Source organism: Dickeya oryzae (genome assembly GCF_009372235.1).
Lineage (GTDB): Bacteria > Pseudomonadota > Gammaproteobacteria > Enterobacterales > Enterobacteriaceae > Dickeya > Dickeya oryzae.
In genome coordinates, this window is the sequence record NZ_ML762922.1 from 283,511 (window position 1) to 327,125 (window position 43,615).

Here is a 43,615-nt window from a genome sequence, read left to right on the forward strand (position 1 = left end):
CAGATTTTCCTGCAAGTTGTGGCGATACCCCCCGATAGTAACTGACCTTCGCCCCCCGTAGCCCCCTTGATGGGGGCTTCTTTCCCCTCGCGCCAGACTCTCCGCCACTGATGCGTATCAGCCTGCAGCCGACCACTACGGACCATTCAGCCAGCTATATCCTGAAAACATTTGTATGCGCGGCCCATTCAAGATCAACTCCCCGACCTGCACCAATGTTTCCGGTACGACAGCCTTTTCCTGAATAAATGGCACACGAAAATAGGGAACGGCTTCAGTTCACGTTTCTCATCGCACTTGCATTGCGGGCGCAGGCAGTCTGTCTGCATGTTTTGCTGACGTTGTCAGCGACATGCCACGCAACCCCGGCCCCAGGTTGCGGTGCGGCGAAAACCGCATGGCCAAGCCAGTTCGCACAGCATCCTCACGCGAACGACCACCGGCTTATACCGGTAGTGGATGCCTCTGCCTTATCAACCCATCGCGGGGTTACACACCCCCGCAATCGGGCCTGGTGTGTCTCCGCTTCATTTTTAATGGAGATGTCATCATGGTTCATTCTACTTCAGGCGAAAAAGCCTATTTCGATCTGCACACCGAAGGTTACGGTCGTCTGCAGCGAGTGCGGGAAGTTCCCGTACGTGGCGGCCGCCGTGCCCAGCCCTTCCTGGCTTGCACCATCGCCGCGCTGGTTGGCTCTGCCAAAGAGCCGGTCATCCGCTATTTTGATGTCAAAGTCTCGGGTGCCGAGGCTAAAAAACTGGTCGAACACTATATCGGTACGAATAATCCGCAGCAGTGCCCGGTGGTCAAGTTCCGGCTGGGGGATCTGTGGAGTGATGCATTCATCCGTCCCGGTGGTGAGCGCAAGGGTGAACCCGCAGCCAGCCTCAAAGGTAGACTTCTGAAGGCTGAATTGATTGACCCCGCCACACTGGCGGCAATCGAACAGTACGAACTTATCACCCGAGGCATTGGTTATCTCAATCGCCCCATAGACGTCACACCGAAGGAGGGTGACCCGTTCCTCACATGCACCATCGGTGCACTAGCCGGGCCTGTTGAAGAACCGGAATACCGATACATCAACACCATCGTGACCGCTCCGGAAGCTCAGCATCTGGTGCGCCGTTGTGTGCAAGCCGTCGAGGCCCAGCGCAAGGTGTTGATCGCCTTCCGTCTCAATGACATGAAAGCGAACCCATACCTTCGCAAGAAGGGCGAGCATGCCGGCGAACCGGCAGCGAGTCTGGAGTCCAGGCTAATACATATTGGCCAGATTAAGATAGATGGACAACGAGTCTATCCAACGGCCAACCAGGCCTCCTCAGAATCAGAAAGTCCTGACAACAGCGCAGATATGCCGCCTACAACATCGGGTACACACGAGCCTGAAGCGCAATTTTCAGCAGAAGAAGAGTCCGCTCTCGCAACCTCACGCTAAGCCGATCAGCAAGACCTCACATTGGGGTCTTGTCTCTTTTTCCAGGTCTATCGCCAGTAAAACGCATCTAAGGAGATTCAGCATGGCTACAGCAGCCGTTCAATCCTATCCCCCTATCATCGTTCGCGGCCAGCTCACGATCCGCACTATCTTTGGTCGTAACGGCCGGTTCACCGTCGGTCGTCTCATCACCCACCTTGGGTTGTTCCATGTCAAAGATCCAGAACTGGAGCAGTATCCCGAAGGGAAGTATGAAGGTGAATTTGCGATTCGATACATTTATCCGAAGGCCTATCCGGTCGGCGACGGCATGCGATTCGAGATCCGCGCCAGCCTGAACGGCATGACGTTGTCCGGCATCGACAAACTCAGCAAAGCAGAGGCTCGCGCTTTCGCCACACAGGATGTCGATCCGCTTGATGAGGAACCGGGCACCCAGCCAACACCCGTGCCCAAATCCAAGGCCAGGCCTGCCTCTGTGCAAGCATCCAGGGATCCGTTGGTCGACACCACACCATTCGGTGTCGATGCGCCCTCCACCGCCGTGACGGCCTCGGGCAGTCCCGATAGCGACGACACTGCGTTATTCGGCATCCTCTGGCCCCTGGGAGAGTCAGTGAAACTGGACTCGACCATCGACCGCCGCACACTGCGCTTGCAGATAGCGCGGCTCAGTCAGTTGGACTATGCGTTCGACGCCACAGCCCAACAGTGGAATCGTCAGTCTGAATCTCTGACAACCTGATTCCTCCTGCCACCGCTGTGGCATTTTTCCCACCTACCGGGGCTCCGCCTCTTTGGGGAGGACTCCGGTTTCTTTCTGGAGAATTCCATCATGTTCACGAGTGATAACACGACATCCTCATGCGTCAACGGGGATCCCTGCGCCGCCCTCAATGAGCAAACCTGGCAGCGTGTCTGCAAGACAGCAGCCAAAGATGCCAGTAAGGGCTGCGGGCTGTCTTACGACCATTACATTGCTCTCTTCAGCTCGTCGATTGATCGGCACGTTGATCAACTGCCCGAACACCAGCGCGCACAGGCTCTGGCAATAGCACGGGAATGGAATTATGCAACACCCGTCGAAAGGCAGGAGAACCAGGACTGGAATGCTGAAAACGGCTATTGCAGACACGGTCTTGATCCGAATTGCTGTCCGGCTGGTTGCGGCGAGTATTGAACGCCAACAACGGCTCCCTCCGCCACTTGAACGCTGAACAGCTCACGCGCTTTCATCCCCTTGGGGCAACACTGCCCCGCAGGCAGCGTTGCCCCTCAACGTTATTGAGGACACCACCATGCCTGAATCTTCATTACAGCAACCGTTGTTCCGTATCGACGAATGCACTGATCTGATGGTCGATGCCTGCGTCTGTAGCGAGAATGGCGACCTGGTCTTTGTCTCAATCTGGGCACGGGATACCGCCGTCCAGCAATTTATCGCCCGACTCACACTAGGCCACGATGAAGATGGATTGAACCAGTTTCATCTCGTCACAGAACACGGCGGCTCCGTGCCAGTATTCATCCCTTCGGTCGAGCGACTTGAAAAACGCCTGACCCGCAACTATCGCCGCACGCTGTTTGGATCGATAACCAACCTGTGGCTGTTCGACCAGCGTTGCATCTGCCCTGACAAGAGCACGGCCAGCGCATTTGCGCTACTGCCACGCTCTGCTACACCTACTGTTCGCTTGTGGCAACTCGTCAAAGACACGTGCCCGCTGCCACTGCTCGACCACTGGCAAACGCCGATGCTGGCGTTGCTACACAGCCGCAACATGCTCCATAAGCTGCCGGTCGCCCTCGGGCCGTTGCAGGGCTTTCACCTCGGTCTGGATGTGCCTGCGCTCACCGACGCGCTGGGCGAGCTTATCCGTAACGGCGTTCTCACCGCCTATCCATCTCCGTCACCGGTCTGGATACCACAAGCAGTGGCCTGATCGTGCCACGGCAGACGCACCTTATCAGGCACCTGTACGTTTTTCATCACCGTCAGACAGGAGATTCCTATGGCACTCATGTTTCCCCGGCTCGCCAGAAATTTTGCCAAAAATGGCTATTACCCTACCGATGAGTCCACGCTCGAACGGACACTCGCCGCACTGGCACCCAGCGATGAACCCATGTGCATTATTGACCCCTGTGCCGGCGAAGGCGTTGCGATTGCCGAAGCCGCCCATGCCCTCGGGCTTGATCACACCCGTTCGTACGCTGTCGAGTACGATCAGGAGCGCGCCAGTCATGCACGATTGCTGGTCGAACACTGCATCCATGCCGACCTGATGGATACCATTATCTCGCGTCAGGCATTCGGCTTGCTTTGGCTCAATCCACCGTACGGAGACTTATCCAGAGATGCCAATGGCAACATCGGCTACGAGGGTAAAGGCCGACCCCGGCTGGAAAAACTGTTCTACCAGCGGACGCTGCCCTTATTGCAGTACCACGGCATTCTCGTTTTTATCATTCCGTTCTATGTGCTCGACCAGGAAATGGTGGGCTGGCTCACGCGCCACTTCGCCGAGCTGAGTGTCTTCCGTGCGGTAGATACACAGTTCAAACAAGTGGTGCTGTTCGGTCGTCGCGCTCGCCAGCACGATCTGGCGAGTGAAGATGTGAAGTCCACCCGCGCCCGGTTGTTGCAAATCGGGCAGGGAGAGCAAGACGCAGAGGAATTGCCGCCCGAGTGGACGTCGCTTCCCTATATCGTGCCAGGCACCCAGGCCGAACCCGAGCACTTTTATCGCATCAGCATAGAGCCGATGCAGTTCGCCGAAGAGGTACAACGCCTGCGAGGTTTATGGCCAGCGTTCGATACTCACCTCGGTGCCGCGCAGCAGTCACTGCGTGCGCCTGCTCGCGCCTTATCTGAATGGCACCTGGCATTGGCCCTGGCGGCCGGTGCGATCTCCAGTGTCGTGCAGTCCAAAAGCGGCCGCACGCTTGCGGTCAAGGGTGATACCTACAAGCAGAAAGTGACGAGCACCGAGTATTGCGAACGCGATGACGGCTCGATCGCCGAAACACGCATTCTCACCGATAAGTTCGTGCCCGTCATCAGAGCATGGGATTTATCTCCCGACTCAGCCACGCTGGGACGGATTCTCACCATCCATTAATCCCCGCAAGGGGAAGCAGCACCACCCACACACTGCTGGCCACTGAACCCGAGTTCAACGCCAGTCAATTTCACTCACCCATCGGGGCATACATCGCCCCTGGGAGGTGCATACCCCATTTTTGGGAACATCACCATGAGCATACAAATCGAAGCGGCTCCTGCCGTAACGCAATCGCCCGAGACAGGCGATCTGTTCACCCCTGCGAACGCCGAACTCGCCATCAGCCTGCAGGATTTTGTCAGCGAGTTTGGGGATGAATTACTCGACTCTCTCAATCGGGCCAATCCACCGGTCTACAACGGTGTACCCCGTGCAAACCGCCAACGCATTCTCGCCAACCTCAAGCGGCAGTTGTTCCCCGCCCAGGCCGAAGTCGTGCATGCAGCGGCTGAACTGCTCGTCAATCAGGGTGAGCGTTCAGCTATCGTCAATGGTGAGATGGGGACGGGAAAAACCACCGTCGGCATCGCGCTGGCGGCGGTGCTCAATGCGGAAGGTTATCGCCGCACACTCGTCCTCAGCCCGCCACACCTGGTCTACAAATGGCGCAGGGAAATTCTCGAAACCGTCACGGGGGCCAGAGTCTGGGTGCTCAACGGCCCTGACACGCTACTCAAACTGATCAAGCTGCGCGAGCAACTGAACGTGCCAGCCGATGGACAGGAGTTTTTCATCATCGGTCGTGTGCGCATGCGCATGGGATTCCACTGGAGGCCTGCATTCGTTCGCAAGCGCACCCGTCACGGCACTGTTGGGCTTTGCCCACACTGCGGCACCATGATTAACACCCTCGATGGCGAGCCAGTCAGCGCACTGGAACTTGACGCTGAGGAAGTGCGTCGCAAGTGTGGATTTTGCAAGAGTGCCCTCTGGACACTGATGCGCCCACGCAGTTTGTCAGGCAGCGATCAATCCGCAGCAGTACTGCGGGCGCTAAAACGCATTCCCACCATAGGCGAAGCCACGGCAGCGAAACTGATGAAGACCTTCGGCGATTCATTCCTGGCCTCGATGCTTGGAGACAACTTCCACCAGTTCATCAATCTGATGGACAACCGAGGGGAGTTGGTCTTTTCAGACCGACAGGCTCAGCGCATGGAACGTGCCATGTCGAGTATGGAGTTCAGCTTCGGTGAAGGCGGTTATCAACCCAGCGAATTTGTGAAGCGGTATCTGCCGCAAAGCACGTTCGATTTACTCATCGCCGACGAAGCACACGAGTACAAGACAGGCGGTTCAGCGCAGGGCCAAGCCATGGGCGTTATCGCGGCCAAGACCCGTAAAACGTTGCTGCTCACCGGCACGCTGATGGGAGGCTACGCTTCTGATCTCTTTTATCTACTGTTCCGCGCATTGCCCGAACGTATGATCGAAGACGGCTACCGACCGAGCACCCGCGGCAGCATGAACGCTGCGGCCATGGCATTCATGCGGGATCACGGCGTCCTCAAGGATATCTACTCCGAGAGCGACGGCCCGTCCCACAAGACCGCAAAAGGCTCAAAGGTCACCGTCAGAACCGTCAAAGCACCGGGATTCGGCCCCAAAGGCGTGCTGCGCTGCGTTCTACCCTTCACGATTTTCCTCAAACTCCGAGACATTGGCGGCGTACTGCCCTCCTATAACGAAGAGTTCAGGGAGGTCGAGATGGAGGCTGAGCAAAGTGATACTTACAACAAGCTCGCTGCCAGCCTGACGACTCAGCTCAAGGAGGCCTTGCGTCAGCGGGATACTACCTTGTTGGGCGTGGTGCTCAATGTGCTGCTGGCCTGGTCTGACTGCTGCTTTCGTACCGAAACCGTGCGCCATCCGCGTACGCGAGAGGTACTGGCATTCATCCCGGCCCAGTTCAACGAGCTGCAGGTGATGCCGAAGGAGCAGGAACTGATCGATATCTGCAAGCAGGAGAAATCAGAAGGTCGCAAGACTCTGGTCTATTCCGTTTACACCGGTACGCGGGACACCACCAGCAGGCTGAAAATGCTGTTGGAACAAGAAGGCTTCAAGGTGGCAGTATTGCGTGCGAGTGTCGATGCCAGCCGCCGTGAAGACTGGATTGCCGAACAGCTCGACCGTGGGATTGATATCCTCATCACCAACCCCGAGTTGGTCAAGACGGGGCTGGATCTTCTGGAGTTCCCAACGATTGTGTTCATGCAATCTGGGTACAACGTGTACACACTGCAGCAGGCCGCACGTCGCTCCTGGCGTATCGGACAAAAGCAGCCGGTGAAGGTGATCTACCTGGGCTACGCAGCGACATCACAGATGACCTGCCTGGCTCTAATGGCGAAGAAGATTCTGGTCTCTCAGAGCACGTCGGGAGACGTGCCTGAATCAGGATTAGATGTACTCAACCAGGACGGAGATTCCATCGAGGTCGCCCTGGCCAGACAGCTTGTTGCAGCCTGATGTTCCTACCTGCCGACGTCCCACAAGGACGTCGGCTTTTTCACATGACACGTCGCACTATGGCGGTGAAAACTGCCCAGAGACAGCGGGCTTGTTCGTCATAGCGACCATTCTTTCACACACCATCCAAAATAAAGAAGGCACAACATCAGATGCGAGGAAAGATGCTTGTTTTCGAGCCACAGCGGTCGCATGAGACTCAAACCGACATGATCGATACCGACCACTACATAGCGAGCGAGGTACAGCGGACCACTGATCGATAGATAAATTGATTCGCTCGTACGACTTAAAGTGTATACGGCAAACACCTAATAAGAGCTCAGCGAGCTGCTTTAACTCGCCACCACCTGTCTGAGATCCGTAACGCTTGTCGATGCAGTCGTCAATTTCTTTTGATGTCAGTGCCATTTTTTCTGCCTAAAATGTAGATAGTATTCGCAAAAATCGCGCCTGACGCATCCTATCGCGTATTTTCTAGGGGTTCCTCACAGCCGATAAGGTGTCATGCGCACCGCATGAATTGATCTTTGAATTAAATTTTCCATATCGACATGTTGGCTACTGCGGATAGTCTTCCCGGAAGCCGACACTCGTCATCAACCGCTGTTAGCCGATAACGGATATTATAGGATTCAATTCAAATTTCTGTTACTTCTGCCAGGACTTCCCCCGAAACCGTGAAAATCACGTGGACTTGAAACTACATATGGGGAAATAGGCACCGGCAGCAAGAACAAGATGACTATTTCAGGCCGCATCAGTCATTATCTTGCCAGAAAGCCACCCGCAAAGCAGATATCGGAACACTTTTCGATGCAAAAAACAGCATAGTCGTAACTGCTGAATATCAATGGGCCGTGCTTACGGTCAGCCTCCAGCACTTCTAGACATCTAGGATTCGGCTGCGTCGAGGAAGGCCAAGAGCTGTTCAATCGTGAAGCTACAACTTCTACAGACAAGAAAAGTTTGCGCGTATCTATCAAGGAGAGCTTGGTTCGGTTTCAAGCCCGCTTTTAACCTTTTCCGAATGGCTTTTCGATTGGCCTTAGTATTCTGCATTCCCTGCATAAACACCTCGGTCATGAGCCGCTCACGTCGCATCGCCGCTGATTTACCTTTGCAACCAGCCTTTATGTACCGGGCCACTACGATGAAGAGCATCTTCTCACAGTGAAAGTATTTAAAGGCCTCAGACAGATGACAGTTGTAAGCGTCGTCGAGACTTCCATGCGTAAACAAGTGATCGAAGAAAGGCGGAAGGTTTTTCTCCAAGAATCCAACGTTAACCTCTTGTTCTGGAGCTAACAGAACGAAAAATGGAGCAGCTTGGTCTAACTTAATCGGCGAGATGGCATGAAGGCTGAAACACGCTGCGCCGATCACACAGAGGTTGTTGAGGGTCGAAACATTGATCTGTTGCAGTAGCGCACTGAGTTCGGTCCATGCCATCATTTCACCCGAATCGCCTAGTAATAAACCATTCTCCTGACTCGCATGCGCGTCCAAAACGAGGATAGGGCGCATTCCATACTCCCTAACCAGGAAATTAATATCATCAAGGACTTGAACCAAGTCTGAACGACACTTGGCGTCAAACTTAGAAAAATGGAAATCAAGACGAGAGGCGTGCGACGCGATGTCTTCCGTCATTCGTCTGGACGGCCCGAGTTCAGTGTCGGGCAAGCTGGTGATCCAAATGACGGAGTTACAGGAGAAGCTACTGTTGAGTTGCATAATGGCTTGTATTTTTTGATGAATAGGATGCTACAAAACGCGACGTTGGCTATGTCAGGAAAAAACAAGGCCGCCAGCATTTCTAACCTATCTTGAGATATTTGGAATATAATACAATTAATTTTCGAAAATCAGAACTAAACATCAACAGCGTGCGTCGAATTACACTCACCAATGAAACCACCCAAGCATTCTGGCAGAAATAAAAACCGACTTTGATTCTCAAATTCGATAAATTTCGGCATCACCCTGTCCTTAAATGAGCTGTCTCATTTTAATTAATCTTCGTGAGTTGTAACGGTTTTTCCCCACAGCTTCGTCCATAACAAAATACAGTCCTAACTAGGGTCTGTCCCTTAACCTCGCAGCGCGCTAAAAAGTGCCGCAAGAATCATTTCCGAAAGGTGATTTTTGGTTAAAAATCGAACGTTTTTAGTCGTTCTTTATCGCTTAAACGCGTTTTTTGGCGCAGTTATAACGATGCTGATCTGTACAAAAAATAGTTACGGGACACACCCTAGTCGCCGAAAACCCTTTCCGACTTCGCTGATCGATCTGCGCTGCGGCCATCATGTGTTGCGCGCACCACCGCCTACCACTTGGACAAATTCACTTGTGGCATCCTTGTCAAACAGAAAAACTGCGTGCTTATGGTGTTCTATCTGCGACATTACGTAGTAGAGAAATTCCGGCTGCTCGGCATCAGATTTTTCAATGAGCCCTCGTAATAATTTGAGACACTGTCGCTGCTTGTCAGTCAAAGAATTCTTGGCTTCAACGAGCTCGGGAACACTCATTTTTGCGACAAAAGTGAAGTAATTTTTGAGCAGACCACTGATCACATCTGAAACTTGAACGGCCGGGTACTTCTTAGAGTCGACAAATTTGAAATTACTTGAGCTTAATAGATTGTCCAGCGATGCGATTTCCTTGAAGCTTTTCTCGATTTGGTACTCATTATCGAAAACATGGCATGATGAGGCGAACAGTTCAATGCAATGACGGTAAAATACAGATAGCCCGTCAATGAGTTTAAACGGCTCACTTTCATATACCATTTCCAGCGATTCTATGTTTTTACACATTTCGAAAAGCTTGAATAGGCTATTAGTACGAGACAGGTCAACCTTGCTCACCTTACCGCCAAGGCGTGCAGACACTTGCCGATTTTTATTGATAACTTTGTTCAACTGCTTGATGAATACTGCAGCATTTTCGGGTGCAACATTCGGGTAGCGATACTTAGCAAGAACGCCCAAAAAATCCGACCGATATTTGCACATGATGTAGTAAAGTGCGTCTTTGTGATAATCCATATAGAGCCGCCGCCCACCTACTTGCGCGTAATCCAACATTCCATGGCGATCAACATAGGTGCAACAATCGTCAATAATATCAACCAGTGACCAATACTCCATATTCAGATTAATATAGTGCAAATAGTAATCCGAGTCGATAAGCCATCTGATAATTTGGGCGATTTTCTCTGATTTCAAATTATCCAGAAATCCCCCCCTTGCCACCTGTTTGAATTTTAGTTCTTTTGCAGTAGGCGGCAGGCGAAGCGAGGCGATAATTTCCTCACAATTACTTTCCACATGATTATTTTTGTGAGCTATACCGGCTAGCACAAAGCAAGGCGATGGATTTTCGTGTGAATCGGTATTGAATTTTCCGCTTTTCAAATACAGTGAGCGGATATTATTGGACTCGTCGTAATAAAATGTATAGCTCATTTCCTCTCCTTTTCGTTAAACTCACAAAATCAGGCATCCATTGAGAAATCTGGATTAACAAAGAGTCTTGCTTTGTCCATTTTACTCCCCCTCTGCACGAGCGTCAGATAATTACCTATAATTAAAATTCAGTTTAGGTTTTCTGCCTAGCCCCCTTCCTGAACCCCTGATGCCCCATCATGAACGCCTACGATATGTGCAGAATAAACATCGTGGCATCTGCTGTATCGAGCTCTGGCGTAGTTCAGCGAATTGCAGAGCTGGAATCACCGCCCCCTCTGCTTCGCCTACAGCAACGACGCCAAAAAGGAAAACACCCAATCCGCATTCTTTGCTGATCAAACCCATGCCTCAGACGAAGGTATCAGCTCATCGCTATAGAGAGCTGAGCCATGTCAACTACGCATTTAATAAGGCGGCTGTTTGTAAGTAGCTTGCTGGTTACTACCATCTTGATCAGCGGTTGCGCCACAACTTCCGCTCCAGCGACCACATCTCACACCACAGCGGTCATCCCGCCCACTGAACACGCTACGCCGGATTTCATTCCCGTTGTACGTTACGGACGCTATACCCTGGTAGAACTGGCTCCCAACGCGGCACAGCGTGATCTGTTGCTGCAGGTGATCGACGTATCAATGCCCGAAAACTCCCGCGCCACTGTGGGTGACGGCCTGCGGCATGCGCTCAAGCGAAGTGGCTACCAGCTCTGCGAAACGGCCCATTCTGTTAGTGAACTCTATTCACTGCCGCTGCCCGCTGCTCATCTGCACCTCGGCCCGATGACCTTGCGGGAGGCATTGCTTACCTTGGCCGGACCGTTCTGGACTCTGTATGTCGATAACCGTACGCGACAAGTGTGCTTCAAACGCCCCGACATTGATGCAGGAAATGGTAGCACTTTGGTCGCCGAAGCAGTTAAGCCCAACCCTCCTGCCGGAGAGCAGCCATGAACAACACCACCATAACACTGAAGCACACCGCAACCATGCTCATCCGACTCTTGATCTGGGTGTGGTTGGGTGTACTTACTGTTCTTGCCGTCATGAACTATCACAACACAGCCGAACTGACCGAGCGCGAACAGATGGATGCCCGCCTGAAGCAGGTTCAGGTACTGGAAGATCGCCTGACAGCGCTGACCGACAGCATACAGGCCCTTCAGGCACGCCCAGCCCCCGCCAGCACAACAGCCTTACGCGGCATACAGCAAAATCTGGAAATGCGTATCGCTCAGATTGAACAAACTCAAGAAAACTACGCCTCCACGCAGGCAGTGCAAACGCTTCGTGACGAACTTGAACAGCTCAAGTCCCGACAGGCAGTGGCCATTCCAAACACAGCAACCACCAGCCACATCGCCAGACCTGCTGCCATAGCGTCTAAGAAAATGCCATTCCCGTTCCGTATCCTGGGCCTGGAACTGCGTGCCGGGCAACGCATGGTATCGATTGCTCCTGCCAGTGGAGAACCGGCACCGACGCAAATCCAGGTTGTATTACCCGGCGAAACAGTGGGCCAGTGGCGACTGAAAACCATCGATGGCGACACAGCAATTTTCAGCCACGCCGGGCAAACACACCGGCTGGCTATCCCCTGAGGGAGAGCACAATGAAACGCCAGATGACGCTCCTCATCGCGGCCACTCTGACAATGTCAGCGATGGCACAGCCACCCACCACGATGCAGTCCCACATCGTACCGGTTCAGGGCGAACAACAACGAGATGAACGTCTGGCTCAGGAGTGGGGCCTGAAGACCGATGAATGGCAGCGATACAGCGAACTGATGGAGGGGCCAATCGGTACTTACTCACCCAACCTCGATCCGCTCTCTGCACTGGGTATCGAGGCACGCAGTGATGAAGAGCGACAACGTTATGCTGAACTACAAGTGAAAGCAGAAGCTCGTCGCGTCGAAAAGCTGCTGGCCTATCAGCGCGCGTACGACGAAGCGTGGCAAAGACTCAACCCTGGCATGCAGCGGGTAAGTTTGCCTGATGCTGGGCTCAGCAGAAACGCGGTGACCAGCAACGGACGCACGGCGGTGTTCGTCAAGGACAATTGCCAGCCATGCACCCAGCTTGTGCAGCGTTTACAGGCCTCCGGCACCGCATTTGACCTGTATATGGTCGGCTCACACCAGGACGATGCGCTCATCCGCGCCTGGGCCAGAGGTGCGCAGATTGACCCTGAGCAGGTACGCAATGGCACCATTACTCTGAACCACGACGCCGGTCGTTGGTCGTCTCTGGGGCTGCCCGGAGACCTGCCCGCCAGTATCAGACAAGTTAATGGCCGATGGCAGCGTCAGCCCTGACATCCATGCGACGGCGGTGGGTTCTGCTGGCGAACATACTGCTGAGCAGCCTGACCCAAGGCCAGGAGATCCCTCCGCCTGCCTACCAGTTGGCCGCTCAACGCGCTGGCATTCCCTCCGTCGTCCTCTATGCAGTGGCGCTGCAGGAAAGTGGCGTGCGCCGTGCAGAGCGCATCGTACCGTGGCCGTGGTCGCTGAATGTGGACGGTCAGTCATGCCGATATGCCAGTCAGGTACAGGCCTGCGCAGGAATACACCAGGCTCTGCGGGACGTACCACCAACCCGAATCGACGTAGGGTTGGGGCAGATTAATCTCGGTTGGCAAAAACATCGCTACCGCCAGCCCTGCGACTTACTCAACCCGTACAACAATTTGGCGATCGCTGCGCAGATCCTCAAAGAGCAATACATTCCCGGTGAGGACTGGCTGCTGGCGATTGGTCGCTACCACCGACCATCTGGAGGTTCGCCTGCAGCACGCTACCGGCATGGTGTATCTCAACACCTTCAGCGCGTATTGGGGCCACAGCAAGCCTTCACCAACACTAATAGCAAGGAGACCTCCCCATGACGACTCACATCACGACCGCATACGGCTTTCTCCTGGCACTCACCACCGTATCGCCGTTGCTGCATGCAGCACAACCGCCGATCGTAGTAGAGGACCATGGCGGGGCGTCAGCCATGCCGTACTACGAGGCGCTCAACCTTCAGGCCCGTTCACCCAATGCCCCACTCTCCCGCATTACTCTTCCATCAGTACAAGTGAACCCAGCCACCGAAGCAGACATGCTGCCAGTGCGCAGCCCGAAACTCACACCCGGCACCGTAGCACGTCGGGTCATCGACGCACCGGGCCTGCAGCCATTCTTTCTGGTCGGCGACGATGAAGCATCGCATATGTGGCTGCAACGCCAGGGGGCATCACTGCGCGAACGTAAAGCCATCGGCCTGGTAGTCAATGTCGAGAATGAGGCCGGACTGGCACACCTGCGTGCGATCACACCAGACCTGCAGTTCGCGCCGGTTGCGGCCGATGACCTAGCCGAACGCCTTAGCCTGCAACATTACCCCGTGCTTATCACCAGCACCGGCATTGAGCAATAACACAATGGCAAAGTCCCAACCGGTCGAGGTACTGCTGCGCCCAGCAGTAGAACTCTATACCGTTGCGGTTTGCGCCGGAGCCGTACTGCTATGCCTGACAGCTCCGTGGTCTCTCGCGCTAAGTCCAGACATCGGCATCGGCAGCGCACTGGCCTTTGTCGTCTTTGGCGCACTGCGCTGGCGTGATGCACAGGTGATCCTGCATTACCGCCGTAATATCCGTCGCCTGCCACGCTATGTGATGACCAGCCGTGACGTACCCGTCAGTGGACAACGACTGTTTATCGGTAGGGGGTTTCTGTGGGAGCAAAAGCACACCCACCGGTTGATGCAAACCTACCGACCTGAGTTCAGGCGTTATGTAGAACCGACACCCGCCTACCAGCTGGCCCGACGTCTGGAGGCGCGGCTGGAATTCGCACCATTCCCGCTGTCGAAATTGCCCCGTATCACCACCTGGGATGTACCATTTAACCCGGTTCGGCCTCTGCCTCCTGTCGGCGGACTGCCGCGCCTGCACGGTATCGAGCCTGATGAGGTGGATGTTAGCCTGCCCTTGGGCGAGCGCGCCGGTCATTCTCTGGTGTTGGGCACCACACGGGTGGGCAAAACGCGGCTGGCCGAATTATTCATCACCCAGGACATCCGCCGAAAGAATCACCTCGGCGAGCATGAAGTCGTTATTGTTTTCGATCCTAAAGGTGACGCGGATCTGCTCAAGAGGATGTGCATCGAGGCAAAACGTGCAGGCAGAGAAAACGAGTTCTATGTGTTCCACCTTGGGTGGCCGGAGATCAGCGCGCGTTACAACGCGGTGGGGCGTTTTGGTCGTATCAGCGAAGTCGCCACCCGCGTCGCAGGACAGCTTTCCAGGGAAGGCAACTCGGCGGCCTTCAGGGAATTCGCCTGGAGATTTGTCAATGTCATCGCCAGGGCGTTGATCGAACTGGGTCAGCGCCCGGACTACCTGCTCATCCAACGCCACGTCATCAATATCGATGCGTTGTTCATCGAGTACGCCCAGCACTATTTCGCCCGCACAGAACCGAAAGCCTGGGAGGTTATTGTCCAGATCGAAGCCAGGCTCAACGAGAATAACATTCCCAGGAATATGATCGGCCGCGAAAAGCGTGTGGTCGCCCTTGAGCAATACCTCAGCCAGGCCCGTAACTACGACCCCGTACTGGATGGACTGAGATCCGCTGTTCGCTACGACAAAACGTACTTCGACAAGATCGTCGCCAGCCTGCTGCCCCTGCTTGAAAAACTCACCAGCGGCAAAATCGCCCAATTGCTGGCTCCAAACTATTCGGATCTGAGCGATCCCAGACCGATTTTCGATTGGCTGCAAATCATCAGGAAACGCGCAATAGTCTATGTCGGTCTTGATGCACTATCCGATGCAGAAGTCGCAGCAGCAGTAGGCAACTCGATGTTCAGCGATATGGTCTCTGTGGCCGGACACATCTATAAATTCGGTATCGACGACGGTCTGCCGGGTGCATCTGCTGACACCAAGGTGCCAATCAACGTCCATGCCGATGAATTCAATGAACTGATGGGCGATGAGTTCATCCCTATGGTCAACAAAGGGGGCGGCGCTGGCATCCAGATCACCGCCTATACTCAAACCCTCAGTGATATTGAAGCCCGCATAGGCAATCGCGCCAAAGCCGGTCAGGTCGTCGGCAATTTCAACAATCTATTCATGCTGCGCGTGCGCGAAACAGCCACCGCTGAGCTACTCACGAAACAGTTACCCAAGGTAGAGGTCTACACCACCACTGTGGCCAGTAGCGTGACAGACAGCTCCGACATCCACGCAAAAACCGACTTCACCAGCAACACACAGGATCGCATCAGTCTATCGAGCGTGCCGATGATTGAACCGTCCCATATGGTTCAACTTCCGAAAGGGCAGTGCTTCGCGCTGCTGCAGGGTGGCAATCTCTGGAAAGTCCGCATGCCACTGCCTTCCCCCGACCCGGATGAAGTCATGCCGACCGATCTGCAGCAATTGGCAGGCTACATGCGCCAGAGCTACACCGATGCCGGACAATGGTGGCAGAACCAGGGGCCGTCCGTGTTGCAGGAGCAAGCACTGCCACCTGAATTGCTCGACGAAAACCTCAACAGCACCGCCAACCAGGGTAGAGCACCATGAGCGATCCGGCTGCTGCTGCGCAACACCAACAGACACGCCGACAAAGCCTGCTGGCGAGTGTCATCACCTTGCCGTTCAGGTTGCTTGGCGTGCTGATCGGCTCGTTGCTGATTTCAATCATCGTGGAATGCGCAGGCATGCATCTCTTCTGGAAAGACCAAGGCTGGCGACACTCGCAGGCGATGCTGCAGTACGAGATGGGTCACTTATCAAACCATTTCACACGCAGCGCCATTGTGCAGGAGCCGGGTCGAACTGCGCACCGGATCGTCGATATCGGCTATGAATGGATGTTCGTCAAGACCGGACTGTTTGAGCGCATGAAGCGGATCGCCGAGCGTGCCCGTGCTCCCAGCCAGACACCCAAGCACGACTTCCGCTACTTCGTAAGCCAAGTCTATGTATGGTCGGAAGACTATCTGATCGCCGCCGCCTTCACCACGCTGACGTTCATGGTACGCTTGCTGGTACTGGTGCTGACATTGCCGCTCATCCTCATGGCCGTGTTCGTCGGGCTAGTGGATGGTCTGGTACGGCGCGATGTGCGTAGGTTTGGTGCAGGTCGAGAATCAGGATTCATTTACCACAGGGCAAAGGCCGCGTTACTGCCGCTGACCATGCTGCCCTGGGTAACCTATCTGGCACTGCCGGTATCGGTACATCCGCTGCTGATCCTACTGCCCGGTGCGGCATTGTTGGGCTTCGCGGTGGCGCTGACGGCCAGTAGTTTCAAGAAATACCTCTAAAGAAGGTCTGAATAAGACTAAATTCGAAAATTTTAATCCTTAAAAAATATGGTAATAAATCCAATTATTTGATTGTTATATATAATGCTCGCTTTTAAGGTTTTCTCATGGCCAGCGTTAATGTTCATTGTCCCCGTTGTCAGTCTGCTTAGGTGTATCGCCATGGTCAGAATCCTAAAGGTCGTGACAGATTTCGCTGCCGTGACTGCCACCGCGTGTTTCTGCTCACTTATACCTACGAAGCGCGCAAGCCCGGTCTCAAAGAGCAGATCACCGAAATGGCTTTCAACGGCGCGGGGGTTCGCGATACAGCAAGGACGTTGAAGATTGGCATAAACACCGTCATTCACACGTTAAAAAACTCGCGCCAAAGCGAATAACGTCCTCACCGGTCGCTCATGCTGGCGTGGCACTTATCTGCGAACGCGATGAGCAATGGAGTTTTGTCAGCAGTAAAGCCCGCCAGCACTGGCTCTGGTACGCATACAACACCAGGACCGGCGGTGTACTGGCCTATACATTTGGCCCCCGCACGGATGAAACTTGCCGTGAATTATTGGCACCCCTTACGCCGTTTAACATCGGAGTGATAACCAGCGATGAGTGGGCCGTTATGCCAGAGCAGTGCTGAAGGATAAGCATCTGACAGGCAAAATCTTCACTCAACGTATCGAGCGTAACAACCTGACACTGAGGACGCGCATTAAACGTCTCTGAGCATTTAACGGTTAAGAATATTTAAGTGTAATCAAAGGTGTCCGCTCGAGGTCTTTAATATATACGACAGCATCGGCAGTAGATGTATTACCTTCAAGGTCCATCGATTGATTGAATTTAACTGTCCAATCTTTGATTTGGTTCGATTCTCCTGCGGAAAAATACAAGGTTTTGCAATCAAACATATTGGAAACCCCAGGAATCATAAATGGTGGTTGATCTTGTAATGTAACTTCCCAGAAGTCCAGATGACTATTACCAAGCAGAGCCAACCATTTAAAATGTGCGCTACTTCTTTGTTCTTCTCTTATTGCTTGAATGGCTTGGTAATTCATCACAAGTTGACGTTTACCCCCGCCATACAGCTTGGGATGTTTATATGATAAAAACGTATCGAAAAATACCACTTTTATGTGAAAAGACAAGGCAGCTTTAACCAGACTGCGTATACTGCTTTCGTCATTGTGAAGTGCCTCTCCTCGCAAATATGCCATAACCCTCTGATAATCTATGTTTTTTATGATATCCTGCCGTGGTTGCACCTGTAATGAATGGCAGTATTTATCACGCATGACATGCTCCAAAAACAAGTGTGTATATCCTTTTTGACTAAATGTAGCCATATTTGCCAATAGAAACTTACGTGCAGCAAGATGTTGATGCACTTCACCGATACATACATTCCCACTAAACATTTCTTCGAGAGCTCTAAATCCATTTCGGGATTTAACACATGGGAGCATACTTTCGATGCCTTTTTTTGCCTCATTCAATAGTTTATTGGCCGCTTGATCTTGATTTACTAGCAATAGCCTGTCTTCGTCGTCTTTAGGCATTCGATATTTAATTAGTGGTTCACCGCAATTCGGATTTGGGCAAGGTGAAAATTCATCACCACGGATTTTCATGTTACATTTTTCACAATACATAGTTTCTTTCCTCTATTCCTTGGTCACCCATTCTTGATACTCATTGCCAACCAAAATTTTGGCTAACCTTGGATCATCCAAACAACCGATAAGCCGATGGCCATTGCCACCATATCTGTCACTAAATGTCGTCTTATAACTCAGAATAAAATTCAGTAGTGCAACGCAAAATCGAGTATTGCCATCTTTAAACAAATGTAACTTGAATAGTAGAGCTACTAGTTTGCATGCCATTGCAGCTTTGGGGTAAGGCATTAATTTTAAGCCGGCACTCATCTGAAACATTGAGTTGACACTGTACCTTTCCAGTTCCGTTTCTATTCGTTGGCGAGCGATTATACTAAATTCACTTTCTGTTGACGCAATACCATGTCCACTTGAAGTCATTTTCTTTATCTTTTCTTCGTCATTCAATTCAGCGGGATTAATAACCCTGTCTATCGGCGATGACCAATTACTTAGCATGACCCCATATCTATCGCCAATGCCTTGGTTCTGTAGGTACTGTGCCGCCGCATCAATCACATTGCCGATGGTTGTATTTTCCAAACCTTTCTGAGAAACCAAAGCGCTAAATTTTTCTGTCAACCCATTAATAAATCGTTGTTGGTCTTTGTTATCGGTTCTTTCCATTTATTCTTCACCTTGAGGTTAGCATGATGAAAAAAGAATACTCCTCAACCCCCTAGGTTACTCTGGCGTTTATACGAAGTTTTCTGCAATTAAGAGGGTTGATATATACAGGGATGTAGTCAGCGATAAAACCTCGGTAAAGCCATCAGTGTAGTGCTCGAGTTTAATTAGCTCCCCCTTATATAGCTGACTCGAGAATTTTCCATAGCAAAAGTTACCTGAATCGTTGTTTGATTCAGCCTGTTCAAAATTCAGATTCACAACTTTCACATGTGAAAGTTTTCCGGTGTAACGAACAACTGAGCCTTACCCTGCTCCCAAACGATTGGCGCACTGTATTTTCCATTTCCTTGCTTTTCTGAACGCACTGGATAATGCATCCAATTAGTTGATTGTGATATATAATGCTCGCTTTTAAGGTTTTCTCACGGCCAGCGTTAATATTCATTGTCCCCGTTGTCAGTCTGCTTAGGTGTATCGCCATGGTCAGAATCCTAAAGGTCGTGACAGATTTCGCTGCCGTGACTGACACTGCGTGTTTCTGCTCACTTACACCTACGAAGCGCGCAAGCCCGGCCTCAAAGAGCAGATCACCGAAATGGCTTTCAACGGCGCGGGGGTTCGCGATACAGCAAGGACGTTGAAGATTGGCATAAACACCGTCATTCGCACGTTAAAAAACTCGCGCCAAAGCGAATAACGTCCTCACCGGTCGCTCATGATGGCGTGGCACTTATCTGCGAACGCGATGAGCAATGGAGTTTTGTCGGCAGTAAAGCCCGCCAGCACTGGCTCTGGTACGCATACAACACCAGGACCGGCGGTGTACTGGCCTATACATTTGGCCCCCGCACGGATGAAACCTGCCGTGAATTATTGGCACCCCTTACGCCGTTTAACATCGGAATGATAACCCGCGATGAGTTGGGCAGTTATGCCAGAGAAGTGCTGAAGGATAAGCATCTGACAGGCAAAATCTTCACTCAACGTATTGAGCGTAACTACCTGACACTGAGGACGCGCATTAAACGTTTGGTCCGGAAAACACTCTGTTTCTCACGCTCGATTGAAGTGCATGAAAAAGTCATCGGTGCGTTCATTGAAAAACATATGTTCTACTAAATGGAGTCATTACCCCAAATCGGACACTCCGTAGTTCCTATTGTTTACAGCCACAAGACACTCGTTTCACCAATATCACGCCATTGCTCAACGAACTGAGGAATGGCGTGATGACGCTTCCAACCCGACTTCGCGCTGTGCACTACAGCGCGCTCATTTTTTTCTCCATCGTCCTGATGCTGGGCTGCCCGTTAGCTGTCCATGCCGATACGCCAGCACAGCGCCAGGAGCTGGCCGCCGCGCTACGCCAGTTGGACGCCCTGCAACGCTTTGTCGCGCAGAGCGCCGCAACTACACCACTCGAGCCAAACGAACGTTATTACTTCGACTACCCACGGCTACTCGGTGATTTAGCCCGCGTGCGCTCTGGCATTCAGTTCTATCTTTCGCCATCCCGCGCCCAGCCGCGCGACACCACCGAACTGAACAGTGACTACCGCCAGGAATCGCCCCCCAAGTACTACAGCACCTCGCTGAAGCTGAAGGAGCAGCCATGACTTCCGCACAGATCAGCGCCTTTCAGGCGAACAGCAGTATCACACCTGCGGCAATGTCCACCGCCCTGACCAGTATCGTGTTCGCTGTACTGCTGTTGTGGGGCGCATGGGCTATCCGAACCGCCTACGTCGGCTGGGCCGAGAACCAGCTCAACCAGCGCCAGTTCCTCGGCGTCATCGTGCGCTTTCTCGCGATGTACCTCGTGCTGACGTTTTTCCTGCTCTCGTAACCAAAAAGGGCCAGCCCGATGAAACACTACCGCTATCCCACCCATCTCGTTCAGCGCGCTGCGCTGGCCTTGGGCCTTACCACCTTACCTGCATTGTCGTTCGCACAGGGATTGCCGCAACTGGAAAACCCATCTCGTGGCACAGGTGGCGGCATCATGGAAACCATCCGCAATTACGGCTACGACATCGTGCTACTGGTAGCGCTACTGGTGGTCGCCAGCATGTTCATCGGAGTGTGCTATCACGCGTACGGCACCTACGCCGAGATCCACAACGGCAAGAAAACCTGGGGCCAGTTTGGCTTGACGGTCGCGGTTGGGGCGGTGCTGCTGGTGATCGGCATCTGGCTGCTCACCGAAGCTACTGGCATTTTGTAAGAGGGGCTGGACATGTCAGCACATCCGCATGTCCGCGCAGACGGCACAGTGACATTCCTGCCACATCGGCTCAATCGACATCCGGTGGTGGTGCGCGGACTGACAGCCGATGAGTTGTGGATCTGTTGTGGCCTGTTCGGCTGCGCCGGGTTGCTCATCGGCGTACCGCTGTCCTGGCTACTTTCAACCATCGCTCTGGCACCAAGCTGTATTGTGCTGGGCATCACCTGCGGCGTATTCGTCGGAGGTGGCTTCCTGCGACGACAGAAACGCGGGCGACCCGACACCTGGCTGTACCGCCAGTTGCAATGGCGTATCACAACCCGCTATCCACTGCTCACAGGCTGGGTCGGCGGGCACCTGCTGATTACGCGATCGGGCTTCTGGTCGAACCGGAGGACGATGCGATGAGTCGATTCAAAAACGAAGTCATACATCTACAGGCTCACATCAAGACCCTCCGCATCGGTGCCAGCGCATTACTCCTTGTGGCACTGGTGATGGGGGTGGGTTGGTGGAACGCACCGCGTGATCTGACAATCCACATACCACCCGATCTGCGTTCAGGGAGTTCACGTGCCTGGTGGGAGGTACCCCCGGAATCGGTCTACGCCTTCACATTCTATGTGTTCCAGCAGCTCAACCGCTGGCCAACCAACGGAGAAGAGGACTACGCACGTAACCTCCATGCATTATCGCCGTACTTCACTCCGGCATGCCTCGCCTTTCTGCAGGCGGATTACGACTATCGCCGCAGCACAGGCGAACTGCAACAACGTGTACGCGGCGTCTACGAAATCCCCGGTCGCGGCTATGGCGATAATCCTGCCGCACGGGTACGCGTAGTCTCTGACCGCGATTGGGTCGTCACGCTCGATCTCAGCGCCGACGAGTACCACGGCCCGGAACAGGTCAAGCGCGCTCTGGTGCGCTACCCGCTCAAAGTCGCGCGCGTAGATGTCGATCCGGTCCGTAATCCGTTTGGTCTGGTGCTCGACTGCTACGACGGTGTTCCGCAGCACATCTCCCCCCCGACGCAGGAAACACCCAATCGTGTCGGCCTGGGCAAGCAAGGAGAAACCCCATGAAATTCCGTCTCATCCGGCTGGGGCTTCTGACTCTGGTAATGGCATCATCTGCCCATGCAGTAGAGATCCTGCGTTGGGAGCGACTGCCTCTTGCCGTACCGCTGACTGTCGGACAGGAACGTATTGTATTCGTGGAACACAACGTCCGTGTCGGCATCCCGGCCAGCATCGGCGACCGCCTGCGTGTGCAGAGTGCCGGTGGTGCCATCTATCTGCGTGCCAGCAAGCCCATCGAACCCACCCGATTACAGTTGCAGGACGTAGACAGTGGTGCGTTGATCCTACTCGACATTGATGCCATGCCAGCCAAAGAGGGCGAACCGAAACTTGAGCCTGTGCGCATCGTCGAGGACAATACCACGCCACCGCACTATGCCCAGCAACTGGACAGCGCAACCAAAACGCCCATTACAGAACCGGACAGGCCGACGCAACATGAAACGCCGGTGGCCGTGGTACTGACGCGCTACGCCGCACAGAACCTGTACGCACCACTGCGCACTGTTGAACCCGTGCCCGGCATCATGCGGGTAAATTTGCGCCGTAATCTGCCACTCGACACCTTACTGCCTACGCTGCCGGTTCAGGCGACAGTGCTGGTTTCATGGCGATTGGAAGATCAGTGGGTCACGGCCGTGCGACTGACCCATACAGAGGGTGGTTGGATTCAGTTAGATCCACGCACACTGCAAGGTGATTTCCTCGCAGCTACTTTTCAGCATGCGGCGCTCGGCCCACACGGTACCCCCGAAGACACCACAGTACTGTATCTGGTTACCCGCAAGCACGGGCTGCCCCAGTCGCTACTGCCTGCCATCCAACGCTTTGATCCTGCCGTGCACTTGCCTACTTCGACGCCTCCGAAAACGGAGGTGAATCATGCTCAGTAACGGTCTACTGAAATGGCTGATGATCCCGGTGATCTTGCTGGTGCTGTTCGTTGGCATCCGCATATTCTCTGGTCATGGCACGCATACACCAGACACAGCCGATACAGGCAGCCAACTCACCCCAGAGGAAATGAAGGCGTTGGGTATCGAAGGGGACACACCGCGTGACACCGTCGCCACACTGGTAGCACAGGTCCGGCAACTGCGATCCGAACTGCAAACCGCGACTGCCGACAACCGGACACAACACGAAGAAAACCAGCGTCTGCGCCAGCGTGAAAGCACCATTGACCAGCGTATCAACACTGCACTGGAGTCCGAGCGAGCTAACCTGCGCCGCGACCAGGAACAGTTCAGTAGTGAACGTCAGCAGACTGAAGGTCTGCTGGCAGATTTGCAGCGACGGCTGGACAGCATCAGCAGCAATGGTCACGCAGACTTGCCTGTCGGTCTTGGTCTGCGAGACGGGGATGCTGAAGGGTTCGGCAACGAGGCCGCTATCCGCTGGATAGAGCCTGACGATGCCAGGCAGACTGCAGGCCGCAATAGCAACACGGCGCGGAGCTTCCCGACCAGTTTCGGACCTGCGCAGAAGACACTGGACACTACGGTCGAAAGTGTAACCCGTGCCAGCGCTACCGGAGCCAAACCCGCCAGGGCTGTTTACACCGTACCCACCAATTCAACACTGATGGGCTCAGTCGCGATGACTGCGCTGATCGGCCGTGTCCCTATCGACGGCACCGTCAATGACCCCTACCCCTTCAAGGTTTTGGTTGGCCCCGACAACTTGACGGCCAACGGCATCGATATCCCCGATGTGGCCGGAGCCGTGTTCAGCGGCACCGCCTCTGGCGACTGGACGCTCTCATGCGTCAGGGGGCAGGTACGCTCAATCACCTTCGTTTTCCACGACGGCACCATCCGCACCATTCCACAAGATAGCGAACACAGTCATCAGCAAAGCAACGACCAGAACAGTCTCGGATGGATCAGTGATCCCTACGGTATCCCGTGCGTGTCAGGAGAGCGCCGCAGCAATGCCCAGCAGTATCTCGGCACGCAGGCTTTGATCACCGCAGCGGGTGCAGGCGCAGCATCGCTCATGGATTCAAAAAGCAGCCAGATGTCCTACACCGGTGCCAACGGCTCCATTGGCACGGTGGGTATCAGCAGCAACGAGGCGGTGGGCAGCATTCTTGCCGGCGGCGTACGCGACATGTCGGATTGGGTCAACAAGCTCTATGGCCAGGCCTTCGCAGCGGTCTATGTGAAGCCAGGCGCACAAGTTGCAGTTCACCTCGAAAAACCTCTCGCCATTGACTACGAAACCGAAGGCCGCAAGGTCGACCATCGTACAGGAGAAAGCCATGCGTTCGAACTGGACTAAATCGTTGGCAACCATGGTAACGGTAACCGTATTGACCAGTTGCGCTACCAGCAAGGAAGAGCTGTTGCCACATGGCGGTCGAACCATGCAGGACATCTGGCAGCAGGAGAGCGGCAATGGAGGCAGTCCGGGTCAGATGGCATACCGTCAACTGCTCGATGCCCGTCAGAGCTTACGTCGCCCACTCAGCCATGCAGATGTGAAAACATTTTCCACTGAGCAGGAAAGCTACACGCGTACCGCCGCCAATGATGTACGCAGCCAGTTTCAGCGGCTGCCCAATCCCGACTTGTTGATGTACGTGTTCCCGCATCTGGCGGGGACAGACCCGGTTCCGGTGCCGGGTTACACCACCATTTTCCCGCTCTATCAGCGTGTACAGTACGCGATGCCAGGGGAACGTACGGAGGACTACTGATGGTCTGGTCGCTTCTTCGTCGTAAATCCTCAGAGGTCATCAAAGACGCACTGCCGGACGGCTGGCAGCACCACGTCAACACACTGCAACAGGCAGGTATTCCTGAACCCGGATCCACCACCAGGGGAAACAGCCCCGCTACACAAGCCGACGAACAAGCCTTGTACCAGGTTGTGCCATCGCTGGTCGAGCTACTGCCCTGGGTTGAATACCTGCCCACATCACAAAGCATGCTGCTGGAGGATGGCAGCTCGGTCGCCGCATTCTTCGAACTAACCCCATTGGGTACCGAAGGCCGTGAACCGTCCTGGCTGGCACAGGCACGGGATGCACTGGAGAACGCGCTGCAGGACAGTTTTGATGAGTTTGACGACAACCCCTGGGTGCTACAGCTCTATGCCCAGGACGAGACAAACTTTGACGCCTATCTGCAGACCTTACATCGCTACATTCGACCACGCGCACAAGGCTCTCGTTTCACTGAGTTCTACCTGCATTCGATGGCTCATCACCTGCACGCGGTAGCAAAGCCGGGCGGCCTGTTCGATGACACCACAGTCACCCGGCTGCCCTGGCGTGGCCAAATGCGCCGGGTACGCATGGTGGTCTATCGCCGTACTACAGGCGGCACAGCACGACGCGGCCAGACGCCCGAGCAGGGATTGAACGTGGTTTGTGATCGCCTGACCGGAGGCCTGACCAACGCTGGCATTCGTGCACATCGACTGGATGCCGCACAAATCCACGACTGGCTACTGCGCTGGTTCAACCCACATCCCACACTACTGGGACTGGGTGCCGAAGACCGCGAACGCTTCTACCAGTTGACTGCCTACCCGAATACCTGTGACGCCGACGAGATCGAGCTGGCCTCTGGACGCGATTTCAGTCAGCGACTGTTCTTCAGCCAGCCACGCTCAAATGCAGATCAGGGTGTGTGGTACTTCGACGGCATCCCGCATCGGGCAGTCGTGACCGACCGCCTGCGTACCCCACCAGATGTAGGGCATCTGACAGGTGAAAACCACAAGGGTGATGCCATCAATACCCTGTTCGACCAGATGCCGGAAGACTCTGTGATGTGCCTGACGCTGGTTGCCACACCACAGGACGTGCTCGAAACGCACCTGAATCATCTGGCCAAAAAAGCCGTGGGCGAGACGCTGGCATCCGAACAAACCCTGGCGGACGTGCAAGAGGCTCGATCGCTGATCGGCAGTTCCCACAAGCTGTACCGCGCCAGCCTGGCGTTTTACCTGCGTGGGCGGAATGAAGAAGAGCTCGACAGCAAGGGGCTGCAACTGGCCAACGTGATGCTGGGCGCAGGCCTTCAGCCAGTACGCGAAGAGGACGAAGTCGCCCCGCTCAACACGTATCTGCGCTGGCTACCGTGTATGTACAACCCGGCCCAAGACCGCAAACAGTGGTACACGCAACTGATGTTCGCCCAGCATGTAGCCAACCTCTCACCGACCTGGGGGCGTAGCCGGGGTACGGGCCATCCAGGGATCACTGTCTTCAATCGTGGAGGTGGCCTGATCACGTTCGACCCATTCAACCGCCTGGATCGGCAGATGAACGCGCACCTTTTCCTGTTCGGCCCCACAGGCTCAGGCAAAAGCGCAACCCTCAACAACCTGCTCAATCAAGTCACCGCAATCTATCGTCCACGGATTTTCATTGTGGAGGCAGGCAATTCCTTCGGGCTGTTCTGCGAGTTCGCCCGGCGTTTAGGACTGACCGTCAACCGAGTCAAACTCGCCCCCGGAGCCGGTGTAAGTCTCGCGCCGTTCGCCGACGCCCGTCGACTCATTGAAACGCCCAGTGACGTACAAACACTCGATGCCGATGAACTGGATGATGAACGACAGAGCAAGGGAACTGAGGCTGATGAACAGCGCGATGTGCTGGGCGAACTGGAAATCACCGCACGTTTGATGATCACCGGTGGTGAAGACAAGGAAGAAGCCCGCATGACCCGGGCCGATCGCTCGTTGATCCGCCAGTGCATTCTGGACGCCGCCCAACGCGGCGTAACGGCCAACCGCACCGTACTGACCCGCGACGTACGTGATGCGCTGCGTGAGCGCGGCCATGACACCACACTGCCGGAAATCCGGCGTGCTCGCCTGCTGGAGATGGCGGACGCAATGGATATGTTCTGCCAGGGCAGCGACGGAGAAATGTTCGACCGCGATGGCACCCCCTGGCCAGAGGCCGACATCACCCTAGTCGACCTGGCAACCTATGCGCGTGAAGGCTATAACGCACAACTGTCGATCGCCTACATCTCACTCATCAACACCGTCAACAACATCGCCGAGCGCGACCAGTTCCTGGGCCGCCCCATCCTCAACGTGACGGATGAAGGCCATATCATCACCAAAAACCCCTTGCTCTCGCCCTACGTTGTGAAAGTAACAAAAATGTGGCGCAAGCTTGGGGCGTGGTTCTGGCTCGCGACGCAGAACATCGACGATCTGCCAAAAGCGGCAGAACCGATGCTCAACATGATCGAGTGGTGGATTTGCCTGTCGATGCCGCCCGACGAAGTCGAGAAAATTGCCCGGTTCAGGGAACTGACACCCGCTCAGAAGACGCTGATGCTGTCAGCACGGAAAGAATCCGGCAAATTCACCGAAGGCGTCATCCTCTCCAAGAACCTGGAGGTGCTATTCCGTGCCGTCCCCCCCAGTCTCTACCTCGCTCTTGCGCAGACCGAACCCGAGGAGAAAGCCGAACGCTACCGGCTGATGCAACAGTACGGCATTAGCGAGTTGGATGCCGCGTTCAAAGTAGCCGAAATGATTGACCATGCACGTGGCATCACGCCCATGGTTATAGAGGTGATCAACGAGGCTGATTGATCTGCTGCTCCAGGCGGGTCAGCCGTTCTACAATGGAATCAAACGACAGAGTCTCACCATAAAACATCCGGGCGTTCAGCATCGCCTGATAATCCTGCCTCAACGCATCAAGCAGCGCCGCATCCGGGATCAGTCTCAGCGCGCCCGTCAGGCAGCGGTCATAGTGGCTGGAACTGCTGCGAAAGAAGGTTTCTTTGATGTTCAGCACATCCTGCAACAGCGCGATATCTTCCAAAGCCCGGTGACCGATATGGTGGTCAGCCAACCGCGCCAGATCGTACCAATGCCGCGACAGCCGCGCAGCACTGGCACGCAGGTCCGGGCGATGGCATTCAACATGAATGAGTGTTGCCTTCTCCCAGAAAGTACGCATCGGCGACAGTACGGCGACCTTTGCTGTTGGAAACACCACCCCCGGCACATGCTCACCGATGTCTGGCACGATGGTCAACATCTCCTGCGGCAAGGTCGCATTTCTGCCACCGAACTCGATCAACACGCTGGGCCGCAGATAGGCGTCGGTGTTCTCCACTGCACTGGGGTAATAAAGCCTGAGTTCTTCCGCATTATCACTGATTTCAATCGTGACTTCGTGATTTGGAAGAGCCTGTAGCAACGCCTCATGTAGTGCCGGCACCAATTCCCCGGTGACATGCTCAGCCAATGCCTCCCTGAGTGTGTCAGACAATTTCCGGCGCTGATTGCCGGAAAGCGTGTCCAGCACGGGCACGTCCGGCACCAGACTGCGATAATCAATGGTGACATCGATATCTTCGGAGAAACGTTCGATAGCCTGATAGACCTTCGACAGTGATGTCCCTCCCTTGAAGGCCATCGGTTTGCGGCAGGGTAACGCAAAGAGTGAGCCGAGTACCTGGCATAGCCAGATATCTTTTTCCAGAATCTCGGCACGGCGTCCAAGCACTGGTGCCAGACCATTCAGCAGTTCGGCCTGCTCAACGGGCGTCAGATCAAAATAGGACGCACCTGACGTATCAGACATGTGTCACCTCGCTGCGTTCGTAGCCGCGCAATGCTTCCAGCATCCATGCAGGCATTGAGGCCTTGGCAGAGCACAGTGCCTGAAACTCCGTGGGAGCGAGCTTTTGCGCAATCCGCTGAAATGTACCGGAGGTGACCTGATGACGTCCCAGATACCAGAGCGCCGACAGCGCCTGACCTGCTGGTCGGCCAGCCAATGCCAGTTTACGCGATGCGACATGCTGCAAGCGGACGGTCATTTTTCCTAATCTAACCACCCGTGACGACCCACTGGTGTAGAACACCGCTTGCGCCGGCATCTGCGTAGAAAAGCCGAAACGCCGTGCGGCCTCTGCACCGTGGATCTCAATCGTCGCGCCTTCCGCCTCAGCCAGTGTCTGCGCGATCTGCTCAGGCGCAGGCAATGTCTTGACGCCAAAGCGACCGACCTTGGGAACGACATACAGCCCATGGCCGATACGCTCAATACTGCCAGCCTTGGTAAGCCGCATCAGCGCCTGATCGATGGCCGCACGCGACCCCAACCCGGCGAAGATAGCGGGCGTGAAAGGCTCTCCGACTAACAGGGTGGAGATGCGTTCTCGAATAGCTTTGGCTGTGCTCATAGCGGCCTCCTGTTGTTAGATATTTTACAAAAAAATCTAACACATCACAATGAGAGCAAGAACCGCCTAAAGCAGATTCATCCAGAAACCGGGATGCACCGCTTCCCGATTGTTTATCGTTTCCTGAAGCAGATCGGAGTGGACTACCACCATGATCAATTTTGCGGTACTCCATATGCTGGCTTCTGCTTCCATCTATTCCTTTTCGCGGCATAGGCTTGCTACTGTCTTGCTCACTGCGCTGCTGAGTCCACTCGTACAGGCCGCGGATTTACTGGCCGTTACTGATACCCGGCACCCGATGCAAAACCTGGGCAACACCCGGCTCATCGAACTGGACCTCCCATCACGCATCGAAGCCGAGCTGGCAGCCAACCTCCCCAAAGATCCAACCCGTGCCACGGCAATCGTGCAACAACGCCTGAAAGAAGGCGGCACCGCCCTGCAGCAGCGCATCAACGAGGCCTATCAGAACGTTGTCGATGCCTGGAGCCTGGGCATCACCACCCTTCCCGCCGTTATCGTTGATCAACGGTATGTGGTTTATGGTGAAGCTGACGTCGCCAAAGCGGTTGCGCGTATCGACGCTTACAGGAGGACTCAGCAATGAGACTCCCACGCTGTCTGCGCGCCAGCATCGCCAGCATTTTGCTGACGGCAGCCAGTTCATCGTTCGCTCTCAACACCGTCGCCATCATATCCTCGTCGTTATCCCCAGATTGCCTGGAATACCGCGTCACCGGGATCTGCTACTGGCTGCTTTGCACCCCGTTCGGATGTTCGGTACGCACTTCCGTCAAAGTCAGGCACTACGTTCCCGATGCCGTGGTATCGAGCTATGGCAATACGGGCAAAAACCCGTGGATTGAGGTGCGCGCCATGAGCATGCCCAACACCACGGCCCAGGGCGGCGGTGACGGCACCAGCAACCATAGCAACGAGGACAATCTATCCAGATTCCGCAACGCTGACGTGATCGGCCACCCCGGTGGCCAGGCATTCAGTCAGTTTGCCTCGTCATCAGGCTACATCTGCGACGGTGCCGGCATTGCGTTCATGCCGTACCTGCTGAGCACACTAGATACCGTCGCGTGGCGCTACAACATTCCCGAAGTCGTGTATCCCGAGGCGCTGATCCCCGGTATGCGCGAGATCGGCGCACGCGCCACGCTGAACCTGTGGGGCAGCCTCTATCCGCGCGGTGGTTTCCTGCACCAGGTGGACAGCTACAAGGCCAGTGCCGTGGTCGCCCAACGGGCGGGCGACATCGTGACCCGTCGGGGACAACTGCATGTATACCAACCCTTGCTTGCCAACGCGCACGACGGTTACTGGCCAGCAGGCGCACTGATGGAAAACGATGCATCGACCGGCAAATGGCAAGAGCTGGCCCCTGACCTGTCCTCCTCCTGCACAGTCTTCCCACATAACGGGCCACTGACTCAGGCGCAGCAAGACGACTATGCCTGGGCACTATGGCGACCGTATAGCTGCTGCCAGCGACGCGGCCAGACCTTTCTCGGCAGTATGGATTTCAACTGAGGATATGATGATGAAACATCTCAATCCGAACGCGTTCTCAACACCTACGCTACACCTGTGGCAATGCGCGCTATTGGTTACCGCACTGTCTATGACCAGTGGCCTGGCTCTGGCACAGGATGGAGGCTTCCAGAACAGCGGTGCTGTCATTGGCGATGAGGTGATGTACTCCATCGGTGGCGGCAACGCCGTATCGATGAGTAGTGCGGCCAGTATGCGCTCGATTGGTGTCGGTGTGGGCTGGAACAGCAATCTGATCTGCGGCGACATGAACATCAGTACGACCATCCAGAATCAGCTCAATGGGCTAACCAACGGCTTCCAGAACATCATGAGCAGCGTGATCCAGAACGCCACCAGCGCGGTCGCCTCATTGCCTGCACTCATCATCCAGCGGGCCGATCCGGGTCTCTACAACCTTCTGACCAATGGTATTCTGCAAGCCCGGCTCGACTTTGATCGCTCCAAACTCACCTGCCGGGCGATGGCGGAACGCATGGCGGACACGGCAGGCGGCCAACTCGGCTGGAGCCAGATTGCCGAAGGCATGGCGCTGCGTCAGGCGGTATCCAGCACCGATGCCGTATCGGCTATTGAACAAGCTGAAAAAAACCGAGGCAATGACGGGGTACCGTGGGTTGGCGGCGACAACGCCGGCGGTGTCGGACAACACTCAATCAAGGTCATCGGAGACGTAACCCGTGCAGGTTACAACCTGGTCAACGGCCGCAATGTGGCCGACACGTCATCCATCGACACCGCGAGTTGCCAAAGCCTGTCCTGCCAGACCTGGGCATCACCACAACAGGCTATTGACTTTGCCACTCGTGTGCTGGGCGAACAGGAGCAGCGTACCTGCGAAGGCTGTATCAGGACCGAGACCGTACCCGGCGTCGGGCTGACCCCGGTCATCCAGGAAGAGTACGACACCAAGCTGAAAGTGCTGCAGGAATTGGTCAGAGGAACCCGCAATACCACGTTCGAGAACCTTCACGACGCTGGCAGTACTTCGCTGCCAATCACCCGTGGCGTTATCGAGGCACTGCGTGACGAACCTGATCAAGACATTCTGGCCCGACGCCTGGCCTCCGAAGTTGCGCTGGCATCGGTATTGGAAAAAGCCCTGCTGCTGCAGCGCACGCTACTGACTGGCCAGAAAGAGCCGAATGTTGCGGCGAATCGGTTGGCAGTCGCTGCCGTCACTCAGGAAAGCAACACCCTCGACCGCGAGATCCTCAACCTCAAAACCGAGCTTGAGCTACGCCGGGAACTCGCCAGCAACTCACCGATGGCCATTATCCAACGCCACAGTGTACGTTCAGCCGGTTCACGCGGTATCTATGAAGGAGACCCTGTACCTAACCGTCTCGACCAGTTACAGCGACGCAATCCCGGAGGCACACCATGAAGTTTGCCTGGCTGCGATCACACCGTCTGTTCAGTTGGCGTACACCCAGAGTCCTTCTGTGGATTGTTGCATGGCTGGTCATCACCGTCACAGCCAACGTTCTGGGCATCCACTTCCTTGGCAGCATTGCTGGCTGGGAACACTGGCTGGCCGATACAGCCGGCTATTTTCTGTTGTGGCGTCTGTGTCTGTACGGTGCCACCGTTTATGGCTGGCTGTGGATGCGCCGCCGCCTGCTCCTGCGCGATACCCGTACCGATGACCGGCGCAGGCTCATTCGCGCCGAAGTTTTCGGTGTCGGCGCGTTACTGGTGCTGGAATTCAGCCTGTTGGTGCAGTACGTATAGGTGCTGTGACCATGACGCTTTTCACCACCGATTACCTGGAGTATTACCTGACTCTGGTGAGCTGGATCGTCCACAACGGTATTTGGGCGGTATTGGTTTCCAGCGGCGTGTTTGTCCTCCCCTTCGTGGCCATCATCATCGACGAGTGGCTGAGAGCCCGTACCGAAGGCGCTGATGAGGGCAACAAGGGCGTGCTGTCATCAATGCGCATTGAGAACCGGGTATGGGTGGCAATTGTTGTGGTGATGTTCGCAGGCATTCCGTTCATCGATGTCGACCTCAACACGATCAGATACGACCAGGCGCGTTCGGCACAGTGCCGGATCAGCGTACCGCAGCCCGAAGACACTGGCTGGTCAAAATCCTTCAGCACCCTCAACAACCAGAGCGCCAAAGTGCCAGTCTGGTGGGCCTTCATGCACGCACTCTCACGTGCGATCACCAGTGCCTCGGTATCAGCTATCCCATGTGGCACCGACCTGCGGCAAATGAGAATGGAGATCAATGCTACCCGTATTGATGACCCGGTACTGGCTCAGGAAGTAGCAGACTTTACCCACGATTGCTACGGCCCCGCACGCGCCAAGCTGTTCATGACTCGTCCCAATCTTGACAAGACACAAATGCACGATGTGACCTGGATCGGTTCGACCTATTTTGTCAGTACAGCAGGCTTCTACGACACCTATCACGCCAGGACACCGCGTGAGGGTTGGGCCTACGACAGCCATCGTGACGCCGGACTGGCTCAGGTGCCAAGTGGTGCTGGCTACCCGAGTTGCCGCCAGTGGTGGAGCGATGGAGGAAACGGCTTGCGTGCACGACTGCTGGCACAGGTCGATCCCAGCTTACTCAATCGCATCGCCGGCTGGGCCGGGTTCCTCAGCCGCACGGAGGTAGATGACTCAGTTATCAGGACGATTGCCTCCCCTCACCAACAGAAACTCAACCAAGGTAGTGTCTACACGGATTACGGTGGTCAAATCGACAAGACCTTACCGAATATTGTTACTCGCGCTGCGGGTGACATCGGCATGACAGTGGGAGGACTCGCCGCATTCCCGGCATTGGACGTGATGCGCCAGGGACTGCCGATGGTGCTTGCATTACTGAAGATGGCGCTGGTGATCTGTATCCCTCTTGTACTTCTGGTAGGCACTTACAACCTGAAGACAACGATAACAGTCAGCGTCGTGCAGTTTGCGCTGTTCTTTGCGGATTTTTGGTTTCAACTGGCACGATGGATTGACAGCACCATCCTCGATGCACTTTACGGGTGGGGTTGGGGCTGGAATCGGCCGCACGGCGGCGTCGATCCGATGGCGGGCTTGAGCAACACTTTCGGCGACATGCTGCTGAACTTCGTCATGGGCACGATGTTCATTGTACTACCCACATTCTGGATAATGGCTTTGGCTTGGGCAGGCATCCGCGCCGGTAATGTTCTTCAAGGGTTCGCTGGAGCTACGGCTGATGCCAAAGCAGCAGGAGCAAAAGGAGGTGACATGGTTCTTAAATCCGTATCGAAAAAATAAGCTCTTTTAATCGTCTTCAATATGCGGATCGATACGAAAGTCATCGTAGGTATACAGCCCGAATCCTGCAGGGCCGTTACGCCACTCTGGTTTTGGAGGCTCATCAACGAATCCAGCGGCATTAGCCATCAGAGCAGCAGCTACAACGAAAATGAGTAGGGTCGCTAACCAGAATGCCACATAAAGCAATAACCCCAAGAGAGTCAGTTTGGTCATCCACAGCAGAGCAAATGCTCCCTTAACAGGCATCCCCTGCTCGACAAACCAGCCTGATATCTGTTGCTCACAACGCGCATAGACACGCCAACCCCTGCCGAGCCAACGGCCAAAGCGTTCTGCAATACTGTTATGGCTTGCGCTATTCATGGTCATCATTTACCTGCGTTACCCGTTTCCCCTACATCCCACCTTACAACGATTGATACGCAGTATTGCGACAGCAGTCACCCTGTCTACTTAGCTTAGAGCAGAAATACCATACATCAAGTCACTCCCCTTCCTGCAACGCTTGCGCCATTTTGTATTCACATCGCATTCGCATAAATTGCTGGGGAACTTTTACCGAGGCTTCAAAGAAAGTGGTAAAGTCGAAGCCTTCCAATTGATACGGCGCAACTAACACCGAGTCCTGAGCATTACCAAGAAAAATCACTGGCCGACCCGCTGGAACATTAGCGCATTGATGCGAGTTATTAAAATCTAGCCGCATAGCCAGCAGATAGACTTTTTCAGACACCCGATTATCGCTCAATTGCTCATTGGACCATAACCATCCATGATAAAGAAGAACGGATGAAACCAACACACAAAGGATAGGGCGCAACACTGGCGACGCTGAATCCCCACCATCAAACTTATTCTTGAGCCAAGCTAACAGAAATAAAATATTTATAATAAACATAGCCGCAGCCACGACGATTATAAATGGCAAAATTAATTTGAATACCATAAACCCGGTAGTGAACAACAGGGTAATAGGTAAAGCCGACGCATCAACATGAAATACGTCATTGACATAAATTGCATTAGTGTCCAAGGGATACTGACGGAATAATTACCAGGCGATTTTGTCGTTATCACACTATCAACGCCCTTCGATTCAGGCAAAGTCTTTTGCGGTGTTATTACGTGGGGAGAAGTCGATAATCAACCTTTCCAGGGCTTCTTCTGTTCGGTTCTTGTGCCGTAAACTTGGTGTCTCCTGGCGCTTGAGGGCATCAATACCTTCTTCTTTAACCAACCGTCTGTGACGGTGAATAGTTTCCCGTGACACGCCGCTCAGACTAGGGTCTGTCCCTTAACCTCCCTACACGCTAAAAAGTGCTGCAAGAATCATTTCCGAGATGTGATTTTTGGTTAAATACCCATCTCTTTTGGTCATTCTTTATCGCTTAAAAGCGTTTTTTTGCACAGTTATAGAAATGCTGAACTGTACAAAAAATAGTTACGGGACACAGCCTAGTGTTAGTACCCTCCCCAAACGGACCATGTGCTTTTAGATATCTGACCTAACGTGCCATAGCGTCCACGATGTCTACTTCTGACACGGAGCGGGAAAATGTATGGCACTTTAGGTCGGCGAGGAGCAGAAGTTGGCATCTGTCTCATCACTCTGAGTGACTTAATAAACACCGAGGAGTATTCGTCAACTGGGTACAGGTCAATACGACCTAAACTATCCCACTCAATTTGATGAATATCAATGGGGAATCGCTTGCCCTTACGTAGAGAGTATTTTTCGATTTTACTATTGCCCATGCTCCTGAAAAAGGTAGATAATATCCAAAAAAATCATGGGATAAAAGTGATGACACAGAATATTCCTTCTCATTTATATAAATATAAAAGCTTCAGCATTGATAGTCTTGATTTGCTTGTAAGCGATAAACTGTATTTTGCCGACCCGGCAACATTCAATGATCCGTTGGATTGTAATCCTTCCGTGTTAAATGACATCGATACCACCGATAAATTAAACGCCATTCTTCATAGATTAGTAAAAGAAAATCATCTAAAGGAACTAGAGAAAGCAGCAAGTAAAATTAAATATAGAGGTCCACGGACATTAGAAAAAATTGAAATACTAGGTGAAGGTGAAGCTCGAAAATTAATTAACAACATTGCAGAGAATGTTTGTTTTTTTGGCGACGATTTTATCGATATTGTCAGGCATCATATTAAAAGATATTTGCTAAAAAACTATGATATTGGTGTCCTTTCATTAGCAAAAAAGTTTGACTGTCCCTTAATGTGGTCGCACTACGCTGATCAACATAAGGGATTTTGTATTGGATATGACGTTTCTGAAAATGACTCTTCAGATATCTACCCTGTTGATTACAAAGGCAAGCGATTTATTAGAACTCAACAAGTTCATGATATGTTGTTTGGTAGCAATGATAATGTAGTAAATACTGCAAAAAAAGAGATTGATAGAGTCATTCTTCTCAGCAAATCTCCTTCTTGGAAATATGAGAATGAATATCGAGTTATTAACAAAAAAGGCTTGCAGGACTCAAATTTTCGATTAAGCGATGTTACATTCGGTTTGAGGTTCAAAAAATCTGCTAAGTTTTCTGTTATGAGCGCATTACAATCCAGGCAGGGTGATATTAAGTTTTACGAAATGTCACTTTCTGATAAAACCTTCAAATTGAAAAGAACATTAATTGATTTGGGTAATATAGAATTTCAATCATACCCTAAAAGTAATTATGAACGTACTCGCGATCATCTTCAAATGCTTGATGACTTAAATGACGATGAAAACTAGCACAGGGTGCGCCGTAGTTCATTGGCCTCTTGGCGATTAAAACAATCTGGTGTCTACAACGTCCGTTCCTGGCACAAAGAGGCCCACCTGCGCATTTTTTGTCTGCTACGAGCGAGATATAGACTTTCATACCCTGAACGTTACGCTATTAGGTGATCCAGGGTATGCACTTGAACGTGGAGCACTTACTGGCTCGAAAGCAAAGCGGCAATCATCAAATCACATGATTCTGGCACAATATTCGTAACCAGTAAGCGCATACCCTGAATCACTTAAAAGTGTAACCCTCAGGGTTCGAATGACTATATCTGGCACAGAACTGCCTGTCAGGTAAGGTTTAGCTCTGTGCTGTGACAATCCTAAATAGCTTCTCGCATTAATGCTCCACTTATCATTGCGCGGCTCCAGAGCTAGCGGGTGTCATATCTCACAAGTGTAGCGCTATTATGAGAAGCTATTTAGCTCAAGTCAGAGCTAATACATATAAATGCCTGCCTGACCGCGTGAATAGATCACCAGCCCCGACAGTACAATTGATAGCAAAACCTTCGTGACAGTAAAGCTCCACAGAGAACTCACCAGAGACAAGCGCTCCAGCGATACACCAACAAAAATGGCACACAAGGCCACACCCCATAATCGAAATGACAGAGTATGTTCTCGTATCCAATCAAAATCATTTTCCTCTGAGCGAGTAATTGCTAACAACACGCCAATGAAGCCAATTACACAAAGGGCCACTTCAAGATTACGGTGTGATTCCTCTCGTTCATCTTTGCGTGTATACATCAATGTTACCAAGTCATTATGGATATCCCGCACATAATATTTCAGTGATCGTGTTTCTTGCCGTGACTGATCCAATTCGGAACCCGTCAATTCCTGTCTGATAACATTGATATCGCGTTCAAATTCCTTCGTCATTCTTATTTCCCGTTAATTCTGCCAAATCGTTCTTCGCTTAAAGTAAGCCATATTTCTGTTTCAGACCGAAAGAATTGCATAACAACGCACCTTGCAGCAAAAAATTTGCTCATGTTCATACAACCATCTCTTTCCCTGCACAAAAAGGATTCATTCTTGCCGTATTGATACTCGATGGTACGGATAAACAGCGCTATATCAAAAGGGTTCCACAAGGGTAAAAACCGATAAAGGGCAATGGAATGGGATCAAGGGGAAAGGCTCTACCTGGAAAAGGAAAAGGCCCGGTTATATCGCACTTAAGGCCATCACAATGTTTACTCTGTTCCAGCGAAAAAAGCCCACACCACCCAAGTCTGATCTGGTCATGCCAGAAAAAGGGCTACTCCGACCGGAGCCAGCTGCTTCCTTGCTGGCCACACCTCGGCGTCAACAGTTGCTGGAACACATCTGGCAGCGTACCTCAGTTTCACAAAAGCAATTCGCCTGGCTGTACCGAGCTCCTTTTGAGCGTTACGCCGAACTCGTGCAACAGTTTCCGGCCTCAGAAAGTCATCACCATGCCTACCACGGTGGCATGCTGGATCATGGTCTGGAAATTGTCGCCTTCGCCCTGAAACTGCGCCAGTCCCGTCTACTCCCCGTAGGCTCGCCGCCAGAAGATCAGGCAGCACAGGAAGAAGCCTGGACAGCCGCTGTCGCCTATACTGCACTGCTGCATGACATCGGCAAGATCGCAGTAGATCTGCACGTCGAGCAAGAGGACGGCAGCACATGGCACCCGTGGCATGGCTCATTGAAACGTCCATACCGCTTTCGCTACCGGGAAGATCGTGAGTATCGTCTCCATAGTGCTGCAACCAGTTTGCTCTACCACCAAGTGCTCGATCCCCGCATACTCGATTGGCTCAGCAGCTACCCATCCCTGTGGGCTTCACTATTGTATGTGCTGGCTGGCCAGTATGAGCATGCCGACGTGCTGGGCGAGCTCATAGTCAAAGCCGATCAGGCATCAGTCGCGCAAGCGTTAGGTGGCGATCCCACCAAGGTAATGGCTGCGCCGAAACATGCCCTGCAGCGCAAGTTGCTCGATGGTCTGCGCTACCTGTTGAAAGAGGAATTCAAACTGAATCAGCCGCAAGCATCTGATGGCTGGCTGACGCAAGATGCCTTGTGGCTGGTGAGCAAGACGGTATCCGACAAACTGCGTGCCTATCTGCTGTCACAAGGTATTGATGGCATCCCCGCCAACAACACAGTGGTATTCAATGTGCTGCAGGAGCACGGCGTGCTGCAACCCACCCCAGATGGCAAGGCAATCTGGCGAGCCACCATCTGCAGTTCGTCCGGCTGGTCACATCGTTTCACGCTATTGAAACTCTCTCCGGCCTTGATCTGGGAAGCATCTGAACGTCCAGCATCCTTCGCAGGAACAGTGACAATTGATGTCACCCCCTGTGACAGCAGCGACTCAATACCCTCCGTCACTAAACCCGCAATATCTACTTCTCCCGCTTTCACCGCCACCGACTTTGCAACAGCGCAAGCCACCACCGCACCACACGATGTCATGGATGACATGCTTGCTATGCTGATGCCAGCCGAAGCCCCTCGCACAGCGCCACCAGACAACAACACATCAGATATTGCTACTAATAAGTCGACATCGGTACAGGCCTCGAATGCACCACCTCAACTTGAGCCCACCAAACTGCGTTCGGCCGAGCATTTCATGGAGTGGCTACGAGAAGGGGTTCAATCCCGAAGGATAATCATCAATGATGCAAAAGCCCTGGTACATAGCGTGGACGATACGGTCTACCTGGTCAGCCCTGGCGTTTTCCAGCGCTATGCACAAGAGCACCTGCAGATCGGCGAACTTGCCAAACAAGAGAAGATGCAGGACTGGCAGTGGGTACAGAAACGCTTCGAGCATCTGCAAATCCATCGCAAGCAAGCCAATGGTCTGAACATCTGGGCCTGCACAATCAATGGACCGCGCAAATCACGCCGACTGAACGGCTACCTGCTATCCGATCCCAGATTGATTTTTAGCTCCCCCATGCCAAATAACCCCTATATCTCGCTTACGTCACCACTACCCAGCAAATAACGGGAGTAGACTTTTCTACCGCCCGCATGTCGTTGAGATGATGCGCCACCAAGCGCCATACCCGTGCTCAGCTACGACAACCTCATTAGTAGGTAATCCCCATCCTTAGACACTTGTCGTTGAACGTTCGGCTGGGCATATTTAGGCTATCTGCCGCTGCCTGACGATCACCACCGTACTGCCGCAACCGCGCCTCTATCACCGCCGCCTCGAACGAACGCACCGAAAAACCTAAATCCTTTACGTGCTGGTAGCCCTCATCCAACTGAGCCAGCTCATTTGTCAGCCTCTTCTGCATGTCAGGCGGCAGAGCCTGCATCGTAATAGGCTGACCCGATGAGGAATGGGCACAAGTCACCTCCAGCAGATTTCGCAGTTCCCAGGAAAATCGTACCCACATAGCTGTTGCAGGAATGACGATGCCAGCACCCCCGGAGTTTTCTGCTCCCGCTCACAGCACTGTGCGATGAAATGGTGGCACAACAGTGAGATATCCTCTGTACGTTCACGCAGCGGTGCCACATGCAATACACACTGACACAACCGGTGGTACAGATCCTGACGGAACGCACCGTCGGATACGCGCTGCTTCAGCGTATGGTGCGTGGCAGCAACCAGCCGGAAATCCGAATGTACTTCCTGTTCGGCCCCTAATGGACGAAAACACCGGGTTTCCAGCACCCTCAGCAACTTGGCCTGCATGGAAAGCGGCATATCGCCGACCTCATCCAGAAACAGCGTACCGCCATTGGCCTGCGCTACCAGACCAACTTTGTCGCTCAGGGCATCAGAAAATGCCCCTTTCTGGTGGCCGAACAACTCGCTTTCGATCAGACTCTCAGGGAGAGCTGCACAGTTAATCACCACAAAGGGTCCGTCTGCTCTGACAGAGCATTGATGCAGCAGGCGGGCGACCACATCTTTGCCTGTACCGGTTTCTCCCTGGATCAACACCGACAGGTTATGTCCGGCAGCCTGGCAGATCTTCTGCTGCAGCGCCTTCATGACTGATGACTGGCCGATCAAGGTGTCCTTAATTCGCGTGAGCAGTGCCTGCTGACGCGCTTCATCCCGTTCCCGTTCAACAGACGCTCTGAGTGTCAACCTTACCTGCTGCGCTCCCGCCAACTCACGCAGCAGACTCAACTGGTTGCAAAACACCTGAGCCAACAGGTTACCTTCGCCACCGTCATGCCATAGCTGCAGGCGTTCCGGCGTATCCAACAGCGCCAGTTGTCCCAGTATCTTGCCGCTCTCTGACAACAGCGGTATGGCATACATCCCACAGTCTGCACCCAGTCCCGATAGCACCTGCTGAAAGAGCGGGTGTTCAATACGAGCCCCCACATTCAACGATGACCAGGCGTACGCCTTATTTTCACGCAGCGCATAGGCCAGTGGATGGCTAAAATCATCCACCTCCAGCGCTAACGCAACAGATTCATCACCAACTCGGCCACAACACAGTAACTGCCTGCCACAGCCATCAACCAACCCAAGAATGATACCCTGCGGTTGCCAAACAGAAGCCACCGTGGACAACAGCCAGTCGCACAAATCCGGCTCCGTTTTCTGACGTATCATCGCCAACGCCAGATCACACGATAACGTCAGCACCGACTCTTCAGCGCTTTCGGTGCCATATTCCCTACTGGATAACGCTCTGCTTTCAGGCACCGCTACCTCCCTGTCTCATTGATTATGATCCTACTCACCTAATGTTGATACGGCCCTAAGAGAGCATCTCATTTTCAAACTGTTCCGGGCTGAGGACACCATAGGTACTATGGCGACGAAGCCAATTATAACCGCACTCAATATTTCAGGCGCTTCTCGAAGTCTGTCGCTGCCTTTTGGATAATGGCCAATTCCTAAGTCTGTTCAGCTTTAGTCGGGCATTTTCAGCGACGAGTTCATTTTCGCGTTCTGTGGACGTCATTTGCTGCTGTTTGCTGCGCCAAACGTAGAGTTGTGATGCATGCAGGCTGAACTCTGCTTACGAGGCTTTTTGTGGGTTGAGCTGGTTTTGTCATGAGTAATCACCTCTGGTTGAGAGTTTACTCACTTAGTCGCGTATCCACTAATGGTGGGTAGGATCACTCAGTCCAGTTAACCGCCCTGTAACCCCAACACCCCGACGCGCACTTTTAGCCCCAGACACGCTACCGCCACACTGTGACCTCCCTGCCTGCCACGCATCATAGCAGCGGCGGCAGTCGCTGCCATTAGTCGTTTTGTGAATGAAACGAGTTTTAGCACGGTAGCCGGTGTTCTGCCTCTTGCTTGTGTCAATCTTAAAGGCCGCTGGCTGGAAGAGTCGGGGTTTATGACCGGGATGCCGATTACCGTGACGGTCGAGCGGGGAAGGATAGTGATCGAGACGGAGATTAATGTCTGATCGTTGCACTTAACAGCAGGTAAAAAAATAGCCGGAAGGATCGTTGGGATCGCTTCCGGCTTTTATTATAAGTAGGCTTGCTTCCACTTGTCATCAAACCATTCTTTCTTATCAATTCGCCACTCATCATTCTTAAATTGAAGAGTATAGCGATATTGATTTTTAAATCCTGTATGTTGTTGAGTTATAAATACACATTTATTTTTATTTAACTCACTGCTTAATACTTCTTCGTCTGGTGAATACTCTGGTGGTTCACCACATGATAGCGATACTTGCCTGCCCTGTTTTCTTTCTTTTTTTGTGCAGAAGAGAGCGTATATATCATCAAGTTCCTTTTTGGCTGCATCTTTATGCGCAGTCATTCCTTCATTTCTGAATAATGGGTAATACTTCAACTCCCACTGATTCATTTGAATGATAAATTCTTTTAGAACCTTTTCAGCTTTAGATAGCTCAGTCATAAAAATACCTTAATTATTGAATATCCTACCAAAAACTTTCTGTCCATTTTGATAGACGTCATAGTAGATTTCTGTAGGTCGGGTTCCACCATTTCCATATTTAAACGTCCAGTCAATATCTACTGTTCCATTTTTATCGATATATTTTCTGACTTGCTCTTCGAACACTCGATATTCACCACGGTTAATAGCAGGTAATTGCGGGAACACATTCCCTTTACCGCCTTGACCACCAAGCACATTGCCTAATATGTGTCCGGCATCATCGGTTTGATTACCTAATGAACGGGCGTAATCTCTGGAGCTTTGATTCGTTCCAGAACCCGTTCTAAGCTCGGCTTTCGATACGGTGGCTTTGGCTGATAATATTTCCCCGTTAGCCCCATGAGTTAACGTCGGGCACTTTGCCAACCCAAACGGATCGACCCAACACATGGGATTTGAGACATACCCGTAGTTACTCTCCCCCCCCGCTATCCCTATCGGGTCTGGCGAGACATAGCACCCACCGGCCGGGTCGTAGTACCGAAAGCGGTTATAGCACAGCCCGCTTT

The 43,615-nt window shown here is 53.3% G+C and carries 42 protein-coding genes and 3 pseudogenes (1 of these 45 only partly in view); 33 read left to right on the top strand and 12 right to left on the bottom strand.

The genetic code is table 11. The annotated features are described in order from the left end of the window. The 7 genes from FAZ14_RS08650 to FAZ14_RS08680 form a co-directional block, all read left to right on the top strand. Nucleotides 1-45, top strand: partial view of a DUF3085 domain-containing protein gene (locus FAZ14_RS08650; protein WP_153508365.1) — the final stretch only. 321 nt of this gene lie to the left of the window's left edge; only the last 45 of its 366 coding nucleotides appear in the window; its start codon lies beyond the left edge, outside the window; it ends in the stop codon at nt 43-45. Nucleotides 46-550: 505 nt separating this feature from the next. Then, on the top strand, nt 551-1,444 hold the full coding sequence (locus FAZ14_RS08655; protein ID WP_153508366.1) for a DUF3577 domain-containing protein: 894 nt from the start codon (nt 551-553) through the stop codon (nt 1,442-1,444). 82 nt (nt 1,445-1,526) lie between these two features. Next, nucleotides 1,527-2,189 (top strand): DUF3275 family protein, encoded by a 663-nt coding sequence (locus FAZ14_RS08660; protein WP_153508367.1) that lies wholly within the window; start codon nt 1,527-1,529, stop codon nt 2,187-2,189. A gap of 90 nt (nt 2,190-2,279) precedes the next feature. After that, the gene (locus FAZ14_RS08665; protein WP_153508368.1) at nt 2,280-2,624 is read left to right on the top strand and encodes a hypothetical protein; all 345 of its coding nucleotides are present in this window, start codon (nt 2,280-2,282) and stop codon (nt 2,622-2,624) included. A gap of 118 nt (nt 2,625-2,742) precedes the next feature. After that, nucleotides 2,743-3,387 (top strand): hypothetical protein, encoded by a 645-nt coding sequence (locus FAZ14_RS08670; protein WP_012768229.1) that lies wholly within the window; start codon nt 2,743-2,745, stop codon nt 3,385-3,387. Nucleotides 3,388-3,456: 69 nt separating this feature from the next. Next, nucleotides 3,457-4,566 (top strand): DUF6094 domain-containing protein, encoded by a 1,110-nt coding sequence (locus tag FAZ14_RS08675; protein WP_153508369.1) that lies wholly within the window; start codon nt 3,457-3,459, stop codon nt 4,564-4,566. A 135-nt stretch (nt 4,567-4,701) separates the two neighbouring features. Further along, a complete protein-coding gene (locus tag FAZ14_RS08680; RefSeq protein ID WP_153508370.1) occupies nt 4,702-6,981 on the top strand; it encodes a helicase-related protein in 2,280 nt (759 codons plus the stop codon). Between the two features lie 894 nt (nt 6,982-7,875). Here the strand turns inward: FAZ14_RS08680 and FAZ14_RS08685 are convergent. Beyond that, a complete protein-coding gene (locus FAZ14_RS08685) occupies nt 7,876-8,634 on the bottom strand; it encodes a hypothetical protein (protein WP_153508371.1) in 759 nt (252 codons plus the stop codon). Nucleotides 8,635-9,287: 653 nt separating this feature from the next. Next, a complete protein-coding gene (locus tag FAZ14_RS08690) occupies nt 9,288-10,454 on the bottom strand; it encodes a DUF3800 domain-containing protein (protein ID WP_153508372.1) in 1,167 nt (388 codons plus the stop codon). A 392-nt stretch (nt 10,455-10,846) separates the two neighbouring features. Between FAZ14_RS08690 and pilL2 the strand changes: the two genes are divergently transcribed. The 8 genes and pseudogenes from pilL2 to FAZ14_RS08730 all read left to right on the top strand — a co-directional run. After that, nucleotides 10,847-11,407: a PFGI-1 class ICE element type IV pilus protein PilL2 gene (gene pilL2, locus FAZ14_RS08695; RefSeq protein WP_153508373.1), complete on the top strand. Its 561-nt coding sequence runs from the start codon at nt 10,847-10,849 to the stop codon at nt 11,405-11,407. Continuing rightward, the gene (locus tag FAZ14_RS08700) at nt 11,404-12,054 is read left to right on the top strand and encodes a hypothetical protein (protein WP_153508374.1); all 651 of its coding nucleotides are present in this window, start codon (nt 11,404-11,406) and stop codon (nt 12,052-12,054) included. Before pilL2 ends, FAZ14_RS08700 begins: the two co-directional genes overlap by 4 nt. Nucleotides 12,055-12,077: 23 nt before the next feature. Further along, complete coding sequence (locus tag FAZ14_RS08705; RefSeq protein WP_438908005.1) at nt 12,078-12,773, top strand: TIGR03759 family integrating conjugative element protein; 696 nt, start codon at nt 12,078-12,080, stop codon at nt 12,771-12,773. Next, the gene (locus FAZ14_RS08710) at nt 12,755-13,345 is read left to right on the top strand and encodes a transglycosylase SLT domain-containing protein (protein ID WP_153508376.1); all 591 of its coding nucleotides are present in this window, start codon (nt 12,755-12,757) and stop codon (nt 13,343-13,345) included. Before FAZ14_RS08705 ends, FAZ14_RS08710 begins: the two co-directional genes overlap by 19 nt. Continuing rightward, nucleotides 13,342-13,881 (top strand): integrating conjugative element protein, encoded by a 540-nt coding sequence (locus tag FAZ14_RS08715; protein ID WP_153508377.1) that lies wholly within the window; start codon nt 13,342-13,344, stop codon nt 13,879-13,881. Before FAZ14_RS08710 ends, FAZ14_RS08715 begins: the two co-directional genes overlap by 4 nt. Before the next feature lie 4 nt (nt 13,882-13,885). Further along, nucleotides 13,886-16,045, top strand: a complete 2,160-nt coding sequence (traD, locus tag FAZ14_RS08720; protein ID WP_153508378.1) for a type IV conjugative transfer system coupling protein TraD — start codon at nt 13,886-13,888, stop codon at nt 16,043-16,045. Continuing rightward, on the top strand, nt 16,042-16,791 hold the full coding sequence (locus tag FAZ14_RS08725; protein WP_153508379.1) for a TIGR03747 family integrating conjugative element membrane protein: 750 nt from the start codon (nt 16,042-16,044) through the stop codon (nt 16,789-16,791). Before traD ends, FAZ14_RS08725 begins: the two co-directional genes overlap by 4 nt. A 152-nt stretch (nt 16,792-16,943) precedes the next feature. Next, nucleotides 16,944-17,505: pseudogene (locus tag FAZ14_RS08730) on the top strand (IS1 family transposase); the annotation flags it as partial. A gap of 14 nt (nt 17,506-17,519) precedes the next feature. Here FAZ14_RS08730 and FAZ14_RS08735 read toward each other — a convergent pair. Both FAZ14_RS08735 and FAZ14_RS08740 read right to left on the bottom strand, forming a co-directional pair. After that, nucleotides 17,520-18,437: a TraB/GumN family protein gene (locus FAZ14_RS08735; protein WP_153508380.1), complete on the bottom strand. Its 918-nt coding sequence runs from the start codon at nt 18,435-18,437 to the stop codon at nt 17,520-17,522. A gap of 12 nt (nt 18,438-18,449) precedes the next feature. Further along, a complete protein-coding gene (locus tag FAZ14_RS08740; RefSeq protein WP_153508381.1) occupies nt 18,450-19,070 on the bottom strand; it encodes a Fic family protein in 621 nt (206 codons plus the stop codon). 472 nt (nt 19,071-19,542) lie between these two features. Between FAZ14_RS08740 and FAZ14_RS08750 the strand changes: the two are divergent. The 10 genes and pseudogenes from FAZ14_RS08750 to FAZ14_RS08795 all read left to right on the top strand — a co-directional run bounded on the left by FAZ14_RS08750 (nt 19,543) and on the right by FAZ14_RS08795 (nt 27,950). Then, nucleotides 19,543-20,192: pseudogene (locus FAZ14_RS08750) on the top strand (IS1 family transposase). A gap of 110 nt (nt 20,193-20,302) precedes the next feature. Next, nucleotides 20,303-20,689, top strand: a complete 387-nt coding sequence (locus FAZ14_RS08755) for an integrative conjugative element protein, RAQPRD family (protein ID WP_153508382.1) — start codon at nt 20,303-20,305, stop codon at nt 20,687-20,689. Continuing rightward, nucleotides 20,686-20,919: a TIGR03758 family integrating conjugative element protein gene (locus FAZ14_RS08760; protein WP_153508383.1), complete on the top strand. Its 234-nt coding sequence runs from the start codon at nt 20,686-20,688 to the stop codon at nt 20,917-20,919. Before FAZ14_RS08755 ends, FAZ14_RS08760 begins: the two co-directional genes overlap by 4 nt. 18 nt (nt 20,920-20,937) lie before the next feature. Beyond that, on the top strand, nt 20,938-21,297 hold the full coding sequence (locus FAZ14_RS08765; RefSeq protein WP_153508384.1) for a TIGR03745 family integrating conjugative element membrane protein: 360 nt from the start codon (nt 20,938-20,940) through the stop codon (nt 21,295-21,297). A 12-nt stretch (nt 21,298-21,309) separates the two neighbouring features. Then, on the top strand, nt 21,310-21,708 hold the full coding sequence (locus FAZ14_RS08770; protein WP_153508385.1) for a TIGR03750 family conjugal transfer protein: 399 nt from the start codon (nt 21,310-21,312) through the stop codon (nt 21,706-21,708). After that, entirely contained in the window at nt 21,705-22,385 is a 681-nt protein-coding gene (locus FAZ14_RS08775) for a PFL_4703 family integrating conjugative element protein (protein WP_102801079.1), read from the top strand. Before FAZ14_RS08770 ends, FAZ14_RS08775 begins: the two co-directional genes overlap by 4 nt. Further along, nucleotides 22,382-23,275 (top strand): TIGR03749 family integrating conjugative element protein, encoded by an 894-nt coding sequence (locus FAZ14_RS08780; RefSeq protein WP_153508386.1) that lies wholly within the window; start codon nt 22,382-22,384, stop codon nt 23,273-23,275. The genes FAZ14_RS08775 and FAZ14_RS08780 overlap by 4 nt, the downstream gene beginning before the upstream one ends. Further along, on the top strand, nt 23,265-24,665 hold the full coding sequence (locus FAZ14_RS08785; protein ID WP_153508387.1) for a TIGR03752 family integrating conjugative element protein: 1,401 nt from the start codon (nt 23,265-23,267) through the stop codon (nt 24,663-24,665). Before FAZ14_RS08780 ends, FAZ14_RS08785 begins: the two co-directional genes overlap by 11 nt. Next, nucleotides 24,646-25,083 (top strand): TIGR03751 family conjugal transfer lipoprotein, encoded by a 438-nt coding sequence (locus tag FAZ14_RS08790; protein WP_153508388.1) that lies wholly within the window; start codon nt 24,646-24,648, stop codon nt 25,081-25,083. Before FAZ14_RS08785 ends, FAZ14_RS08790 begins: the two co-directional genes overlap by 20 nt. Then, nucleotides 25,083-27,950, top strand: a complete 2,868-nt coding sequence (locus tag FAZ14_RS08795) for a conjugative transfer ATPase (protein WP_153508389.1) — start codon at nt 25,083-25,085, stop codon at nt 27,948-27,950. The genes FAZ14_RS08790 and FAZ14_RS08795 overlap by 1 nt, the downstream gene beginning before the upstream one ends. Here FAZ14_RS08795 and FAZ14_RS08800 read toward each other — a convergent pair. Beyond that, on the bottom strand, nt 27,934-28,953 hold the full coding sequence (locus tag FAZ14_RS08800) for a nucleotidyl transferase AbiEii/AbiGii toxin family protein (RefSeq protein ID WP_153508390.1): 1,020 nt from the start codon (nt 28,951-28,953) through the stop codon (nt 27,934-27,936). The two genes, FAZ14_RS08795 and FAZ14_RS08800, sit on opposite strands and share 17 nt — an antisense overlap. Next, a complete protein-coding gene (locus FAZ14_RS08805) occupies nt 28,946-29,557 on the bottom strand; it encodes a DUF6088 family protein (RefSeq protein WP_153508391.1) in 612 nt (203 codons plus the stop codon). Before FAZ14_RS08805 ends, FAZ14_RS08800 begins: the two co-directional genes overlap by 8 nt. 151 nt (nt 29,558-29,708) lie before the next feature. Between FAZ14_RS08805 and FAZ14_RS08810 the strand changes: the two genes are divergently transcribed. Genes FAZ14_RS08810 through FAZ14_RS08830 form a run of 5 tightly spaced genes read left to right on the top strand, consistent with a single transcriptional unit; the run spans nt 29,709 to nt 34,389 of the window. Beyond that, on the top strand, nt 29,709-30,167 hold the full coding sequence (locus FAZ14_RS08810; protein WP_153508392.1) for a TIGR03757 family integrating conjugative element protein: 459 nt from the start codon (nt 29,709-29,711) through the stop codon (nt 30,165-30,167). After that, nucleotides 30,164-31,099, top strand: coding sequence for a TIGR03756 family integrating conjugative element protein (locus FAZ14_RS08815; RefSeq protein ID WP_153508393.1), 936 nt, complete (start codon nt 30,164-30,166; stop codon nt 31,097-31,099). The genes FAZ14_RS08810 and FAZ14_RS08815 overlap by 4 nt, the downstream gene beginning before the upstream one ends. A 10-nt stretch (nt 31,100-31,109) precedes the next feature. Next, the gene (locus FAZ14_RS08820; RefSeq protein WP_153508394.1) at nt 31,110-32,507 is read left to right on the top strand and encodes an integrating conjugative element protein; all 1,398 of its coding nucleotides are present in this window, start codon (nt 31,110-31,112) and stop codon (nt 32,505-32,507) included. Next, nucleotides 32,504-32,854 carry a hypothetical protein gene (locus tag FAZ14_RS08825; RefSeq protein ID WP_153508395.1) on the top strand — a complete coding sequence of 117 codons (351 nt, stop codon included), beginning with the start codon at nt 32,504-32,506 and terminating at the stop codon, nt 32,852-32,854. Before FAZ14_RS08820 ends, FAZ14_RS08825 begins: the two co-directional genes overlap by 4 nt. A gap of 11 nt (nt 32,855-32,865) precedes the next feature. Continuing rightward, a complete protein-coding gene (locus FAZ14_RS08830) occupies nt 32,866-34,389 on the top strand; it encodes a conjugal transfer protein TraG N-terminal domain-containing protein (protein WP_153508396.1) in 1,524 nt (507 codons plus the stop codon). A gap of 6 nt (nt 34,390-34,395) precedes the next feature. Here the strand turns inward: FAZ14_RS08830 and FAZ14_RS08835 are convergent, their stop codons facing one another. Both FAZ14_RS08835 and FAZ14_RS08840 read right to left on the bottom strand, forming a co-directional pair. Beyond that, entirely contained in the window at nt 34,396-34,764 is a 369-nt protein-coding gene (locus tag FAZ14_RS08835; protein ID WP_425265894.1) for a DUF3742 family protein, read from the bottom strand. Between the two features lie 112 nt (nt 34,765-34,876). Next, nucleotides 34,877-35,425 (bottom strand): hypothetical protein, encoded by a 549-nt coding sequence (locus FAZ14_RS08840; protein ID WP_194287070.1) that lies wholly within the window; start codon nt 35,423-35,425, stop codon nt 34,877-34,879. A gap of 666 nt (nt 35,426-36,091) precedes the next feature. On the opposite strand from FAZ14_RS08840, the gene FAZ14_RS08845 reads away from it, so the two are divergent. Beyond that, the gene (locus FAZ14_RS08845) at nt 36,092-37,162 is read left to right on the top strand and encodes a DUF2971 domain-containing protein (RefSeq protein WP_153508397.1); all 1,071 of its coding nucleotides are present in this window, start codon (nt 36,092-36,094) and stop codon (nt 37,160-37,162) included. 474 nt (nt 37,163-37,636) lie between these two features. Here the strand turns inward: FAZ14_RS08845 and FAZ14_RS08850 are convergent, their stop codons facing one another. Beyond that, nucleotides 37,637-38,086: a hypothetical protein gene (locus FAZ14_RS08850; RefSeq protein WP_194287071.1), complete on the bottom strand. Its 450-nt coding sequence runs from the start codon at nt 38,084-38,086 to the stop codon at nt 37,637-37,639. Between the two features lie 313 nt (nt 38,087-38,399). Here FAZ14_RS08850 and mobH point away from each other — a divergent pair, with 313 nt between their 5' ends. After that, a complete protein-coding gene (gene mobH / locus FAZ14_RS08855; protein ID WP_153508398.1) occupies nt 38,400-40,199 on the top strand; it encodes a MobH family relaxase in 1,800 nt (599 codons plus the stop codon). Nucleotides 40,200-40,284: 85 nt separating this feature from the next. Here the strand turns inward: mobH and FAZ14_RS08860 are convergent. Continuing rightward, a pseudogene (locus FAZ14_RS08860) lies at nt 40,285-41,876 on the bottom strand (sigma-54 interaction domain-containing protein). Between the two features lie 559 nt (nt 41,877-42,435). Between FAZ14_RS08860 and FAZ14_RS08865 the strand changes: the two are divergent. After that, entirely contained in the window at nt 42,436-42,597 is a 162-nt protein-coding gene (locus FAZ14_RS08865; RefSeq protein WP_235914503.1) for a SymE family type I addiction module toxin, read from the top strand. 65 nt (nt 42,598-42,662) lie between these two features. Here FAZ14_RS08865 and FAZ14_RS08870 read toward each other — a convergent pair whose 3' ends face one another. Together FAZ14_RS08870 and FAZ14_RS08875 are read right to left on the bottom strand one after the other, a co-directional pair. Then, nucleotides 42,663-43,061 carry an NTF2 fold immunity protein gene (locus tag FAZ14_RS08870; protein ID WP_153508400.1) on the bottom strand — a complete coding sequence of 133 codons (399 nt, stop codon included), beginning with the start codon at nt 43,059-43,061 and terminating at the stop codon, nt 42,663-42,665. A 9-nt stretch (nt 43,062-43,070) separates the two neighbouring features. Next, on the bottom strand, nt 43,071-43,615 hold a 545-nt coding region (locus FAZ14_RS08875), incomplete at its 5' end, for an RHS repeat-associated core domain-containing protein (protein WP_194287072.1).

Excerpts from the sequence above, each read along its gene's own strand:
- FAZ14_RS08655 (WP_153508366.1), top strand. The coding sequence starts at position 551 with ATGGTTCATTCTACTTCAGGCGAAAAAGCCTATTTCGATCTGCACACC.
- FAZ14_RS08660 (WP_153508367.1), top strand. The coding sequence starts at position 1,527 with ATGGCTACAGCAGCCGTTCAATCCTATCCCCCTATCATCGTTCGCGGC.
- FAZ14_RS08665 (WP_153508368.1), top strand. The coding sequence starts at position 2,280 with ATGTTCACGAGTGATAACACGACATCCTCATGCGTCAACGGGGATCCC.
- FAZ14_RS08670 (WP_012768229.1), top strand. The coding sequence starts at position 2,743 with ATGCCTGAATCTTCATTACAGCAACCGTTGTTCCGTATCGACGAATGC.
- FAZ14_RS08675 (WP_153508369.1), top strand. The coding sequence starts at position 3,457 with ATGGCACTCATGTTTCCCCGGCTCGCCAGAAATTTTGCCAAAAATGGC.
- FAZ14_RS08680 (WP_153508370.1), top strand. The coding sequence starts at position 4,702 with ATGAGCATACAAATCGAAGCGGCTCCTGCCGTAACGCAATCGCCCGAG.
- FAZ14_RS08685 (WP_153508371.1), bottom strand. The coding sequence starts at position 8,634 with ATGACGGAAGACATCGCGTCGCACGCCTCTCGTCTTGATTTCCATTTT.
- FAZ14_RS08690 (WP_153508372.1), bottom strand. The coding sequence starts at position 10,454 with ATGAGCTATACATTTTATTACGACGAGTCCAATAATATCCGCTCACTG.
- pilL2 (WP_153508373.1), top strand. The coding sequence starts at position 10,847 with ATGTCAACTACGCATTTAATAAGGCGGCTGTTTGTAAGTAGCTTGCTG.
- FAZ14_RS08700 (WP_153508374.1), top strand. The coding sequence starts at position 11,404 with ATGAACAACACCACCATAACACTGAAGCACACCGCAACCATGCTCATC.
- FAZ14_RS08705 (WP_438908005.1), top strand. The coding sequence starts at position 12,078 with ATGACGCTCCTCATCGCGGCCACTCTGACAATGTCAGCGATGGCACAG.
- FAZ14_RS08710 (WP_153508376.1), top strand. The coding sequence starts at position 12,755 with ATGGCAGCGTCAGCCCTGACATCCATGCGACGGCGGTGGGTTCTGCTG.
- FAZ14_RS08715 (WP_153508377.1), top strand. The coding sequence starts at position 13,342 with ATGACGACTCACATCACGACCGCATACGGCTTTCTCCTGGCACTCACC.
- traD (WP_153508378.1), top strand. The coding sequence starts at position 13,886 with ATGGCAAAGTCCCAACCGGTCGAGGTACTGCTGCGCCCAGCAGTAGAA.
- FAZ14_RS08725 (WP_153508379.1), top strand. The coding sequence starts at position 16,042 with ATGAGCGATCCGGCTGCTGCTGCGCAACACCAACAGACACGCCGACAA.
- FAZ14_RS08735 (WP_153508380.1), bottom strand. The coding sequence starts at position 18,437 with ATGTATTGTGAAAAATGTAACATGAAAATCCGTGGTGATGAATTTTCA.
- FAZ14_RS08740 (WP_153508381.1), bottom strand. The coding sequence starts at position 19,070 with ATGGAAAGAACCGATAACAAAGACCAACAACGATTTATTAATGGGTTG.
- FAZ14_RS08755 (WP_153508382.1), top strand. The coding sequence starts at position 20,303 with ATGACGCTTCCAACCCGACTTCGCGCTGTGCACTACAGCGCGCTCATT.
- FAZ14_RS08760 (WP_153508383.1), top strand. The coding sequence starts at position 20,686 with ATGACTTCCGCACAGATCAGCGCCTTTCAGGCGAACAGCAGTATCACA.
- FAZ14_RS08765 (WP_153508384.1), top strand. The coding sequence starts at position 20,938 with ATGAAACACTACCGCTATCCCACCCATCTCGTTCAGCGCGCTGCGCTG.
- FAZ14_RS08770 (WP_153508385.1), top strand. The coding sequence starts at position 21,310 with ATGTCAGCACATCCGCATGTCCGCGCAGACGGCACAGTGACATTCCTG.
- FAZ14_RS08775 (WP_102801079.1), top strand. The coding sequence starts at position 21,705 with ATGAGTCGATTCAAAAACGAAGTCATACATCTACAGGCTCACATCAAG.
- FAZ14_RS08780 (WP_153508386.1), top strand. The coding sequence starts at position 22,382 with ATGAAATTCCGTCTCATCCGGCTGGGGCTTCTGACTCTGGTAATGGCA.
- FAZ14_RS08785 (WP_153508387.1), top strand. The coding sequence starts at position 23,265 with ATGCTCAGTAACGGTCTACTGAAATGGCTGATGATCCCGGTGATCTTG.
- FAZ14_RS08790 (WP_153508388.1), top strand. The coding sequence starts at position 24,646 with ATGCGTTCGAACTGGACTAAATCGTTGGCAACCATGGTAACGGTAACC.
- FAZ14_RS08795 (WP_153508389.1), top strand. The coding sequence starts at position 25,083 with ATGGTCTGGTCGCTTCTTCGTCGTAAATCCTCAGAGGTCATCAAAGAC.
- FAZ14_RS08800 (WP_153508390.1), bottom strand. The coding sequence starts at position 28,953 with ATGTCTGATACGTCAGGTGCGTCCTATTTTGATCTGACGCCCGTTGAG.
- FAZ14_RS08805 (WP_153508391.1), bottom strand. The coding sequence starts at position 29,557 with ATGAGCACAGCCAAAGCTATTCGAGAACGCATCTCCACCCTGTTAGTC.
- FAZ14_RS08810 (WP_153508392.1), top strand. The coding sequence starts at position 29,709 with ATGATCAATTTTGCGGTACTCCATATGCTGGCTTCTGCTTCCATCTAT.
- FAZ14_RS08815 (WP_153508393.1), top strand. The coding sequence starts at position 30,164 with ATGAGACTCCCACGCTGTCTGCGCGCCAGCATCGCCAGCATTTTGCTG.
- FAZ14_RS08820 (WP_153508394.1), top strand. The coding sequence starts at position 31,110 with ATGAAACATCTCAATCCGAACGCGTTCTCAACACCTACGCTACACCTG.
- FAZ14_RS08825 (WP_153508395.1), top strand. The coding sequence starts at position 32,504 with ATGAAGTTTGCCTGGCTGCGATCACACCGTCTGTTCAGTTGGCGTACA.
- FAZ14_RS08830 (WP_153508396.1), top strand. The coding sequence starts at position 32,866 with ATGACGCTTTTCACCACCGATTACCTGGAGTATTACCTGACTCTGGTG.
- FAZ14_RS08835 (WP_425265894.1), bottom strand. The coding sequence starts at position 34,764 with ATGATGACCATGAATAGCGCAAGCCATAACAGTATTGCAGAACGCTTT.
- FAZ14_RS08845 (WP_153508397.1), top strand. The coding sequence starts at position 36,092 with ATGGGGAATCGCTTGCCCTTACGTAGAGAGTATTTTTCGATTTTACTA.
- FAZ14_RS08850 (WP_194287071.1), bottom strand. The coding sequence starts at position 38,086 with ATGACGAAGGAATTTGAACGCGATATCAATGTTATCAGACAGGAATTG.
- mobH (WP_153508398.1), top strand. The coding sequence starts at position 38,400 with ATGTTTACTCTGTTCCAGCGAAAAAAGCCCACACCACCCAAGTCTGAT.
- FAZ14_RS08870 (WP_153508400.1), bottom strand. The coding sequence starts at position 43,061 with ATGACTGAGCTATCTAAAGCTGAAAAGGTTCTAAAAGAATTTATCATT.